Annotated in this window: 50 protein-coding genes (1 of these 50 running past the window's edge); 18 read left to right on the forward strand and 32 right to left on the reverse strand. The window is 71.5% G+C overall.

Annotation, left to right across the window (positions count from 1 at the left end):
• Window positions 1-500 precede the first annotated feature (500 nt).
• Entirely contained in the window at window positions 501-1,499 is a 999-nt protein-coding gene (gene trpS / locus ACIQMR_RS04200) for a tryptophan--tRNA ligase (RefSeq protein WP_401382707.1), read from the forward strand.
• A 276-nt stretch (window positions 1,500-1,775) separates the two neighbouring features.
• Here trpS and proC read toward each other — a convergent pair whose 3' ends face one another.
• The 6 genes from proC to ACIQMR_RS04230 all read right to left on the reverse strand — a co-directional run bounded on the left by proC (window position 1,776) and on the right by ACIQMR_RS04230 (window position 6,593).
• A complete protein-coding gene (gene proC, locus ACIQMR_RS04205) occupies window positions 1,776-2,585 on the reverse strand; it encodes a pyrroline-5-carboxylate reductase (RefSeq protein WP_401382709.1) in 810 nt (269 codons plus the stop codon).
• Window positions 2,586-2,699: 114 nt separating this feature from the next.
• Window positions 2,700-3,437: an ABC transporter permease gene (locus ACIQMR_RS04210; RefSeq protein WP_401382711.1), complete on the reverse strand. Its 738-nt coding sequence runs from the start codon at window positions 3,435-3,437 to the stop codon at window positions 2,700-2,702.
• Window positions 3,434-4,216, reverse strand: coding sequence for an ABC transporter ATP-binding protein (locus ACIQMR_RS04215; protein WP_401382714.1), 783 nt, complete (start codon window positions 4,214-4,216; stop codon window positions 3,434-3,436). Before ACIQMR_RS04215 ends, ACIQMR_RS04210 begins: the two co-directional genes overlap by 4 nt.
• Before the next feature lie 451 nt (window positions 4,217-4,667).
• Window positions 4,668-5,516, reverse strand: a complete 849-nt coding sequence (locus ACIQMR_RS04220) for a class I SAM-dependent methyltransferase (RefSeq protein ID WP_401382716.1) — start codon at window positions 5,514-5,516, stop codon at window positions 4,668-4,670.
• A 25-nt stretch (window positions 5,517-5,541) separates the two neighbouring features.
• The gene (locus tag ACIQMR_RS04225) at window positions 5,542-6,147 is read right to left on the reverse strand and encodes a hypothetical protein (RefSeq protein WP_401382717.1); all 606 of its coding nucleotides are present in this window, start codon (window positions 6,145-6,147) and stop codon (window positions 5,542-5,544) included.
• A gap of 56 nt (window positions 6,148-6,203) precedes the next feature.
• The gene (locus ACIQMR_RS04230; protein WP_401382720.1) at window positions 6,204-6,593 is read right to left on the reverse strand and encodes a hypothetical protein; all 390 of its coding nucleotides are present in this window, start codon (window positions 6,591-6,593) and stop codon (window positions 6,204-6,206) included.
• Window positions 6,594-6,718: 125 nt separating this feature from the next.
• Here ACIQMR_RS04230 and ACIQMR_RS04235 point away from each other — a divergent pair, with 125 nt between their 5' ends.
• Window positions 6,719-8,959, forward strand: coding sequence for a PQQ-binding-like beta-propeller repeat protein (locus ACIQMR_RS04235; protein WP_401382721.1), 2,241 nt, complete (start codon window positions 6,719-6,721; stop codon window positions 8,957-8,959).
• 30 nt (window positions 8,960-8,989) lie between these two features.
• On the opposite strand, the gene ilvD is transcribed toward ACIQMR_RS04235, so the two are convergent.
• The 4 genes from ilvD to ACIQMR_RS04255 form a co-directional block, all read right to left on the reverse strand.
• On the reverse strand, window positions 8,990-10,840 hold the full coding sequence (gene ilvD / locus ACIQMR_RS04240) for a dihydroxy-acid dehydratase (RefSeq protein WP_340370011.1): 1,851 nt from the start codon (window positions 10,838-10,840) through the stop codon (window positions 8,990-8,992).
• A gap of 187 nt (window positions 10,841-11,027) precedes the next feature.
• Window positions 11,028-11,639, reverse strand: coding sequence for a TetR family transcriptional regulator (locus ACIQMR_RS04245; protein WP_401382723.1), 612 nt, complete (start codon window positions 11,637-11,639; stop codon window positions 11,028-11,030).
• Window positions 11,636-12,562 (reverse strand): sugar phosphate isomerase/epimerase family protein, encoded by a 927-nt coding sequence (locus ACIQMR_RS04250; RefSeq protein WP_401382725.1) that lies wholly within the window; start codon window positions 12,560-12,562, stop codon window positions 11,636-11,638. The genes ACIQMR_RS04245 and ACIQMR_RS04250 overlap by 4 nt, the downstream gene beginning before the upstream one ends.
• A 23-nt stretch (window positions 12,563-12,585) precedes the next feature.
• Window positions 12,586-13,518 (reverse strand): Ppx/GppA family phosphatase, encoded by a 933-nt coding sequence (locus tag ACIQMR_RS04255; RefSeq protein ID WP_401382726.1) that lies wholly within the window; start codon window positions 13,516-13,518, stop codon window positions 12,586-12,588.
• 238 nt (window positions 13,519-13,756) lie between these two features.
• On the opposite strand from ACIQMR_RS04255, the gene ACIQMR_RS04260 reads away from it, so the two are divergent.
• Window positions 13,757-14,509 (forward strand): hypothetical protein, encoded by a 753-nt coding sequence (locus tag ACIQMR_RS04260; RefSeq protein ID WP_401384039.1) that lies wholly within the window; start codon window positions 13,757-13,759, stop codon window positions 14,507-14,509.
• Between the two features lie 81 nt (window positions 14,510-14,590).
• Here ACIQMR_RS04260 and ACIQMR_RS04265 read toward each other — a convergent pair whose 3' ends face one another.
• Complete coding sequence (locus ACIQMR_RS04265) at window positions 14,591-16,384, reverse strand: hypothetical protein (protein WP_401384040.1); 1,794 nt, start codon at window positions 16,382-16,384, stop codon at window positions 14,591-14,593.
• Window positions 16,385-16,607: 223 nt separating this feature from the next.
• Between ACIQMR_RS04265 and radA the strand changes: the two genes are divergently transcribed.
• Both radA and disA read left to right on the forward strand, forming a co-directional pair.
• The gene (gene radA / locus ACIQMR_RS04270; protein WP_401382729.1) at window positions 16,608-18,017 is read left to right on the forward strand and encodes a DNA repair protein RadA; all 1,410 of its coding nucleotides are present in this window, start codon (window positions 16,608-16,610) and stop codon (window positions 18,015-18,017) included.
• Between the two features lie 113 nt (window positions 18,018-18,130).
• Window positions 18,131-19,264, forward strand: a complete 1,134-nt coding sequence (disA, locus tag ACIQMR_RS04275; RefSeq protein WP_266381223.1) for a DNA integrity scanning diadenylate cyclase DisA — start codon at window positions 18,131-18,133, stop codon at window positions 19,262-19,264.
• A gap of 208 nt (window positions 19,265-19,472) precedes the next feature.
• Here disA and ACIQMR_RS04280 read toward each other — a convergent pair whose 3' ends face one another.
• Window positions 19,473-20,291, reverse strand: coding sequence for a hypothetical protein (locus tag ACIQMR_RS04280; protein WP_401382731.1), 819 nt, complete (start codon window positions 20,289-20,291; stop codon window positions 19,473-19,475).
• Between the two features lie 751 nt (window positions 20,292-21,042).
• On the opposite strand from ACIQMR_RS04280, the gene ACIQMR_RS04285 reads away from it, so the two are divergent.
• From ACIQMR_RS04285 to cseC, 5 genes are all read left to right on the forward strand, one after another.
• Complete coding sequence (locus ACIQMR_RS04285; protein WP_401382734.1) at window positions 21,043-21,993, forward strand: A/G-specific adenine glycosylase; 951 nt, start codon at window positions 21,043-21,045, stop codon at window positions 21,991-21,993.
• 167 nt (window positions 21,994-22,160) lie between these two features.
• Window positions 22,161-22,739, forward strand: coding sequence for a SigE family RNA polymerase sigma factor (locus ACIQMR_RS04290; RefSeq protein ID WP_401382739.1), 579 nt, complete (start codon window positions 22,161-22,163; stop codon window positions 22,737-22,739).
• A 95-nt stretch (window positions 22,740-22,834) separates the two neighbouring features.
• Complete coding sequence (locus tag ACIQMR_RS04295; protein ID WP_401382741.1) at window positions 22,835-23,443, forward strand: hypothetical protein; 609 nt, start codon at window positions 22,835-22,837, stop codon at window positions 23,441-23,443.
• A 119-nt stretch (window positions 23,444-23,562) separates the two neighbouring features.
• Window positions 23,563-24,267: a two-component system response regulator CseB gene (gene cseB / locus ACIQMR_RS04300; RefSeq protein ID WP_401382744.1), complete on the forward strand. Its 705-nt coding sequence runs from the start codon at window positions 23,563-23,565 to the stop codon at window positions 24,265-24,267.
• On the forward strand, window positions 24,264-25,583 hold the full coding sequence (gene cseC, locus ACIQMR_RS04305) for a two-component system sensor histidine kinase CseC (RefSeq protein ID WP_401382747.1): 1,320 nt from the start codon (window positions 24,264-24,266) through the stop codon (window positions 25,581-25,583). Before cseB ends, cseC begins: the two co-directional genes overlap by 4 nt.
• Before the next feature lie 50 nt (window positions 25,584-25,633).
• Here the strand turns inward: cseC and ACIQMR_RS04310 are convergent, their stop codons facing one another.
• The 3 genes from ACIQMR_RS04310 to ACIQMR_RS04320 form a co-directional block, all read right to left on the reverse strand.
• Window positions 25,634-26,068: a VOC family protein gene (locus ACIQMR_RS04310; RefSeq protein WP_266381215.1), complete on the reverse strand. Its 435-nt coding sequence runs from the start codon at window positions 26,066-26,068 to the stop codon at window positions 25,634-25,636.
• Between the two features lie 72 nt (window positions 26,069-26,140).
• Window positions 26,141-26,512 (reverse strand): helix-turn-helix transcriptional regulator, encoded by a 372-nt coding sequence (locus ACIQMR_RS04315; protein WP_401384042.1) that lies wholly within the window; start codon window positions 26,510-26,512, stop codon window positions 26,141-26,143.
• Between the two features lie 218 nt (window positions 26,513-26,730).
• Entirely contained in the window at window positions 26,731-28,323 is a 1,593-nt protein-coding gene (locus ACIQMR_RS04320) for an MDR family MFS transporter (RefSeq protein ID WP_401384043.1), read from the reverse strand.
• Window positions 28,324-28,495: 172 nt separating this feature from the next.
• Here ACIQMR_RS04320 and ACIQMR_RS04325 point away from each other — a divergent pair, with 172 nt between their 5' ends.
• Window positions 28,496-29,059, forward strand: coding sequence for a TetR/AcrR family transcriptional regulator (locus ACIQMR_RS04325; RefSeq protein WP_401382750.1), 564 nt, complete (start codon window positions 28,496-28,498; stop codon window positions 29,057-29,059).
• A 24-nt stretch (window positions 29,060-29,083) separates the two neighbouring features.
• On the opposite strand, the gene ACIQMR_RS04330 is transcribed toward ACIQMR_RS04325, so the two are convergent.
• Window positions 29,084-29,692 (reverse strand): M23 family metallopeptidase, encoded by a 609-nt coding sequence (locus ACIQMR_RS04330; protein WP_358663514.1) that lies wholly within the window; start codon window positions 29,690-29,692, stop codon window positions 29,084-29,086.
• A 507-nt stretch (window positions 29,693-30,199) separates the two neighbouring features.
• On the opposite strand from ACIQMR_RS04330, the gene ACIQMR_RS04335 reads away from it, so the two are divergent.
• Window positions 30,200-33,202, forward strand: a complete 3,003-nt coding sequence (locus tag ACIQMR_RS04335) for an NACHT domain-containing protein (protein WP_401382753.1) — start codon at window positions 30,200-30,202, stop codon at window positions 33,200-33,202.
• A gap of 55 nt (window positions 33,203-33,257) precedes the next feature.
• The gene (gene dacB, locus ACIQMR_RS04340; protein ID WP_401382756.1) at window positions 33,258-34,859 is read left to right on the forward strand and encodes a D-alanyl-D-alanine carboxypeptidase/D-alanyl-D-alanine-endopeptidase; all 1,602 of its coding nucleotides are present in this window, start codon (window positions 33,258-33,260) and stop codon (window positions 34,857-34,859) included.
• 74 nt (window positions 34,860-34,933) lie between these two features.
• Here the strand turns inward: dacB and ACIQMR_RS04345 are convergent, their stop codons facing one another.
• Window positions 34,934-37,462, reverse strand: coding sequence for an ATP-dependent Clp protease ATP-binding subunit (locus ACIQMR_RS04345; RefSeq protein WP_266381209.1), 2,529 nt, complete (start codon window positions 37,460-37,462; stop codon window positions 34,934-34,936).
• Window positions 37,463-37,892: 430 nt separating this feature from the next.
• Between ACIQMR_RS04345 and ACIQMR_RS04350 the strand changes: the two genes are divergently transcribed.
• Window positions 37,893-38,495, forward strand: a complete 603-nt coding sequence (locus ACIQMR_RS04350; RefSeq protein ID WP_401382758.1) for an SCO3374 family protein — start codon at window positions 37,893-37,895, stop codon at window positions 38,493-38,495.
• Here the strand turns inward: ACIQMR_RS04350 and ACIQMR_RS04355 are convergent.
• The 10 genes from ACIQMR_RS04355 to ACIQMR_RS04400 all read right to left on the reverse strand — a co-directional run bounded on the left by ACIQMR_RS04355 (window position 38,474) and on the right by ACIQMR_RS04400 (window position 46,850).
• Window positions 38,474-38,812, reverse strand: a complete 339-nt coding sequence (locus ACIQMR_RS04355; protein WP_266381205.1) for an Lsr2 family protein — start codon at window positions 38,810-38,812, stop codon at window positions 38,474-38,476. The two genes, ACIQMR_RS04350 and ACIQMR_RS04355, sit on opposite strands and share 22 nt — an antisense overlap.
• Before the next feature lie 171 nt (window positions 38,813-38,983).
• Complete coding sequence (locus ACIQMR_RS04360; protein ID WP_401382760.1) at window positions 38,984-39,523, reverse strand: amino-acid N-acetyltransferase; 540 nt, start codon at window positions 39,521-39,523, stop codon at window positions 38,984-38,986.
• A 9-nt stretch (window positions 39,524-39,532) separates the two neighbouring features.
• Window positions 39,533-40,042: a BlaI/MecI/CopY family transcriptional regulator gene (locus tag ACIQMR_RS04365; RefSeq protein WP_401382762.1), complete on the reverse strand. Its 510-nt coding sequence runs from the start codon at window positions 40,040-40,042 to the stop codon at window positions 39,533-39,535.
• Window positions 40,043-40,159: 117 nt separating this feature from the next.
• Entirely contained in the window at window positions 40,160-40,348 is a 189-nt protein-coding gene (locus tag ACIQMR_RS04370; RefSeq protein ID WP_328725910.1) for a hypothetical protein, read from the reverse strand.
• 14 nt (window positions 40,349-40,362) lie between these two features.
• Window positions 40,363-40,998: a hypothetical protein gene (locus ACIQMR_RS04375; protein WP_401384046.1), complete on the reverse strand. Its 636-nt coding sequence runs from the start codon at window positions 40,996-40,998 to the stop codon at window positions 40,363-40,365.
• A 124-nt stretch (window positions 40,999-41,122) separates the two neighbouring features.
• Window positions 41,123-41,920: a type III pantothenate kinase gene (locus ACIQMR_RS04380; protein WP_266381195.1), complete on the reverse strand. Its 798-nt coding sequence runs from the start codon at window positions 41,918-41,920 to the stop codon at window positions 41,123-41,125.
• A 4-nt stretch (window positions 41,921-41,924) separates the two neighbouring features.
• A complete protein-coding gene (gene nadC, locus ACIQMR_RS04385; RefSeq protein WP_401382765.1) occupies window positions 41,925-42,947 on the reverse strand; it encodes a carboxylating nicotinate-nucleotide diphosphorylase in 1,023 nt (340 codons plus the stop codon).
• Window positions 42,948-42,949: 2 nt separating this feature from the next.
• The gene (locus ACIQMR_RS04390; RefSeq protein ID WP_401384048.1) at window positions 42,950-44,836 is read right to left on the reverse strand and encodes an L-aspartate oxidase; all 1,887 of its coding nucleotides are present in this window, start codon (window positions 44,834-44,836) and stop codon (window positions 42,950-42,952) included.
• 11 nt (window positions 44,837-44,847) lie between these two features.
• Window positions 44,848-45,843, reverse strand: a complete 996-nt coding sequence (gene panC / locus ACIQMR_RS04395) for a pantoate--beta-alanine ligase (RefSeq protein ID WP_401382766.1) — start codon at window positions 45,841-45,843, stop codon at window positions 44,848-44,850.
• Window positions 45,840-46,850, reverse strand: coding sequence for a Rossmann-like and DUF2520 domain-containing protein (locus ACIQMR_RS04400; RefSeq protein ID WP_401382769.1), 1,011 nt, complete (start codon window positions 46,848-46,850; stop codon window positions 45,840-45,842). Before ACIQMR_RS04400 ends, panC begins: the two co-directional genes overlap by 4 nt.
• A 136-nt stretch (window positions 46,851-46,986) precedes the next feature.
• On the opposite strand from ACIQMR_RS04400, the gene ACIQMR_RS04405 reads away from it, so the two are divergent.
• Window positions 46,987-48,309, forward strand: a complete 1,323-nt coding sequence (locus ACIQMR_RS04405; protein ID WP_401382770.1) for a threonine aldolase family protein — start codon at window positions 46,987-46,989, stop codon at window positions 48,307-48,309.
• 34 nt (window positions 48,310-48,343) lie between these two features.
• On the opposite strand, the gene ACIQMR_RS04410 is transcribed toward ACIQMR_RS04405, so the two are convergent.
• A complete protein-coding gene (locus ACIQMR_RS04410) occupies window positions 48,344-48,568 on the reverse strand; it encodes a hypothetical protein (protein WP_401382772.1) in 225 nt (74 codons plus the stop codon).
• 92 nt (window positions 48,569-48,660) lie between these two features.
• Between ACIQMR_RS04410 and ACIQMR_RS04415 the strand changes: the two genes are divergently transcribed.
• Window positions 48,661-49,770, forward strand: a complete 1,110-nt coding sequence (locus ACIQMR_RS04415; RefSeq protein ID WP_401382774.1) for a DUF5937 family protein — start codon at window positions 48,661-48,663, stop codon at window positions 49,768-49,770.
• A 98-nt stretch (window positions 49,771-49,868) separates the two neighbouring features.
• Here the strand turns inward: ACIQMR_RS04415 and ACIQMR_RS04420 are convergent, their stop codons facing one another.
• Together ACIQMR_RS04420 and ACIQMR_RS04425 are read right to left on the reverse strand one after the other, a co-directional pair.
• Window positions 49,869-50,546, reverse strand: a complete 678-nt coding sequence (locus ACIQMR_RS04420; RefSeq protein WP_401382776.1) for a response regulator — start codon at window positions 50,544-50,546, stop codon at window positions 49,869-49,871.
• A gap of 33 nt (window positions 50,547-50,579) precedes the next feature.
• Window positions 50,580-51,779 (reverse strand): sensor histidine kinase, encoded by a 1,200-nt coding sequence (locus ACIQMR_RS04425; RefSeq protein WP_401382778.1) that lies wholly within the window; start codon window positions 51,777-51,779, stop codon window positions 50,580-50,582.
• Between the two features lie 95 nt (window positions 51,780-51,874).
• On the opposite strand from ACIQMR_RS04425, the gene ACIQMR_RS04430 reads away from it, so the two are divergent.
• Together ACIQMR_RS04430 and ACIQMR_RS04435 are read left to right on the forward strand one after the other, a co-directional pair.
• Window positions 51,875-52,870 carry an SAM-dependent methyltransferase gene (locus ACIQMR_RS04430; protein ID WP_401382781.1) on the forward strand — a complete coding sequence of 332 codons (996 nt, stop codon included), beginning with the start codon at window positions 51,875-51,877 and terminating at the stop codon, window positions 52,868-52,870.
• 161 nt (window positions 52,871-53,031) lie between these two features.
• Window positions 53,032-54,174 carry an NADH-quinone oxidoreductase subunit D gene (locus ACIQMR_RS04435; RefSeq protein ID WP_401382783.1) on the forward strand — a complete coding sequence of 381 codons (1,143 nt, stop codon included), beginning with the start codon at window positions 53,032-53,034 and terminating at the stop codon, window positions 54,172-54,174.
• A gap of 162 nt (window positions 54,175-54,336) precedes the next feature.
• Here the strand turns inward: ACIQMR_RS04435 and ACIQMR_RS04440 are convergent, their stop codons facing one another.
• The gene (locus ACIQMR_RS04440) at window positions 54,337-55,404 is read right to left on the reverse strand and encodes a hypothetical protein (RefSeq protein ID WP_401382786.1); all 1,068 of its coding nucleotides are present in this window, start codon (window positions 55,402-55,404) and stop codon (window positions 54,337-54,339) included.
• 197 nt (window positions 55,405-55,601) lie between these two features.
• A protein-coding gene (locus tag ACIQMR_RS04445) for an ABC transporter substrate-binding protein (protein ID WP_401382788.1) crosses the window boundary here: on the reverse strand, window positions 55,602-56,561 show its 3' portion. Its footprint extends 27 nt past the window's final position; only the last 960 of its 987 coding nucleotides appear in the window; the start codon falls outside the window, past its right edge; its stop codon occupies window positions 55,602-55,604.

The raw sequence follows: 56,561 nt of genomic DNA on the forward strand, positions 1-56,561 counted from the left end.
TTTCCCTTTCCGGCGGTTCCGACTCTATCAGATCCTTTCGGGCCTGATTCCCAGTCAGAGGGGGTTGCCTTCCCGGCCGCTCGGCCGTTCCGACGAGTGAGACTTTAGCGGAATCCTGGTCTCCGACGCTAATCGGGTCGCGTCCGTTCGAACGCGGATTCCTCATTTCGCAAAAGCGCACGGAAAGCGAGGCGACAGCAAGTCGCTCGCTTGTTGTGGATCTTGCGGATTGGCTGTCCGGGGCCGACCGGAGTCGGTGCTCACGTCGAACAACCCGGAGAACACTACGGATCGACGATTCGCGTGTCAACCCGCGGCCGAGGGCGTAGCCTCTACTCATGACTACGCGTGCATGCTTCCTTCAGTGGTGGGCCGCCTGACGGCGGCCGGCACTGATGCATGCACCCAACGGCCGCCGCTCTCGGCGGCCGTTCGTGTTTCCCCCTCCGGGAGGCCGGTCGCTGGTCGCGGCGGCTCCGACAGGAGAGGGAGACGAACGGATGAAGCGGACCTTCAGTGGGGTCAAGCCGACCGGGCATCTGACGCTGGGGAACTACCTCGGTGCCGTGCGGCAGTGGGCCGAGGTGGATCAGCACCGGTCGGATGCGCTGTTCAGCGTCGTGGATCTGCATGCCCTGACCGTCGAGCACGATCCGGCACGGGTGCGGAGACTCAGTCGGCAGGCGGCGACGCTGTTGCTGGCTGCCGGGCTGGATCCCGAGCGGTGCACCGTATTCGTACAGAGCCATGTGGACGAGCACGCCCGGCTCTCGTACCTGTTGGAGTGCACCGCCACGGACGGCGAGATGCGGCGCATGATCCAGTACAAGGAGAAGGGTGCGCAGGCGCGGGCCGCCGGCGAGACCGTGCGGCTGTCGCTCCTGACGTATCCCGTGCTGATGGCCGCGGACATCCTGGCGTACGCGACCGACGAGGTCCCGGTCGGTGACGACCAGGCCCAGCACGTGGAGCTCACCCGGGATCTGGCCGTGCGGTTCAACCAGCGGTACGGCCATGTCTTCACCGTGCCGAAGGCGACGCATCCCCGGGTGGCGGCTCGGGTGATGGATCTCCAGGACCCGACGTCGAAGATGGGGAAGTCGGCGGAGGGCGGGGCCGGGGTCGTCTATCTGCTGGACGACGCGGACACCATCCGGCGCAAGATCATGCGGGCCGTGACGGACAGCGGGCAGGACGTCGTCCACGACCGGGAGGCCCGTCCGGGGGTGGCGAACCTGCTGGAGATTCTTTCCGCCTGTGAGAACGGGAACCCGGAAGCCTTGGCCGGTGTATATGAGTCGTACGGCGCACTCAAGAAGGACACGGCCGAAGCGGTGGTGGAGCTGCTGAGGCCGTTGCGGGAGCGGCACGCGGAGCTGGCGGCCGATCCGGCGTATGTGGATGAGGTGCTGAGGGCGGGGGCCGCGAGGGCCCGGGGCTTGGCCCGTCCTCTGGTGGATCGTGCCTATCGGGCGATCGGGCTGCTTCCGGCCGGCTGACGGAAGGCTGCCCGGTGGTCGCGCGGGCTGTGGCGAGGTGGCCGACGGTGTGCCGGCCTGTGGTCACCTCGCTGCCGCAGTCCGAAAGGCGCGCGGTCTCAAGGATGAGGTGATCTGAGGGATGGGGTGATCTGAGGTGGGGTGATCTGTGGGTTCGAGGAGTTTCCGAGCTGCCGCGACGCGCCGGCGCGGACCACAGCCGTGTCGCTGCACGACGGTGGGTTCGTCACGGTGGCGATGACGCGGGCGCTGGTCGCCGCCGCGGGCGGGTGAGCCTCAGCCGTTGCCGGAGGCGAGCTCGCGGCTTCGGTCGCGGGCCGCTTCCAGGGCGGCGATGAGGGCGGCGCGGACGCCGTGGTTCTCGAGCTCGCGAATGGCACTGATGGTGGTGCCGGCCGGGGAGGTGACGGCTTCGCGGAGCTTGACCGGGTGCTCGCCGGAGTCGCGGAGCATCACGGCGGCGCCGATCGCGGCCTGGACGATCAGGTCGTGGGCCTGGGACCGGGGCAGGCCGAGGAGGATGCCGGCGTCGGTCATGGCTTCCACGAGGAAGTAGAAGTAGGCCGGGCCGGAGCCGGAGAGCGCGGTGGCGGCGTCCTGCTGGGACTCGGGGACGCGGAGGGTCTTGCCGACGCCGCCGAAGATCTCCTCGGTGTGGGCCAGGTGTTCGGCGGTGGCGTGGCTGCCCGCGGAGATGACGGACATGCCTTCGTCGACGAGGACGGGCGTGTTCGGCATGACACGGACGACGGGGGTGTTGGGAGCGAGACGGTCCTGGATGGTGGAGGTGGTGATTCCGGCCGCGGCGCTGATGACGAGACGGTCGGCGGAGATGTGAGGGGCGAGTTCGTCGAGGAGTTTGTTCATGTCCTGGGGCTTGACGGCCAGGATGAGGATGTCGGCGCGCTTGGCGGCGTCGGCGTTGGTGACGGCTTCGACGCCGTAGCGGGTGCGGAGCTCCTCGGCGCGTTCCGCGCGGCGGGCGGTGACCAGCAGAGTGGAGGCGGGCCAGCCGGCCCTGATCATCCCGCTGAGCAGGGCCTCGCCGATCTTGCCGGTGCCGAGGACTGCGACTGTCTGGGTCATGCGGGTCACCTCGCCGGTGGGGATGTGCTCATTGCGGTACGTGGATGAGTGATCCATGTACGGCAACATCCTCGCACCGGTGAGGTGGAAGCGTCGGAGGTGTCCGATGGGCGGTCACGCGGTGCGACGGCGGAGCGTGGCCGCGCCGAGCGAGAGGACGAGGAGGGCGCAGGCGCCGACGACGAGGACGTCGCGGATGAAGTCGGCGGTGACGTCGGTGTGGTGGAGGACTTCGTTCATGCCGTCGACGGCGTACGACATGGGCAGGACGTTCGAGATGCCTTCGAGGACGGGCTGCATGTTGTCCCGGGCGGTGAAGAGGCCGCAGAGGAGGAGCTGCGGGAAGATCACGGCCGGCATGAACTGGACGGCCTGGAACTCGGAGGCGGCGAAGGCGGAGACGAACAGGCCGAGTGCGGTGCCGAGCAGGGCGTCCAGCAGGGCGACGAGGAGCAGCAGCCAGGCCGAGCCGATGACGTCCAGGCCGAGGAACCAGAGCGCGAGTCCGGTGGCGAGGGCGGACTGGATGACGGCGAGGAGACCGAAGGCGACGGCGTACCCGGCGATCAGGTCGGCCTTGCCGAGAGGCATCGCGAGCAGCCGTTCGAGGGTGCCGGAGGTGCGCTCGCGCAGGGTGGCGATGGAGGTGATCAGGAACATCGTGATCAGCGGGAAGATGCCGAGGAGCGAGGCACCGATGGCGTCGAAGGTCTGCGGGCTGCCGTCGAAGACGTAGCGCAGGAGCAGCAGCATCAGGCACGGCACGAGGAGCATCAGGGCGATCGAGCGCGGGTCGTGCCGCAGCTGGCGCAGGACGCGGGCGGCGGTGGCGAGGGTGCGGGCCGAGTTCATCGGGCGGTCTCCTGGAGGGCGTTGGCCGTGTCGACGAGGTGGAGGAAGGCCTCTTCGACGGTTGCGGTGTCGTTGCGGCGGCGGAGGGCTTCGGGGGTGTCGTCGGCGAGGAGTTCGCCGTCGCGCAGGAGCAGCAGCCGATGGCATCGCTCGGCCTCGTCCATGACGTGGGAGGAGACGAGGATCGTGGTGCCCCGGTCGGCGGCGATGCGGTGGAAGAGGTCCCACAGGTCGCGGCGGAGGACCGGGTCGAGGCCGACGGTGGGTTCGTCGAGGACGAGCAGTTCGGGTGTACCGAGCAGGGCGACGGCGAGGGAGACCCGGCTGCGCTGGCCGCCGGAGAGGCGTCCGGCGAGAGCGTCGGCGTGGTCGGCCAGGTCGACGTCGGCGATGGCCTGGGTGACGTGCCGGCGGCGGCGCTCGGTGGCGGCGCGGCCGGGGTCGAGGATCGCGGCGAAGTAGTCCAGGTTCTGGCGGACGGTCAGATCGTCGTAGACGGAGGGGGCCTGGGTGACGTAGCCGATACGGGAGCGGAGGGAGGCGTCGCCCGCGGGGCGGCCGAGGACGTCGAGGGTGCCGGTGACCTTGGCCTGGGTGCCGACGACGGCCCGCATCAGGGTGGACTTGCCGCAGCCGGAGGGGCCGAGGAGGCCGGTGATCTGGCCGGGTGGGACGTCGAACTCGAGGTTGCGCAGGACGGGTCGGGTGCCGCGGACGACGCTGAGGGCGCGGGCGTGGACGGCCGCTGTCGGCGCCTGCCCCGGTGGTTTATTCATCATGCGATGAATAAACCACCGGGGTCGGATGGGCGTCAAGGTGCGGACCGGGGGCGATCTGCGCCCATCCGCCCTGCCTCGCGGGACGATTGCGCGGAAACCACCTGAAGCGGGCGGCCGGTGGAACGGACAGCTTGTTCCTCGAGAAGACGGGGGTGAGGGTTCGTCGGCGTGGCCGGGCCGGATCAGGCCGTCGTGACGAGGTCGCGTGGGCACCCGCGGGATGCGAGAGCGAGCGCAGCGCGCTGTGGACCGCGGCAGGGCGGGAGGGTTCGCATGAGAGACCGGCCGCCGCGGCGAGGTCGGTGTTCGGGACCAGCGAGGCCGCCCGGACGGCCTCGTCCGCGTCCACGGCATCGGGGTGCGCGAGGGGATGGCCCTGCGATCCGTACGCCCCGCGCCGTCAGGATCGTACGAACGTGGTCCCGGCCACGGGCCGCTTGGGACGAGGCGTTCAGGAACGGGCGAGGGTGACGGTGAGGTCCACCGCGAACGACTCCTCCACCACCCCGTCCGGGAACCGCTCAAGGAGGTGGGCACGCTCGTCGGCCAGGACGGGGGCGGCGGCCTCGGGCCCGATCGCGGCGAAGTAGGAGCGGCTGCCGAGGTGGGCGAGATTGAGGTCGAGAGGAACGCGCCGCGTCCAGTGCAGCCGGCGGTGGACCGGCGCGAGGTCGGGGTCGAGGCCACGGATGATTGCGGCGGCCTGGTAGGTGACGCCGTGGGCGTGGTACCCGGGGAGACGCCGGGCGAGCCGGGCCTCCTGTTCCCTGGTCCAGGTGACGTCCGGGTCCGGGACGTTCCACCAGAGCGCGAGGGCACCGTGCGGGCGGGCGAGGACACGGAGGGCCTCCGGGACCGAGCGCGCGGGGTCGGTCCAGTGCCAGGCCTGGGCGTATGTGACGAGGTCGGCGCTGCCCGCGGCGAACGGCAGCGCGTCGCCCACGGCCCGCACCAGCGGTACGCCGGGGAGCGCGCGGCGCAGCACTGCGGCCATGGCGGGGCCGGGCTCCACGGCGACGACATGGGCGCCGCGCTCGTGCAGCAGGCGGGTGGCGATGCCCGTACCGGCGCCGACGTCGACGACGCGTGAGCCCTTGAGCGGGCGGCCGGTCAGCTCCTCGACCGCGTCGCAGAGCGCGGGAGGGTAGCCGGGACGGGCGGCTTCGTACTGGGCGGCGACGGAGTCGAACGAGAGAGCTGTGCTGAGGGCGTCGGGCGCAGGCCGGCCGTCCGGTGCTCGCTCGGCATCAGGCAAGGACTCGAAGTCGGGTGCAGGCTGCTGGGCGGGCGCAGGCGTCATGCCCCTCATCATGACGCGGGCATGGCTACTTGCGCTTCGTGTTCCGCTTCGGCTTCTTCCGGGCCGCGGGGTTGCCGGCGCGCGTGCTGCGGCGCTTCTCGTACTGCGCGCGGGCCGTCTCGTACTCGCCGCGCCGCAGCTTCTCCCCCGGCGCCTCGGTCAGCGAGCGGAAGAAGTAGGCGATCAGCGCACCGATGAAGCCGATCATCCGCAGGCTGCGCAGCGACTCGTCCCGGGCCGGGTCGGCCGGGCGCCGGGAGAAGCCCTCCCATGTCTTGCGGAAGGCGACGGCGCTGCACACCGCGAACATGACCACCACGAGCGCGTTGACGAAGCCGCCGGTCTCGGCCGTCTCCAGGCCCTGGTACGCGAACCGGAGGACGAGGCACCCGGCGGCCGCCGTGGCGAGCGAACCCACGGCGACGCCGGCGCGGCGCAGGCCGTAGCCGCCGTCGTGGTCGACCCAGGTGGTGCCGAAGAACCGGATCTCCTCGGGCTGCGGGCCGGTGCGGAGCGCGCCGGGCTCGCCTCCGGTGCCGCCGGCGGTCCCGCTGCCAGGGCCTGGGCCGCTTTCGGCTGCGGCACCGGAGGCGCGGCCGCTGTTCGGGGTGGCTTCGTGGTTCTCGCTCACGGAGCCGATTATCCCTGTCCCGCCCCGGGCGCCCGGGGCGGGACAGGGGCCCGGGGTCAGGAGCAGCGCACGGCGACGTATCCGTCGCTGCCCGTGTTCACGTACGCGTCCGCGACGTACTCGCCGTTGGCGATGTTGTCCCAGAGGTTCGACGTGCCGTACGGGCCGGTGACCCTCTCACCGGGCTTCTGGCAGTTGATCGGCACGCTGACCCCGTACGTCAGGACCCGGATGAGCCGGTACGAGGTGCCGGGGCCGCCTCGGACGTTGAGCCGCACACCGGGAGCCACCGGGTAACGCCTGACCCCCAGCGACTCGGCGGCCGCCGCGGTCCCCTCGATCTCTTCGCTCGCTCCCGCCTCTTGGGCGGCTTCGACCTCTTCGGTCGCTGTCGTCGCCGTGGTCGCTGTCGTCGGCGTGGTCGCTTCGGCTTCTTCCAAGGCCATGGGCCCTCCCCCGTGATGATGAGCACTCTGCGCCGCGCAGGCTAGCAACCCCCGACGGCCCTGTACGCATCATCGACTAGGCTCCGTGAGTCGCTCTTGCGGACGAAACACAACGGGGGTGGGCCGTGCCGCCGGTGAGCAGTGCCGGGCAGGTCCCGGAAGCGGAGCATCCGGAATTCGCCGGGCGCTACCGGCTGGAGGAGTGCCTGGGCTCGGGCGGAATGGGTGTCGTCCATCTCGCCACCTCCGCCTCGGGGTTGCGTCTCGCGGTCAAGGTCGTGCACGCCGCGTATGCGGCGGATCCCGAGTTCAGAGCGCGGTTCCGGCAGGAGGTGGCCGCGGCCAGGAGGGTCAGCGGCGCCTTCACCGCACCGGTCGTGGACGCGGATCCCGAAGCGGAACGGCCGTGGATGGCCACGCTGTTCATCGACGGCCCGACGCTGTCGGAGCGGGTGAAGCGGAACGGCCCGCTGGACGCCGCAGAACTGGCCCGGGTAGGCGCTGGGCTCGCCGAGGGCCTGCGTGACATCCACCGCGCCGGTGTCGTGCACCGCGATCTGAAACCGAGCAACGTGCTCCTCGCGCACGACGGCCCGAAGGTCATCGACTTCGGTATCTCACGCCCCACGGACAGCGATCTCCGCACGGAGACGGGCAAGTTGATCGGCACGCCACCCTTCATGGCGCCGGAGCAGTTCCAACGTCCACGCGAGGTCGGCCCCGAGGCCGATGTGTTCGCGATGGGCGCGGTGCTGGTGCACGCGGCCACCGGCAGGGGACCGTTCGACTCCGACAGCCCGTACATCGTGGCCTACCAGGTGGTGCACAACGAGCCGGACCTGGCGGGCGTGCCCGAGGGACTGGCCCCGCTGCTGCTGCGGTGTCTGGCGAAGTCGCCCGCGGAACGCCCGACGCCCGACGAACTGATGGCCGCGCTGCGGCCGTTGACGCAAGGATCCGGCTCAGAGGACACAGCCCCGTTCATACCGGCACAGCGGCGGCCCACGGGCGCAGCCACCCCTCCCACGCCGCCGGCCGTCGCGACGCCGTCCCCCCGTCCGTCCAAGACGTCCAAGTCGCCCAAGACGTCCGAGGCGTCCGAGGCGTCCGAGGCGTCCATGGCGCAGAAGCGGCGGGTCCGCTGGGCTGCCGCCGCCGTCGCGGTCGCCGCGCTGGTCACGGGCGGGATCCTCGGCCTCCGCGCGGCTCTGAAGGACACGGCCCCCACGAGCACACCGGACAGCAGGACCGCAGAGACGTTCCGCCCGTGGTCCGTCCCGCTCCGGGAAGGCGGCGGCGAGAACAGGACCCCCGTCTGCACGCACGCCCCGGCGAATGCCCCGGCGGACGCCGCGACGGACGCGGCACTGTTCTGTACGGCTCCGGGGCTCAAGGCGGCCCGCCTGAACCCTGCCGACGGCGACATCACCTGGTCGGTCAAGGCCACCGGCGAATCCGCCGACAGCGACGTGGACATGCCTCCGACCCTGTCCGGCGGGCTCGTCCATGTGAACGCGTCCGACGGCGCCGGCGGCCGCCGGCTCGAGGCGCTCGATCCGGCCGACGGCAGCGTGCGCTGGAGCACCGGCATCTCCTCGTACCCCTCGGTCGCGTACGCGGGCGACACCGTGCTGCTCGTCGCGAACGACGGGAAGGTACGGGGCCTGGACGGCGCGACCGGGCAGGAACGCTGGACCGGACGGCGCGGCGGCCCCGGCACACAGTGGGTGTCCGCGCCCGGCGCCGACGGCCCGGCACTCGCCGTCACGGGCTCGGCCGACGGCCGCACCAGCCGGGTCACGGCCGTCGATCCGGCCACGGGGACCGTGCGGTGGGAGAAGCGGCTGAAGGGCCGGCTCACTCCCGTGGGGGTCTCGGGCGATGCCTTGTTCCTGCTGTCGGCCGACGCCGAGGCCTACACGTCCGCCGTGGTGCGCCTGGACCTGACGGACCGTTCGGTGCGCCGGGTACCGCTGCAGACACCTGTCGACCAGGCGCAGGCGGCGGTCCGCGGGGACACCGTCTATCTGGCCGGGTCGGGAGGTGCGTTGCTCGCCGTCGACACCCGCCCGGGCACGGACGCCCGCACCGCCCAGCTCTGGCGGCTGGAGACGTCGGTGACCCGGGTGTCCCGTCCGGTCGTCTCCGGCGCACGGCTCTATGTGACGGCGGCGGACGGCAGGCTGCTGGCGGTGGACGCGGAACGAGGGGCGCTGCTGGGCCAGACGAAGCCCCGTATGGACGACGGTCGTTACACCTTCGCGCCCATGCTGCCCGCGCCGGTCGCCGCTTCCGGCACGGTCTTCGCGACCGCGCCGGACGGCTCCGTCTTCGGCTTGGAGGCCACCGCCCCGGCGCACTGGTGAGGTGAGCGTGCCGGGCGGCGGCGACCGCCGTCAGCCCAGCTGTGACACGTCCCGCACGGCGCCCTTGTCCGCGCTCGTCGCCATGGCCGCGTACGCGCGCAACGCCGCCGACACCTTGCGCTCGCGGTTCTTCGGCGCGTAGACCCCGCCGAGTGCCTCGCGGCGCGCGGCGAGCGTGGCGTCGTCGACGAGCAGCTCGATCGAGCGGTTCGGGATGTCGATACGGATGCGGTCGCCGTCCTCGACGAGGGCGATCGTGCCGCCCGACGCGGCCTCCGGGGAGGCGTGGCCGATGGACAGGCCCGACGTACCGCCGGAGAAGCGCCCGTCGGTGACGAGGGCACAGGCCTTGCCCAGGCCGCGGCCCTTCAGGAAGGACGTCGGGTACAGCATCTCCTGCATACCGGGGCCACCGCGCGGGCCTTCGTAGCGGATGACGACGACGTCGCCCTCCTTGACCACCTTGGAGAGGATCTTGTCGACCGCCTCGTCCTGCGACTCGCAGACGACGGCGGGACCCTCGAAGGTCCAGATCGACTCGTCGACGCCGGCGGTCTTCACGACACAGCCGTCCTCGGCGATGTTGCCCTTGAGGACGGCCAGACCGCCGTCCTTGGAGTAGGCGTGCTCGACGGAGCGGATGCAGCCGCCCTCGGCGTCGACGTCCAGGGACTCCCAGCGCTCGGACTGGGAGAACGCGGTGGCGGAGCGGACGCAGCCGGGGGCCGCGTGCCACAGCTCGACGGCCTCGGCGGACGGCGATCCGCCGCGGACGTCCCAGGTCTTGAGCCATTCGGCGAGCGACGCCGAGTGGACGGTGTGGATGTCCTCGTTCAGCAGCCCGCCGCGGTAGAGCTCGCCGAGGATCGCGGGGATGCCGCCGGCCCGGTGGACGTCCTCCATGTAGTACGTGCCGCCGGGGGCGACGTTCGGCGCGACCTTGGCCAGGCACGGCACACGGCGCGAGACGGCGTCGATGTCGGTCAGGTCGTAGCCGAGCTCGGCCTCCTGGGCGGCGGCGAGCAGATGGAGGATGGTGTTGGTCGAGCCGCCCATGGCGATGTCGAGCGCCATGGCGTTCTCGAAGGCCTCGCGGGTGGCGATGTTGCGGGGCAGGACGGATTCGTCGCCCTGCTCGTAGTACCGCTTGGTGATCTCGACGATCGTGCGGCCCGCGTTCTCGTACAGCGCCTTGCGGGCGGTGTGGGTGGCGAGGACCGAGCCGTTGCCGGGGAGCGCGAGGCCGATGGCCTCGGCGAGGCAGTTCATGGAGTTGGCGGTGAACATGCCGGAACAGGAGCCGCAGGTCGGGCAGGCGTTCTCCTCGATACGGAGGACGTCCTCGTCCGACACGTTCTCGTTGACCGCGTCCACGATGGCGTTGATCAGGTCGAGCTTGCGGACGGTGCCGTCGACGAGGGTGGCCTGACCGGCCTCCATCGGACCGCCGGAGACGAAGATCGCCGGGATGTTGAGGCGCATGGCGGCCATCAGCATGCCGGGGGTGATCTTGTCGCAGTTGGAGATGCAGATCAGCGCGTCCGCGCAGTGCGCCTCGACCATGTACTCGACGGAGTCCGCGATCAGTTCCCGGGAGGGCAGCGAGTACAGCATGCCGCTGTGGCCCATCGCGATGCCGTCGTCGACGGCGATCGTGTTGAACTCACGGGGCACCGCGCCCGCCGCCAGGATCGCGTCGGAGACGATCCGGCCGACCGGGGCGAGATGGGTGTGCCCGGGCACGAACTCGGTGAAGGAGTTGGCGACCGCGATGATCGGCTTGCCGATGTCCGCGCCCGCTACGCCCGAGGCTCGCATAAGGGCACGGGCGCCCGCCATGTTGCGGCCGTGGGTGACTGTGCGGGACCTCAGCTCGGGCATCGTCGCTCGCTCCTTCAGGCAGATATGGCTGTTGTCGAGCCTACGCCGCTGCTCCAAGATCTGGACTTCTTGTCCGGAATGCGGGACGGAGGTCCGCCTTTCGGTCAACCCTTCGGTCAGCCTTTCGGTCAGCTCCGGGACCTGCTCTCCCCCTCCTGCCGACCGTGCCCCGGCGGCGCCGCCGGCCTCACTCCTCCGTGAGGTACCGCTGCAGCGTCGGCGCGACCAGTCCCACGATGTCCTCAGGATCCGCCGAGGCCAGCGGCTCCACCTGGATCACGTAACGCAGGATCACGATGCCGATCATGTGCGAGGCGGCCATCTCGGCACGGAACTTCGGGTCCGGTACGTCCAGCTCCGCCGCCACCCGCTCCAGCAGCCGTCGCAGCACGAACCCGCGCAGCACCTTCGCCGCCGCCTCGTGCGTCATCGCGGAGCGGATGATCGCGAGCAGCGGGGCGCGTGTCGCGGGACTTTCCCAGACCCCGATGAAGAACCTGGCCAGCCGCTCCCCGATGCCTTCCGTGCCCTCGCCCAGGACGGCCGGGATGACGTACGCCGGCTCGAAGGACACCTCGATCGCGGCGGCGAAGACCTCGTCCTTCGTGCCGAAGTAGTGGTGCACGAGGGCGGGATCGACGCCTGCCGCCTTGGCGATGCCCCGGACGGACGTCTTGTCGTAGCCGCGCTCGGCGAACTCCGTACGGGCCGCTTCGAGGATGCGCTCACGGGCGCCGGGGCCGGTGTCCGCCTCCTTGCGGGCGGGGCGGCCGCGCCGTCTGGGTGCCGCGCCGGTCATGATCCGCCCGCGCCCGCCGCACCCCTGGTGCCCTTGGCGCGTCCGGCACGTCCGGCACGTCCGGCCCGTCCGGCACTGTCGAGACCGTCGGCACCCCCGTCACCCTGCGCCGACGCGTTCGCCGACGCCAGGTGCAGCCGGGTGAAGGCCAGCGCTTCCGCGAGATCGGCCTCACGTTCCGCGGCGGACATCGCCCGCCGGGTGTTGACCTCGATGACGACATGGCCGTCGAACCCGGTGCCCGCGAGGTGCTCCAGCAGCTCCGCGCACGGCTGGTCACCGCGTCCCGGCACCAGGTGCTCGTCCTTCGCCGAACCCTTGCCGTCCGCGAGGTGCACGTGCCCGAGCCGGTCGCCCATCCGGTCGACCATGGCCAGGGTGTCCGTACGGGACGTGGCCGTGTGCGAGAGGTCGATCGTGAAGTGCCGGTAGTCCTCTTTGGTGACGTCCCAGTCGGGGGCGTACGCGAGCATCTCGCGGTCGCGGTAGCGCCACGGGTACATGTTCTCGACCGCGAAACGCACGTCCGTCTCGTTCGCCATCCGCCAGATGCCGGAGACGAAGTCGCGGGCGTACTGCCGCTGCCAGCGGAACGGCGGGTGGACGACGACGGTCGACGCACCGAGCTTCTCGGCGGCCGCCTGCGCACGCTGCAGCTTCACCCAGGGGTCGGTGGACCAGACACGCTGGGTGATCAGCAGACAGGGCGCGTGGACGGCCAGGATGGGCACCTCGTGATAGTCGGAGAGCCGGCGCAGTGCCTCGATGTCCTGGCTGACGGGGTCGGTCCAGACCATGACCTCGATGCCGTCGTAACCGAGGCGCGCGGCGATCTCGAAGGCCGTCGCCGTCGACTCCGGATAGACGGAGGCCGTCGACAGGGCGACCTTCGCATCCGGGATGCGCACCACTGGTTCTGCCACGAGGGACAGATTACGGGCCCGCATCAGAGGCCGGGGAGGTGGTCCAGGCGCCGGAGGATGACGCCCTCGCGCAGCGCCCACGGGCAGATCTCCAGCTCGTCGACGCCGAACAGGTCCATCGCGGCCTCCGCGACCAGGGCTCCTGCCAGCAGCTGTGCGGAGCGGCCCTCGGAGACTCCGGGCAGCGTGGCGCGCTGCGCCGCGGTCATCACGGCGAGCTTGGGGACCCACTCCTCCAGTGACGTACGACTCAGATCGCGCTGTATGTACAGGCCCTCGGCGGAGCGTGCGGCGCCCGCGATACGGGCGAGCTGCTTGAAGGTCTTGGACGTGGCGACGATGTGGTCGGGGCGCCCCGAACGGTTGAACTCACCGACCGTACGGGCGATCTGCGCCCGTACGTGGCGGCGCAGCGCCCGTACGTCCTCCGGGCCCGGCGGGTCGCCCGGCAGCATCGCGGCGGTCAGCCGCCCGGCACCGAGGGGCAGGCTGACGGCGATGTCCGGGTCCTCGTCGATGCCGTACGCGATCTCCAGCGAACCGCCGCCGATGTCCAGGACGAGCAGCTTCCCGGCCGACCAGCCGAACCAGCGGCGGGCGGCCAGGAAGGTGAGACGGGCCTCCTCCTCGCCGGTGAGGACCTGGAGGTCGATTCCGGTGACGGCCTTGACCCGGGCCAGTACGTCGTCGGCGTTGGCGGCCTCGCGGATCGCGGAGGTCGCGAAGGGGAGGACGTCCTCGCAGCCCTTGTCCTCGGCGGCCTGCACGGCATCGTCGAGGGTCGCGATCAGCCGGTCGACGCCGTCGACGCCGATCGCTCCCTTCTCGTCGAGCAGTTCGGCGAGGCGCAGCTCCGCCTTGTGGGAATGGGCGGGCAGCGGCCGGGCTCCGGGGTGTGCGTCCACCACCAGCAGGTGCACTGTGTTCGAACCGACGTCGAGGACTCCGAGTCTCATGTACGGAACGCTACTGCGGTGACGCGCATACGCTTGACTCGTGCCAAAGACGAAAAAGGCGAAGCAGGACAAAGCCAAGCCGACGAAGCCGGATGTCAGCTCTCCGCCCCCTCAGACCGCTGCGGACGCTCAGCCCTCTCGGGAGGCTCAGCCCTCTCGGGACGCTCGGTCGTCTCGCGACGCTCGGTCGTCTCGGGGGTCCGCGCGCGCCTCGCGCGCCGAACCCGACGAGAAGGGGCTGGACTTTCCCCGTGCGTGGGTCGAGTTCCCGGACCCCGCCGACGACGAACAGCTCTTCCGCTGTGATCTGACCTGGCTGACCTCGCGCTGGACCTGCATCTTCGGCAGTGGCTGCCAGGGCATCCAGGCCGGCCGTGCGGACGACGGCTGCTGCACGCTCGGGGCGCACTTCTCCGACGAGGAGGACGAGGAGCGGGTCGCCGGGCATGTGGCGCGCCTGACGCCCGAGCTGTGGCAGTTCCATGAGGTCGGCAAGGAGTCGGGGTGGGTCGAACTCGACGAGGACGGGGAACGCCAGACCCGGCGCTGGGACGGCTCCTGCATCTTCCAGAACCGGCCGGGCTTCCCGGGCGGCGCGGGCTGCTCGCTGCACATCCTGGCCCTGAAGGAGGGCCGCGAGCCGCTGGAGACCAAGCCGGACGTGTGCTGGCAGCTGCCGGTCCGCCGTACGTACGACTGGATCGAGCGGCCGGACGAGACGCGCGTGCTCCAGGTCTCGATCGGCGAGTACGACCGCAGGGGCTGGGGCCCCGGAGGTCATGACCTGCACTGGTGGTGCACTTCGGCGACCTCGGCGCACGGCGCGGGCGAGCCGGTGTACGTGACCTACCGGCCCGAGCTGACGGAGCTGATGGGCAAGGCGGCGTACGACGTGCTGGTGGAGCTGTGCGAGGCGCGGCTGGCCTCGCAGCTTCCGCTGGTCGCTCCGCACCCGGCGGACCCGGCCCAGGCCGGGTCTGACAAGACCTAGCCGCCCCCGTAACCGCCGGCCGGGCCCGCGCGGCGGGCGACCGGGGACCGGCGAGCGGCGGCCGTGGGGAGAAACGCTTCGTCAGCCGGGCGGCGCCGGGGCCTCGCTCAGTGAGGTCGCGGACGGATCCGTCGAGGACGGGGGCGGGTCCGTGGGCGGCGGAGGCTCCGAGGACGAGGGCGGCTCCGTCGAGGACGGGGGCGGTTCCGAGGACGGCGGAGGCTCGGAGGAAGGCGGCGGCTCGGACGACGGCGGGGGTTCCGACGACGGCGGCGGCTCAGAGGAAGGCGGCGGCTCGGACGACGGCGGGGGTTCCGAGGGCGGCGGGGTCTGCGGCGTCCCGTCGCCCTGGATCCGCAGGACCGTTCCGGCAGGGTCGATGCCGACCCGGGCGCTCCACGGACCGTCCGGTTCCGCGGCGTGGTTCACATGGATGTACACGGTGACCGACTCCCCGGGGCTCAGCGTGCCGGCGGTGCGACTGGCGTAGAGCCAGGGCGCGTCCGTCCACAGGGACCAGGAGACGGGGGCGCCGCCCGAGGCCGTGAGGCTGATCATCGTGGAGTCGCCGTAGGGCTGCGCCTCGACGGTGAGGCGGCCGGGGCCGTGGCCGGCGGCGGACGGGGAGCCCGGCGGGAGGCCGGCGCTGATGACCTCGACGGTGACTCCGCCGGCCCCGGGGCTCGGAAGGCCGCCGACGCCGAAGCGGGGGTCGGACTCCTGGCGTGCGTTCCCCGCGTTCTCGTAGTGGTCGTAGGGGGCGCCGTCCAGGCTCTGTGTCTCGTCCGCCTCGCTCGCGGAGAACGTGGAGCCGTCGCGCGCCTCGCCGATCGGCGGGGCGCCCCGGTACGCCGCCCAGAGCGCGAGCACGGGTGCGGCGACAACGGTCGCGACCACGGTGGTGGTGACCGCGCGGGCCCGCAGTCGCCCACGCCGGGCCGCGTGGTCCTTCGGATCCATGGGGAAGCCGTCGCGCCCGAAGCGGGGCTCCGCGGTACGGGACCGCGGGACCCGCAGCATCGCCACGTACGCCTCCGAGCGCGGCGCCGCGACCAGCGGCAGTGCCGCGGGACTGACGGTCGAGCCGGGCCAGGGGCCCGACGCGCCCGCCCGCTCGGCGGCGCGACGGCAGCGCGGGCAGTCGTCGACGTGCCGGACGAGCTCGCGGCGGAGCGTCGCGGAGAGCAGCACCTGGTGGTCGCCGGTGAGTCGGGCGACGGCGGGGCAGTTGCCGGTCTCGACGACGGCGAGCGCCGCGCGGGTGCGCTCCACCTCGCAGGCGGCGGAGGAGAGCAGCTCACGCGCGGTGAGCGGCTCCATCCCCAGGACGGCCGCGACCTCGGCCGGGCCGAGCTGGTGCCGGACCGCGAGCTCCAGCGCCTCGCGCTGTTCGGGGGTGGTGCCGGCGGCCTCGGGCCAGGCGAGCCTGGCGAGCTCCGCGCGGTACCGCTCCGCGGCCTCGGCGGACACCGGGGGCGCGGCCTCTTCCGCTCCTGCCGCCGACGGGGCGGTGTGCGCTCCCGCCCGGCCGTGAGGCGTCCCCGGGCGGCCGCTGTGCGCGCCCCCGGTCTGACGCCTGCGACTGCGCTGCTCGCTGAGCGCGCGCAGACAGGCCCAGCGGGCGAGTGCGTACAGCCAGGCCTTCTGCCGCTCCTCATCGCCGGGACGGCGCCCGTGCTGTCGCTCGGCGATGGCCAGGACCTCACCGAGAACGGCCGTGGCGGCGTCGTGGTCGCAGAGGACGGACAGGCAGTACGTGAACAGCCCGTCCAGATGGGCCTCGTAACGCGCGGGCGGGGTCTGCCCGAGGGTCGCCCGAGGTGCACGGCGCTGTGCCCGGTGTGCGCCGGTGGTGTGCGCTGGGTGCTCCGGCATGCTGCTCATCACCCGGCGACCGTAGGCAGCGGATGGCACACCCTTCGCGGCACTTGAGCACATTTAATCCTTACGGGTGAACGTATCCCTCGAAAGAGATCAAGAGCATTTGCCCGTGCGCGGGTGACTGTGCTTACCACCCTGGTCTATGCGCCACGCATGTGCGGGCGTCCCGCCAGGCACCCGTGACCGTCTTGTCAGTGCCTGCCGCTACGGTTTCCGCATGGCTGCCCGTACGAAAACCGCCAAGGACAGGCCGTCCTACCGCTGCACCGAATGCGGCTGGACGACCGCCAAATGGCTCGGCCGCTGCCCCGAGTGCCAGGCCTGGGGCACGGTCGAGGAGTACGGGGCGCCCGCCGTCCGTACGACCGCCGTCGGTCGCGTCACCAACGCAGCGCTGCCCATCGGCCAGGTCGACGGCCGGCAGGCCACCGCCCGTACGACCGGTGTCGCCGAGCTGGACCGGGTGCTCGGCGGTGGGCTGGTGCCGGGCGCGGTCGTGCTGCTCGCGGGCGAGCCGGGCGTCGGCAAGTCCACGCTGCTGCTGGACGTGGCGGCGAAGGCGGCGAGCGACGACCACCGCACGCTGTACGTCACGGGCGAGGAGTCCGCGAGCCAGGTCCGGCTGCGCGCCGACCGGATCAACGCGCTGAACGACCATCTGTATCTCGCCGCCGAGACCGATCTGTCCGCGGTCCTCGGCCATCTCGACGCGGTCAAACCCTCGCTGCTGGTCCTGGACTCCGTCCAGACCGTGGCCTCCCCGGAGATCGACGGGGCGCCCGGCGGGATGGCCCAGGTCCGGGAGGTCGCGGGCGCGCTGATCCGCGCCTCCAAGGAGCGCGGCATGTCCACGCTGCTGGTGGGCCACGTCACCAAGGACGGCGCGATCGCGGGCCCGCGGCTGCTGGAGCATCTCGTCGATGTCGTGCTGCACTTCGAGGGCGACCGGCATGCCCGGCTGCGGCTCGTGCGGGGCGTCAAGAACCGTTACGGAGCGACGGACGAGGTCGGCTGTTTCGAGCTGCACGACGAGGGCATCACCGGGCTCACCGACCCCAGCGGCCTGTTCCTCACCCGGCGTGCCGAGCCCGTCCCTGGCACCTGCCTGACGGTGACGCTGGAGGGCCGCCGTCCGCTGGTCGCCGAGGTGCAGGCGCTGACCGTCGACTCGCAGATCCCCTCCCCCCGGCGCACGACCTCGGGCCTGGAGACCTCCCGGGTGTCGATGATGCTGGCCGTGCTGGAGCAGCGGGGCCGGATCAGCGCCCTGGGCAAGCGGGACATCTACAGCGCGACGGTCGGCGGGGTGAAGCTCTCCGAGCCCGCGGCGGACCTCGCGATCGCGCTCGCGCTGGCGTCCGCCGCCAGTGACACCCCGCTCCCGAAGAACCTGGTGGCGATCGGCGAGGTGGGCCTCGCCGGCGAGGTGAGACGGGTCACGGGCGTCCAGCGCCGGCTGGCCGAGGCACACCGTCTGGGCTTCACGCACGCCCTGGTCCCGTCCGATCCGGGCAAGGTCCCGCCTGGTATGAAGGTCACGGAAGTCGCCGACATCGGGGACGCATTGCGGGTGCTCCCACGGGGGCGCAGGGCCGAGGCCCCACGGGGTGAGGAAGTCCGCCGCTAGCCGACCGGGCCGCGCCGGGGCGATGGTCATCGGCCCGCGACGCCGCCCGGGCCTGGCCGGGGTCGCTAGACTTTGCCCTGGTCTCGCCCGTCCGTACGAGCCGGAGGAGTGCAGTGGCAGCCAACGACCGGGGCTCAGCACCCGGAAAGTCAGGCGGAGGCCCCGGGGGATCCGGCACGGAAGCGCTCATGCGCGCCTCGCTCAGTGCGGTCGCCCCGGGCACCGCCCTGCGTGACGGCCTGGAGCGCATTCTTCGGGGCAGCACGGGCGGTCTGATCGTCCTGGGAATGGACAAATCGGTCGAATCCATGTGCACGGGCGGCTTCGTGCTGGACGTGGAGTTCACGGCGACGCGACTGCGCGAGCTGTGCAAGCTCGATGGTGCGCTGATCCTCGACAAGGACATCACCAAGATCCACCGGGCGGGCGTACAGCTGGTCCCGGACGCGTCCATCCCGACCGAGGAGACCGGCACCCGGCACCGGACCGCGGACCGTGTCTCCAAGCAGTGCGGCTTCCCCGTCGTCTCCGTCTCACAGTCGATGCGGCTCATCGCCCTGTACGTGGACGGCGAGCGGCGCGTCCTGGAGGAGTCCGCGGCGATCCTGTCCCGGGCGAACCAGGCGCTGGCCACGCTGGAGCGCTACAAGCTCCGGCTGGACGAGGTCGCCGGTACGCTCTCCGCGCTGGAGATCGAGGACCTGGTGACGGTCCGCGATGTCACGGCGGTCGCGCAGCGCCTGGAGATGGTGCGCCGCATCGCCACGGAGATCGCGGAGTACGTGGTGGAGCTGGGCACCGACGGGCGGCTTCTCGCCCTCCAGCTCGACGAGTTGATCGCCGGGGTCGAGCCCGAGCGCGGACTCGTCATCCGCGACTACGTCCCGGAACCGACCGCGAAGCGGTCCCGTACGGTGGACGAGGCACTCACCGAGCTGAACGACCTGACGCACGCCGAGCTGCTGGAACTGCCCATCGTGGCCCGCGCCTTGGGATACAGCGGCTCGCCGGAGACGCTCGACTCCGCGGTCTCCCCGCGCGGTTACCGGCTGCTGGCGAAGGTGCCCCGTCTGCCCGGAGCGATCATCGAGCGCCTCGTGGAGCACTTCGGCGGTCTGCAGAAGCTCCTCGCCGCCAGCGTCGACGACCTCCAGACGGTCGACGGCGTGGGCGAGGCGCGGGCCCGCAGCGTCCGCGAGGGGCTGTCGCGCCTTGCGGAATCGTCAATCCTGGAGCGTTACGTCTGACGACGTCGGACGTCGGAGGTCCGACGTCGGAGGTCAGAGCTCGGACTGCCGAGGGTCCGGCGTCCGAGGCCGGCCGTCGGGTGCCGGACGTACCGGACCGACCGTCCGGCACCGCACGGACGATGCCGATGTCCGGGCCCGAAGTGCGACCGGACCAAGGCTGGACAGGCCACTCGGGCCCGGCCCGAAGGTCCCTGGTCCCTGGTCCCTAGTCCCTCTCCAGGCGGAACGACGCCGGGGCCACCGACGTGCCGGGGAACGTGGCCTCCAGCAGATACGAGCCCGGGGCCGCCGGAGCGGCCGGCGGAGTCGCGCACTGCGGACTGCTCCTGCGGCGGTCCCAGTCCACGGAGTGGGTCACGGTCCGGCCCGCCGGGACCTTCAGGAACAGCGTGCCGCCGGCACTCGGGCAGTCCTTGGAGGACCACGCCTTCTCGTTCTTGCCGTCGGTGATTGCCGACACCGTCAGCACGGCCGCCTTCGGGCCGAAGTCCGCCTTGCAGGCGACGGACGAGGCGTTGTGCGCGGCGAGTTCGAACCGCGGGTTCTGGCCCGGACCGTACGCGGGCTTCACGCTGCGCACCGTCAACTCGACCGCACCCGGGGCGCAGACGGGCAGCGAGGAGCCCGCCGGAACCTGCTCGGCCGCGCCCGTACCGCCGTCGCTCGCCGCACCGCTCGCGCCCGGGTCGCCGTTCTTGCCGCCTTCGGTGCCGCCCGCGTCCGTACCCGTACCGGCGTCGTCGCCGCCCGTGCCGTCGCTGTCGCCGGAATCTCCCGACTCGTCGCGCCCGCCCGGCTGTTCACTGATCGCGGGGCCCGAGCCGCTGGGCCCCGGCGTGATGGAGGGCGCGGGGTTCGCGCCGCCCGGCTTGCCGTCGTCGCCCGTCTTCCCGCCGGTGTCACCGAACCTGACCGCCCATGCGATCAGCAGCACGAGGAGGGCGAGCAGCACCAGCGCGACCGCCCTCCGTCGCCAGTAGATGGAGGAGGGAAGCGGCCCGACCGGATTGCGCAGAGATCCCACGTACCGAACTGTACGAGAGAACCAGCACAACTCCCGCCCCACCCGCCGCTCATGGTTCCCGAATGTACTGATCATCATCATGTGCTCCTGTTTTCGGGCACCTTGAGGAGCGCCGCCCCCCGACGAGAGCCGGGGTGGTGGCCGTCGGCCGCGGGTGGAACCGGGGACGGATGAGTGCGGCCCCCGGTCATGAACAGCGATCTCTCCGGCCTCTCCGGCGGATGGGACGCGCGGGCACCCGGCAGCCCGCCCAGCGACCACTCGACGACCGCCGGCGCGGCTGCCTTCGCACTCGTGCTCGTACGACGTGGCCGTGGGTCCGCTGCCGGGCGCGGCCGTCCCGGTGCTGTTCGCACGCGCGCCGACCCGGGTACGGGCGCCGACCCGGGTACAGGCGCCGACCCCGGTACGGGCGCCGACCCCGGTACGGGTGCCGACCCGGTACGGGTGCCGACCCGGTACGGGTGCCGACCCGGCCGGCGGCTCCCTGATCACGAACGTGCGCGCCGGACGATCGGCTCCGGCGCCTCGCCTCGCCGGCCAGGGCTCCGACTCGGGCCGCGAATGCGCCCCGACGTGGGTCCCGGCCCTGGCTTGCGCCACCGGTCCGGGACTGGGCCCGAGCAGGAAGCCACGCCCGGCCCTGCCCCCGCCCGGGCTCACAGATGCACCGATCAGGACGCTGACATGTGCTCCGCGCCGGAGCGCATACGCCGCGTCCGGCTCTGGACATGCCAGGATCGGAGGTGCCATGACTGCGACCGACATGCCCTCCCCCGTGACCGACGTCCACTCCGACCCGGACGGTGTTCCCGGCGCCGCCGAGGCCGCCGCAGGCCTCCACGCCCCCGTCCTCGCCTGGTTCGACCAGCACGCCCGTGACCTGCCCTGGCGCCGCGCCGAGGCAGGTGCGTGGGGTGTGATGGTCAGTGAGTTCATGCTGCAGCAGACCCCCGTCAGCCGGGTCGTCCCGGTGTACGAGCAGTGGCTGGCCCGCTGGCCGCGACCTGCCGATCTGGCCGCCGAGGCGCCCGGCGAGGCCGTACGCGCCTGGGGCCGGCTCGGCTATCCCCGCCGGGCGCTGCGGCTGCACGGCGCCGCGGTGGCGATAACGGAGCGGCACGGCGGCGACGTACCGAGCGAGCACCCACAGCTGCTCGCGCTGCCCGGTATCGGGGAGTACACGGCGGCGGCCGTGGCGTCCTTCGCGTACGGGCAGCGGCACGCGGTGCTGGACACGAACGTCCGCCGGGTGTTCGCCCGCGCCGTCACCGGCGTCCAGTACCCGCCGAACGCGACGACCGCGGCCGAACGCAGACTGGCCCGCGCCCTGTTGCCGGACGAGGAGGCGAGGGCCGCGCGCTGGGCCGCCGCCTCCATGGAGCTGGGCGCCCTCGTCTGCACCGCGCGCAACGAGGACTGCGCGCGCTGCCCGGTCGCCGAACTGTGCGCGTGGCGCCTCGCCGGGAAGCCGGCGCACGACGGCCCGCCCCGGCGCGGCCAGACCTACGCGGGCACGGACCGCCAGGTACGCGGCAAACTCCTCGCGGTGCTGCGCGAGGCGGTGACGCCGGTGTCCCGAACGGTGCTGGACCGGGTGTGGGACGAGCCGGTCCAGCGAGCCCGCGCGCTGGACGGGCTGGTCGCGGACGGTCTGGTCGAACCCCTGGAGAATGGCCGGTTCCGCTTGCCTCTGACCTGAGAATCGGTGGCCAACCCCCTGTTACACAACCGATGGACGGCCGTGCGCCCTCCGACGGCTTCTCCGCACAGCCTCGTGACAACTGCTCCGTAGGTTCTTCGACGTAAGCGAGACCACGGAAACACACGGCTTGTCACGGGGCTTGGACGGGGACGGAGGCGGTTGGAATGGCGCACGGCGAGGTGCTCGAATTCGAGGAGTACGTACGCACCAGGCAGGAGGCGCTGCTGCGCAGCGCACGGCGTCTCGTCCCTGACCCGGTCGACGCCCAGGACCTGCTGCAGACCGCGCTCGTGCGCACCTACGGCCGCTGGGACGGCATAGCCGACAAGTCCCTCGCCGACGCCTATCTGCGCCGCGTCATGATCAACACGCGTACGGAGTGGTGGCGGGCCCGCAAGCTCGAAGAGGTCCCGACCGAGCAGCTGCCGGACGCGAGCGTCGAGGACGCCACCGAGCAGCACGCCGACCGGGCCCTGCTCATGGACGTGCTGAAGGTCCTCGCGCCCAAGCAGCGCAGCGTGGTCGTGCTGCGGCACTGGGAGCAGATGACTACCGAGGAGACGGCCGCCGCACTGGGCATGTCGACAGGTACGGTGAAGAGCACGCTGCACCGGGCGCTCGCCCGGCTCCGCCAGGAGCTGGAGAGCCGTGAGCTGGACGCCCGGACACTGGAGCGCTCGGATCGTACGGAACAGACGCACGCAGGTCGTGAGGAACGGGGGCGGGAGCGTTGCGCGGCCTAGCCAGAGGCGGCGGCAGCCCCGGTGACGGGACCGGCCCCGGCGGCGGTTCCCACGTCAGAGGCGGTATCGGACCTTGGGCGGCGAGTGGCACGGCGATGGCCGGGCTCGCCGCCTTCGGGCTGCTCGCGGTCGGTTGCTCGACGGGCGGCACGGGTACGCGCGACGAGGGCCCGGCACGTACGGACCCGGTGGCGCAGTCGCCGTCGACCACGGCGCCGTCCGCCACGGCCTCGCCGGTCAAGAAGGTCGACGCGGTGCGGCTGCTGATGAGCGACCCGAAGGTCAGCAAGAGCGTGAAGGCCGATCTGCGGCCCTGCTCGGCGGACGCGTACGCGATCGACACCTCGTACGGGAGCCTCACCGACAACGCGCAGGCGCCGGACGTGGTGGTGAACGTGATGACGTGCGGAGACGCGGTGGGCATCGGCACGTATGTGTACCGGTCGGACGACGGCACGTACGAGAATGTCTTCGCCAAGGAGGAGCCCGCGGTCTACTCGACCATCGACCGCGGGGATCTTGTCGTCACCCAGCAGGTGTACGCCAAGGACGACCCGGTCTCCTACCCCTCCGGCGAGATCGTGACCACCTATCGCTGGTCGGGGAACAAGTTCGCGGAGCACGATCGGGTGGAGAACGAGTACAGCCGGGTGGTCGGCGGCGAGGAAGAACCGCCGACGACTCCCGCGCCGAGCGAGAACTGACCGGACCCGGCCTCACCTGACCGCCGGAACGGACCGGAGACCCGGCACGGACCGGAGACAGGGAGCGGCCGGGCCCGGTCGCGTACCGAACGAGAGACGACAACCGAGAGAGCTGCGGGATGGCCGAGACACATGTCCTGTTCGTCGAGGACGACGACGTCATCCGCGAGGCCACCCAGCTCGCGCTGGAGCGCGACGGCTTCGCGGTGACCGCGATGCCGGACGGGCTGGCCGGTCTGGAGGCCTTCCGCGCGAAGAGGCCCGACATCGCGCTGCTCGATGTGATGCTGCCGGGACTGGACGGTGTCAGCCTCTGCCGCCGGATCAGGGACGAGTCGACCGTGCCCGTGATCATGCTGTCGGCGCGGGCAGACTCGATCGACGTGGTCCTCGGCCTGGAGGCGGGCGCGGACGACTACGTCACCAAGCCGTTCGACGGGGCCGTGCTGGTCGCCCGGATCCGTGCCGTGCTGCGCCGCTTCGGCCACGCGGGCGGGATCGCCGGCGACTCCGGCGACCCCGGGCAGGACAGCGAGCGCGGCGTGCTGACCTTCGGTGACCTGGAGGTCGACACGGAGGGCATGGAGGTGCGCCGGGCCGGTGAGCCGGTCGGGCTCACGCCGACGGAGATGCGGCTCCTGCTGGAGTTCTCGTCCGCGCCGGGCACGGTGCTGTCGCGCGACAAGCTGCTGGAGCGCGTCTGGGACTACGGCTGGGGCGGTGACACCCGCGTCGTCGACGTCCATGTGCAGCGGCTTCGTACGAAGATCGGCCAGGACCGGATCGAAACGGTCCGGGGCTTCGGCTACAAGCTCAAGGCATGAGGCGTCTCGCCCTGCGTACCGGGGTGCGCTGGAAGATCAGCATCGCCATCGCCGCGGTGGGCGCGCTCATCGCGTTCGCGCTGAGTCTGGTCGTGCACAACGCCGCCCGGGTCTCGATGCTCGAGACCTCGCGCGATCTGCAGATGAGCCGGCTGGTCTTCGCCCAGCGCATCTACGAGACCACCAAGCCCAGGACCGAGCCCAAGCTGGGGTCCAAGCTCAACGACCCAGAGCTGCCGCGGCAGCTGAGGAACCTGCTCGCGGACGGCCGCCAGGCCACCTATGTGCAGGGGGACGGTCCGGCTCCCGACATCTGGGCGGCCGTGCCGCTCAGCAACGGCGATGTGCTCTCCCTGCACAGCCCGGTCCCCAACCGCAGCGCGGACATCATGGAGGACCTCGACCGGGCCCTCGTCATCGGCTCGGTGTCGGTGGTCTTCGTCGGCTGCGCGCTGGGTGTGCTCATCGGCGGGCAGCTCTCGCGCCGGCTGCGCAAGGCCGCCGCGGCGGCCGGCAAGGTCGCCGAGGGCAACACGGACGTACGGGTCCGCAAGGCCGTCGGCGGCGTCGTACGCGACGAGACCGACGAGCTCGCCCGTGCCGTGGACGCGCTGACCGACGCCCTCAACGAGCGCATCGAGGCCGAGCGCCGGGTCACCGCCGACATCGCGCACGAGCTGCGCACGCCGGTGACGGGGCTGCTCACGGCGGCGGAACTGCTGCCGCCCGGCAGGCCGACCGAGCTGGTACGGGACCGGGCCCGGGCCATGCGCACCCTGGTCGAGGACGTCCTGGAGGTCGCCCGCCTGGACAGCGCCTCGGAGCGGGCCGAGCTCCAGGAGATCGCGCTGGGTGAGTTCGTCGCCCGGCGGGTCACGGCGCTGGACCCGGACGTGCGGATCAACGTCGTCCACGAGTCGTGGGTCAACACGGATCCGCGGCGGCTTGAACGGATCCTGCTCAATCTGCTGACCAACGCCGCCAAGTACGGCAAGCCGCCGATCGAGGTCACGGTCGAGGGCCGGGTGGTCCGCGTCCGCGACCACGGTCCCGGCTTCCCCGAGGCGCTGCTGCGCGAGGGCCCGAGCCGGTTCCGCACGGGCGCGAGCGATCGCGCGGGTACGGGCCACGGCCTGGGCCTGACCATCGCGGCAGGCCAGGCGCGGGTCCTCGGTGCCCGGCTGACGTTCCGCAACGCCGCCCCCGGGGCCACGGCGGCGCCCGGCGGCACCGGCGGTGCGATCGCCGTCCTCTGGCTCCCGGAGCACGCCCCGACGAACACGGGCAGCTTCCCGATGCCGACGCGCCTCGACTGACCGGCCGGACACAGACGGTGCCCCGGCCGGCCCGCTCGGGCGCCTGTCGGCTACGCCCAGCTCTTGCTCAGGTCGAGTTCCTCGCTGCGCTGCGTGAGCGAGTACCAGTTGCCGTTGTCGTCACGGAAGATCGCCTCGATCCCGTACGGCCGCTCCTGCGGCTCCTGCAGGAACTCCACCCCCTTCGCCTTGAACGCTTCGTAGTCCCCGCGGCAGTCGTCGGTGCGGAAGGCGCCCGCCCCGATCACTCCCTTGCTGACCAGCTCGGTCAGTGCCTTGGCGGACTCGGGGTCCATCCCCGGCCCGTCGGGACGCATCAGAGCCATCTCCAGCTCGGGCTGGTCCTTGGCCCCGACGGTGATCCAGCGCATGTCGCCCATCGCCATGTCCGTGCGCACCACGAGGCCGAGCTTCTCGGTGAAGAAGTTCTTGGTGCGCTCCTGGTCGAGCGTCCAGACGGTGGTGAGGCCAAGGCCCTTGATCATGTCCTGCTCCCGCGGTTCCGGTGTTGTGAGGGCGTGCTGGGGACTGCCCTGCCACCGTAGACAGCGGGCTGCTCAGCCCGCTTCTCCAGAATTGCGGTTCGGAAAGCCGCCGGCCCACAGCAGTGCGTAACACCCCGGTATGAGCGCCGCGCCTCGTCCCACGTGCTTCGTGCGGTAGGCGCTCGGCGACAGGCCGGTCTGCTTCTTGAACCGGGCCGAGAAGGTGCCGAGGCTGCTGAAGCCGACCAGTGAGCAGATTTCGGTGACCGAGAGATCCGCGGAGCGGAGCAGCTCCTCGGCCCGCTCGATCCGTCTGCGCGACAGATACTGGCCGGGCGTCTCGCCGTAGACCGTTTTGAAGGCCCGGACGAAGTGGAATCGCGAGTACCCGGCGTGGGCCGCCACCGCGTCGAGGTCGAGCGGCCCGGCCCAGTCCCGGTCCATGGCGTCCTTGGCGAACCGCAGCTGCCGCAGATGGGCGAGGTGGGCCGTCACGGGGGTGGTGCTCCCCCCGTGCCGCTTCCCGGACCTCTCCCCGTGCTTCTCCACGTACCCGATGCTGACATGCCCCACTGACAACGGCCCCCGGCGCTGTGCGCCGGGGGCCGTCATGGGTCTGTCCGCCCTTGGGCGGGCACGCGGACAGGTCGGACAAGGACGGGTCAGACGCTCTCCGCCGGCTGCGGTTCGCCCCGCCGGCTGTCGGCCGCACCGGTCTCCGGCTGCGCCGGACCCGCGCCCTTCAGCGGCACCTCCTTGACGAGGAACGCCGCCAGGAAGCCGATGACCGCGACCGCCGAGCCGAGCAGGAACGCGGAGTGCGTCCCCGAGGACACCGCGACCTGGTACGCCTCCCGAACCTGCTCCGGCAGCTTGGCCAGGCTCGCGGCGTCCAGCTGTGCCGACTGCTGGGTGGCCGCGCCCCCGCCCCGTCCCGCCATCTCGTCCTGCACCCGTGAGGTGAAGAGCGCACCCATGATCGCGACGCCGAAGGAGGAGCCGAGCGTACGGAAGAGGGTGGTCGCGGAGGAGGCGACGCCCATGTCCTTCATCTCGACGCTGTTCTGCGCGACCAGCATCGTGATCTGCATCAGGAAGCCCATGCCGGCGCCGAGGACGGCCATGTAGAGGCCGGAGGTGAGCCGTGAGGTGCCGGTGTCCATCTGGGCGAGCAGGAAGAGGCCCGCCACCATCAGCCCGCCACCGATGATCGGGAAGATCTTGTACTTGCCGCTGTTGGTGGTGACCCGGCCCGCGATCAGCGAGACGACCATCATCGACAGCAGCATCGGCAGGAGCAGCAGTCCTGAGTTGGTGGCGGAGGCGCCCTGCACGGACTGCTGGAACAGCGGCAGGAAGAGCACGGCGCCGAACATCACGAAGCCGGTCAGGAAGCCGATCACCGACATGAGGGTGAAGTTGCGGCTGCGGAAGATGTGCAGCGGCATGATCGGCTCCGCCGCCTTCGTCTCCACGAAGAGGAAGCCGATGAGCGAGGCGACACCGATCGCGATGAGCTCCATGATCACGGCGGAGCCCCAGGCGTACTCCGTGCCGCCCCACGTGGTGACGAGCACGATCGAGGTGATGCCGATCGTGAGCAGCGCGGCTCCGAGGTAGTCGATCCGGCTCTTGCCCGCGCCCCGCTCCTTCTTCGGGAGGTGCAGCACGGTGGTGAGCATCGCGAGCGCGACGACGCCGAGCGGCAGGTTGATGTAGAAGCTCCAGCGCCAGCCCCAGTGGTCGGTGATGGTGCCGCCGACCAGCGGCCCGCCGATCATGGCGAGGGCCATGACGCCGGCCATCATGCCCTGGTACTTGCCGCGCTCCCGCGGCGGTATGAGGTCGCCGATGATCGCCATGACGCCGACCATCAGACCGCCGGCGCCCAGACCCTGCACGGCCCGGAAGCCGATCAGCTGGCCCATGTCCTGGGCCATGCCGCTCAGGGCCGACCCGATCAGGAAGATGACGATCGCGGTGAGGAAGACGCCCTTGCGGCCGTACATGTCGCCGAGCTTGCCCCAGATGGGGGTGGAGGCGGCGGTGGCCAGGGTGTACGCGGTGACCACCCAGGACAGATGGGCGAGGCCGCCCAGCTCGCCGACGATCGTCGGCATGGCGGTGCCGATGATCATGTTGTCCAGCATGGCGAGCAGCATCGCGATCATGAGTGCGAGCAGGACGACACGGACGCTGCGCGGCTGCGCTCCCGCCGGTGCGGCGGCCGCCGCCTCGTGTCCCGGGGACGGCATGCCCCCCGCGGATGCCTCGGGCTCCGCGGGCGCCGCCCCCTTCTCTGCCTTCTGTCCTGCCACCGTTCCACTCCCCTGGGTACTTACTTGCCGCCCGGCTAGTTCACTAGACTGGGAAAGTAGCCCCGCAACTAGCCGGGCGTCAAGTAAGTTCCGTTTCAGGAGAGCTTCCATGGCCAGAGGCAACACCCGACAGCGCATTCAGGACGTCGCCCTGGAGCTCTTCGCGGAGCATGGCTACGAGAAGACGTCGCTGCGTGAGATCGCAGAGAAGCTCGAGGTCACGAAGGCGGCGCTGTACTACCACTTCAAGACCAAGGAAGACATCGTCATCAGCATCTTCCGGGATCTGACGCAGCCGATCGACGAGCTGATCACCTGGGCCGAGGAGCAGCCGCGCACCCTGGAGACCAAGCAGGAGATCCTGCGGCGCTACCAGGCGGCGCTCACGGGAGCCGCCCCGCTCTTCCGCTTCATGCAGGAGAACCAGGCCACCGTGCGCGAGCTGAGCATCGGCGAGACCTTCAAGAAGCGCACGATGACGATGGCCGGGCTGGTCGAGGACCCGGACCTCGGCATGACCGACCGGGTCCGCTGCATCAGTGCGCTGTTCACGATGCACGCCGGCATGTTCTTCATGCAGAACGTCGAAGGCGACCCCGAGGAGAAGCGTGAAGCCGTCCTCGAAGTCGCCATCGATCTGGTGACACAGGCCCATCGCGGCCCACGGAAGTGAGCTGCGGGCCCCATGGGGTGCGCGTCAGATGGTGACGCCCTGGGCGCGAAGGAAGTTCGCCGGGTTCAGGGCGGAGCCGTAGTTCGGGGTCGTACGGATCTCGAAGTGCAGGTGCGGGCCGGAAGAGTTGCCGGTGTTGCCGGACAGGGCGATGAGCTTGCCCGCCTTCACGGTCTGGCCTATGCCGACGTTGATCTTCGACAGGTGGGCGTACTGCGAGTACTTGCCGTTGCCGTGCTTGATCACGATGGCGTTGCCGTACGCGGAACCGTCGCCGCCGCCGTTCGGGCCGGCCTTCACGACGACACCGCCGCCGGCGGCCTTGACCGGGGTGCCGACCGGAACGGCGAAGTCCTGGCCGGAGTGCTTGTGGGACCACATGGCGCCGCCCTGGTTGAAGCTGGCGGACAGCGTGTAGTGGGCGACGGGCTTGACCCAGGCGTTGGCCTTCTTCGCGGCGGCGGCCGGCTTGGCCTCGGCAGCCACGGGGGCGGCCTTCGCCGTGTCGGCCGACGCGACACCGGCACCGGCTCCGACGACCATCACGGCGCCGAGTCCAGCGGCCACCACGGCGCCACGGGTACGGATCGCGGACGGGCGGAAACGGTTGAGGGTGTTGCTGCGCTTCGACATGCGGGGAGAACCTCCGGGCTGTACGGGCAAGAAGCGACCCGGCGCTTCTGCACCGGGGCAACACCTTGGTAACCCGGGCCCCCAACTCAGCTCAAACACCCCATCTACGACATCTCGTCGTAGCCGCACCCGTGTGAGCGGGACCCTTGACGGAATCGAATCGCCAGTCCCGCAATGTCCGAAATCTCCGGACGAAGGGTGGTTTAGCGGCACGCAGGGGCTGCACGGATCCGTCGAGGGCCGTACCCCTCCACAGAGCCCCGCCCGGGCGGCCGAAAGTCCCGCCCACCGATCCCCGAACGCCCCGGAGCGCGGCCCCGCAGCCCCACTAGGCCACCTAGTAGTCTCGGAAACGCCTGTGCGCCTTGTCACGGCCGGTGGGACCAAAGTCCTTCCGTTTCGGGACCAAAGTCCCGTTAGCCACGAGCGCCGCACGACATCAGGCGGAATGCCGGATACCCCAGCCTTGGGGGGATATGTCCCTCCTGGGACAAGGGGAGAGTCCTGATGGAGCCCGCACTCGTCGGTACCCGGCTCGCCTCGGCCGCCCTCACCCCACTCCTCAAGCGGCTCCTGGTCAGGGAGGGAAGCGGCGCGGCCCTCACGGACAAGCCGGTACGGCTCGCCGGGCTCGTCTCGTTCCGCGGCGAGAAGCGCACCCTCACGGAGAAGGACGTTCGCACGCTCGCGGGCACCCTCGTCCAGGAATCCCTGGCCCGCCCGGGTGAGCCCCCCTTCCCGGCCGACGAGACCGAGGCCGTGGCCGACGCCCTCGCCCGTACGCTGCTCGCGCTCGGCGACCTGGAGATGGACGACGTCCAGGCCGTACGACAGGGCCACCGCGAGCTGGCACAGCGGCTGCGCGCCACCACGGCGGCCCGCCGCGCCGCCGAAGGGCTGTCGGCGGACGCCACCCTCTACCTCGACTCGGTCAGCGAGTGGGCCTGCCTGCACATCCTGCAGTTCTTCACCCAGCGCTCCTCCTTCGTCGCCCGCACCCTGGTCGAGCAGAGCCGCACCCAGGCCGAGCTGATCGCCAAGCTCGACGAGCTGATCCTCCGGGTGCCCCGCGCCGACGCCCGCGACGTGGCCTTCGAGCGCCGCTATCTGGCGTACACGGGGAAGAAGCACGGCAGCCTGACGATCTACGGCATCGATCTGCGCGACTCGCCCGAGACGTTGCCGCTGGACGTGGCCTATCTGAGCCTGGAGGCGACCGACGACGGGAGCGGGCACGACGACCGCACCACGCGGACCGCCCGGAGCCCGCGAACCGCGCGGGCCCAGGAGCAGACGGCCCCGGTCGGGTCACGGGCGCGGGTGGGACCGCCGAAGGAGCCGCCGCGCGAGGCGGAGCCGCTGGAGGAACTGCCGGAGGAGACGGCCCCACCGATCCGCGCCGACCGGGCCCTCGCCGACCGCCACCGCGTCCTGCTTCGCGGAGTCGCCGGTTCCGGCAAGACCACGCTGGTCCAGTGGCTCGCCCTGGCCACGACCCGGCAGGACCCGGACGAGCGGATGGCCCATCTTCACGACCGCATCCCCTTCGTCCTCCCGCTGCGCACCCTCACCCGCCACGGCGAGCGCCTGCCCGCCCCCGACCGCTTCCTCACCGCCGTCGGCTGCCCCCTCGCCCCGCCCGACGGCTGGGCGGACCGGGTCCTAACCGCCGGACGCGGCCTGATCCTCGTCGACGGCATCGACGAGATCCCCGAGGCCGAGCGGGACCGCACCCGCCGCTGGCTCCGCGATCTGCTCGCCACGTACGACGGCGGCAACCGCTGGCTCGTCACCTCGCGCCCCTCCGCCGTACGCGACGACTGGCTCACCTCCGACGGTTTCACCGAACTCACCCTCTCTCCCATGAACCGTGCCGCCGTCGCCACCTTCGTCGATCGCTGGCACCAGGCAGCGGGCCCGGACGCGGCGCCGCACCGGCAGCCGCTCCTCGACGCCCTCCGCACGAAGCAGGATCTGGCGCGCCTCGCCACCAACCCCCTCATGTGCGGCCTCATCTGCGCACTGCACCGCGACCGCCGAGGCTTTCTGCCACGCGGCCGCAAGGCCCTGTACGAAGCCGCGCTGTCGATGCTGCTCACCCGCCGCGACCGGGAGCGGGACATGGGCACCCCGTCCGGGGTCGACCTCCCCGAGGCCCCGCAGATCCAGCTGATCCAGCGCCTGGCGTACTGGCTCACGCTCAACGGGCGCACGGAGATGGACCGTTCCCGTGCCGAGACACTGGTCCTCGGGGCGATTCCCGCGGTGCCCGAGGCGGCGGCCGCCGGGGATCCCCAAGCGGTCTTCGCCCATCTGCTCCAGCGCAGCGGACTGCTGCGCGAACCCTCCCCCGGTGCCGTGGACTTCGTCCACCGCACGTTCCAGGACCACCTCGCGGCCAAGGCGATCGTCGACGAATGGCACATCGGCGTACTGACGCGGCATGCGGCGGACGACCAGTGGGAGGACGTCATCCGTATGTCGGTGGCCCATGCACGGCCACGCGAATGCGCGGAGATCTTCACGGAGCTGCTGGCGGCGGCGGACTCGGCACAGGACCGCGCCGTCCGGCTGCGCATCCTGGTGGTCGCGGCGGCGGCGATGGAGGAGGCGACGGAGATCGCACCGGACATCCGCGAGGCGCTGCTGAGCCGCACGGCGCAGGTGATCCCGCCGCACAACCGGTCCGAGGCGCGCGAACTGGCCGCCGCGGGCCCACTCGTCCTGGACCTGCTGCCAGGTCCCGAGGACGCGGCCGACGACAACGCCGCCCGGATGACCGTCACCACGGCGTCGTACATCACCTCGGACGCGGCGATCCCGTTCCTCGCACGGTACGCCCGGCACCCGTCGCTGCCGGTGCGCGCGCAGTTGGTCTGGGCCTGGGACCGCTACCCCACCGAGCGGTACGCGGCCGAGGTCATCGCCGCCATCGACCCCGCCGGCCTGCACTTCACCATCCGCAGCGAGGAACAGGCCACGGCACTGAGGGAGATCGGCGGAAGGGAGGCACTGCACTTCCAGGGCGACCTGCCCGAGGACCTCATCGCCGACACCGTACGGGCCTGCTCCCCCGGCTTCATCCGCATCTCCGGCAACACCTCGCTGAGGGACCTGCGGTGTCTGCGCGACGCTCCCACCACGCTCGCCCTCGAACTGAACCGCTCTCCGGCGCTCTCCGATCTCTCCGCGCCCGCCGGGTGCCGGATCAGCGATCTGACACTGGACGACCGGCAGCTCGCCGCCGTCACCGTCCCCCCGCCCGTCACGAGGCTGCGCCTGGAACTGCGTGACGGACAGCAGTCGCTCGCCCGCGTCCCGGAACTCTTCCCGGACGTCGAGACCCTGACACTGGTGCGCATCTGGACGCCGGTGGAGGACGTGGCACTCGCGCCGCTGACCGCGCTGGCCAAGCTGCGGTCACTCGACATCATCACGACAGACGGTACGTTCACGGGTCTCGACAGCCTTCCGCCCCAAGTTCGGGTGACCGTCGACGAGATGGCGTAGGCCGCGGGCCACGCCTCCTTCCCGCCTCCGCCCGTGTCCGCCATCCTCGTGTGGCATGAGCAGACCCGTGATTCGCCGCGCCTGGACCTGGCCGCTCGCCCTCGGCGTCGTCGCCGCCCTCACCTGGAGCGCGGGCGGCGCCCCCGCCGGAGCGGGGCCCTCCGCCATCGGGCTCAAGGGCGCCATCGACACGATCCTCGCCGACTCCCGGATGGAGGGCGCCGCCGCGAGCGTCGTCGTCGCCGACGCCACCACCGGACAGCGGCTCTACGAACGCGCCGCCGGCGACCGGCTGATGCCCGCCTCCAACACCAAACTCGCCACCTCGACCGCCGCGATGGCACTGCTCGGCCCCGACCACCGGTTCCGTACCGACGTGCTGTCCACCGGCAGCCGCTCCGGATCGACCCTCCACGGCGACCTCTATCTCCGCGGTACGGGCGACCCCACCACGCTCGCCTCCGACTACGGCGAACTCGCCGCCCAGCTTCGTCAGTCCGGGATCCGGAGGGTCACCGGCCGCATCGTCGCCGACGACACCCGCTTCGACACCAGCCGGCTGGGCCGCTCCTGGGCCGCCGACGACGAGTCCTCCTACTACTCGGCCCAGATCTCCCCGCTGACCGTCGCCCCCGACACCGACTACGACGCCGGCACCGTCATCGTCGAAGCGCTTCCCGGCGCCGCTCCCGGCGCCAGGCCCGTCGTGAAACTCACCCCGCCGACCGGCTACGTACGCGTCGACGTCCGGGGCACCACCGTCCCCGCCGGAGGGACCGACACGCTCGCCGTCGAGCGCGAGCACGGCACCAACACCATCGTCGTCAGTGGGAACATCCCGGTCGGCGGCTCCGCCACCAAGGAGTGGGTCACCGTCTGGGAGCCGACCGGCTACGCGGCGTCCGTCTTCGCCGATGCCCTCGCCGGGCAAGGTGTACGCGTCCACGGCTCCCCGCGCCTCGGCCGCCCCACCCCGCCCGGCGCGAAGGTCCTCGCCTCACACAGCTCCATGCCGCTCAAGGAGCTGATGCTCCCCTTCATGAAGCTGTCCAACAACATGCACGCCGAGGCGCTGACCAAGACGATCGGCTACGAGACGGCCGGGCACGGCACCTGGAGCGCGGGCCTCGCCGCCATCGACGGCTTCCTGAAGAAGGAGGGCGTCGACGCGGCGAAGCTCCGCCAGGTCGACGGCTCCGGGCTGTCCCGGATGAACGTCTTCTCCGCCGACCAGCTCACCCGGCTGCTGCTGGCGGTCCGCGACGCGCCCTGGTACGCCGACTGGCACGCGTCGCTGCCCGTCGCCTGCAACCCCGACCGCGCGATCGGCGGCACCCTCCGCACCCGTATGTGCAACACCCCGGCCGCTCTCAACGCCCGCGCCAAGACCGGCTCGCTGACCGGCGCTTCCGCGCTCTCCGGATACGTCACCGACGCCGGGGGCCGCGAACTCGTCTACAGCATCGTGCTCAACAACTACCTCGCGTCCTCCGTGAAGAGCATCGAGGACGCCATCGTGGTGACCCTGGCCCGGTCCGACACTGCCGACGGCGAGATCGCCGCCGCGCGGCCGTCCGTACCGCAGCAGCTGCGCAATGCCCCGCGGCCGGCCCACGGCGACCTCGAATGCGCCTGGCGGAAGCCGGAGTTCTGCTGAGCCGAGGACACGGAGAAAGGGCTGCCCTCGGACCCTGAGGTCCGGGGGCAGCCCCTTGTGCGCGCTCGGAACGCTTACGCGTCCTTCGACAGGTTCGGCCCGGCGCCGCCGCCCGCCGCCGACTCGATCGGCGGGACGTCAGGCAGAGCCGACTTCTCCTCACCGCGGAAGGTGAACTTCTTCTCCTCACCCTCGCCCTCGGTGTCGACGACCACGATGTGACCGGGACGCAGCTCGCCGAAGAGGATCTTCTCGGAAAGCAGGTCCTCGATCTCACGCTGGATCGTCCGGCGCAGCGGACGGGCACCCAGGACGGGGTCGTAGCCCTTCTTCGCCAGCAGGAGCTTCGCCTCCTGGCTGAGCTCGATGCCCATGTCCCGGTCCTTCAGGCGCTCGTCCACCTTGGCGATCATCAGGTCGACGATCTGGATGATGTCTTCCTCCGACAGCTGGTGGAAGACGACCGTGTCGTCGACGCGGTTCAGGAACTCCGGCCGGAAGTGCTGCTTCAGCTCTTCGTTGACCTTCGCCTTCATCCGGTCGTAGGTGCTCTTCGTGTCGCCCTGGGCGGCGAAGCCCAGGTTGAAGCCCTTGGAGATGTCCCGGGTCCCGAGGTTGGTCGTCATGATGATGACCGTGTTCTTGAAGTCCACGACCCGGCCCTGGGAGTCGGTCAGTCGACCGTCCTCCAGGATCTGGAGAAGGGAATTGAAGATATCGGGGTGGGCCTTCTCGACCTCGTCGAAGAGGACGACGGAGAACGGCTTCCGGCGCACCTTCTCGGTGAGCTGGCCGCCCTCTTCGTAACCCACGTATCCGGGCGGGGAACCGAAGAGACGCGAAACCGTGTGCTTCTCGCTGAACTCCGACATGTCGAGGGAGATCAGCGCGTCCTCGTCGCCGAAGAGGAATTCGGCGAGCGTCTTGGAGAGCTCGGTCTTACCGACACCGGACGGGCCGGCGAAGATGAACGACCCACCGGGGCGCTTCGGGTCCTTCAGACCGGCACGGGTACGCCGGATCGCCTGGGACAGCGCCTTGATGGCGTCCTTCTGGCCGATGACGCGCTTGTGGAGCTCGTCCTCCATGCGAAGCAGACGGGAGGACTCCTCCTCCGTCAGCTTGAAGACCGGGATGCCGGTGGCCGTGGCGAGGACCTCGGCGATCAGCTCGCCGTCCACCTCGGCGACGACGTCCATGTCGCCGGCCTTCCACTCCTTCTCCCGCTTGGCCTTCGCCGCCAGCAGCTGCTTCTCCTTGTCGCGGAGAGACGCCGCCTTCTCGAAGTCCTGGGAGTCGATCGCGGACTCCTTGTCCCGGCGGACACCGGCGATCTTCTCGTCGAACTCGCGGAGGTCCGGCGGAGCGGTCATCCGGCGGATGCGCATCCGGGAGCCGGCCTCGTCGATCAGGTCGATCGCCTTGTCCGGCAGGAAGCGGTCCGAGATGTACCGGTCGGCCAGGGTCGCGGCCTGGACCAGCGCCTCGTCCGTGATGGAGACGCGGTGATGCGCCTCGTAACGGTCGCGCAGGCCCTTGAGGATCTCGATGGTGTGCGGCAGGGACGGCTCGGCGACCTGGATGGGCTGGAAGCGGCGCTCCAGGGCCGCGTCCTTCTCCAGGTGCTTGCGGTACTCGTCGAGCGTCGTCGCACCGATGGTCTGCAGCTCGCCTCGCGCCAGCATCGGCTTGAGGATCGAGGCGGCGTCGATCGCGCCCTCGGCGGCGCCCGCACCCACCAGGGTGTGGAGCTCGTCGATGAACAGGATGATGTCGCCGCGGGTGCGGATCTCCTTGAGGACCTTCTTCAGGCGCTCCTCGAAGTCACCGCGGTAGCGGGAGCCGGCGACCAGCGCGCCCAGGTCCAGGGTGTAGAGGTGCTTGTCCTTGAGGGTCTCGGGCACCTCGCCCTTGACGATGGCCTGCGCCAGGCCCTCGACGACCGCCGTCTTGCCGACGCCGGGCTCGCCGATGAGCACCGGGTTGTTCTTGGTCCGGCGGGACAGCACCTGCATGACCCGCTCGATCTCCTTCTCGCGCCCGATGACCGGGTCGAGCTTGGACTCACGAGCGGCCTGGGTGAGATTCCGGCCGAACTGGTCGAGGACGAGTGAGGTCGAGGGCGTGCCCTCGGCCGGGCCGCCTGCCGTGGCGGCTTCCTTGCCCTGGTAACCGGAGAGCAGCTGGATGACCTGCTGCCGCACCCGGTTGAGATCGGCGCCCAGCTTCACGAGGACCTGGGCGGCGACGCCCTCGCCCTCGCGGATCAGGCCGAGCAGGATGTGCTCGGTGCCGATGTAGTTGTGGCCCAGCTGAAGAGCCTCACGGAGCGACAGCTCCAGTACCTTCTTGGCACGGGGCGTGAAGGGAATGTGCCCGGACGGGGCCTGCTGGCCCTGACCGATGATCTCCTCCACCTGCTGGCGGACCGCCTCGAGCGAAATCCCGAGGCTCTCCAGGGCCTTAGCGGCGACACCCTCACCCTCGTGGATCAGGCCCAGGAGGATGTGCTCGGTGCCGATGTAGTTGTGGTTGAGCATCCGGGCTTCTTCCTGAGCCAGGACGACAACCCGCCGCGCGCGGTCGGTGAACCTCTCGAACATCGTTAATCGCTCCTCAGAGCGGTCAGTCAGTTAGGGGTCGATCCCCTCCCTGTCCTTCCGCAGCTTAGTCCCGCGAGCGGGGACCGCTCATTCCAACTGCCGACACCCGTCGATGGCCTCCTGCCCCGAACGCCGACAAATGCTCCAACCCGATGGTGCGAGACGATGTTCCCGCAGGCCAAGCAGTTACCCGTGCCATCTGTACGCCGATGGCGAACGTGAGACCGCTGAACCCTGCGTGTCGTCCGTCCCCACTAGGGATGTCTTACCCGTATGCACGGACACTCCATGCCGCGCGCACCGGTTCCCTCAGCTACGGGCGAACATCCTTGCGCCCCCGAACACGCCTCCATCACCTCCTTCCAGCCACTCTGAGCGACCACCTCCCGACATTCCGTAACTATCGGGCCGTCCCGGTAGTTCCCGGGGCATGGCGTTCACTCTCCCGGTACCGCGCGCGCCGCTCGATGACAGCAGCACACGGTGGTATGAGTACGAGCTTGGCTGGCCAACGGCCGAAGGGCCACCGGTACAGCTTCTGACCGGGCTGCGCTTCGACGTGCTGGAGCTGCCGGCCGATGCCGGGTTCGCGCTGCTCAGGCGGTGCGGACGCACCGGTCCCGTCGCTCTGGCGGGGAGCAGGATGCGATTTCTGGTGGCCGCGGGCAGCGCCGAGGAGCTGCCGGGGCTGCTCGGCTGGCTGGAGTGGGGCGGGATCGCGCTCGACCTGACCGCCCTCGGCACGGGCGGGTCCATTCCCGCGCCGCCGCCGCCGCACGTGCGTGCCGCCCCGTCGGTACCGCCACAGGGGGCCGCCGTCTGGCTGCGGCCCCCGGAGCCGGGACACGAGGTGGAACCGTCACTTCCGGCGTTCACCGCTGTCGGGCGAAAGGCCGGGCCCGGGGGCGGTGGGGGCACCCCCGACCTCGTACGGCTCGTGGACGCGGCGGCGAATGCCTGCCACCGGGCCCGGTTGGTGCGTACGAATGCGGCAGGGCCGCATACGCATGCTCAGCCGTTGGCCTTCTCGTAGGCCTCGCGGATCTCGGCGGGAACGCGGCCGCGGTCGTTGACGCTGTAGCCGTTCTCCTTGGCCCACTTGCGGATCTCCGCCGTGTCCTTGTTGCCGGTCGCGGCGGCGGCACGGCCCTTTCCGCGGCCGGTCGCCGCACGGCCGCCGGTACGCCGGCCACCCTTGGTGTACGGATCGAGCAGGCCACGGAGCTTGTCCGCATTGGCGGTGGTGAGGTCGATCTCGTAGGTCTTGCCGTCCAGAGCGAACGTCACGGTCTCGTCCGCCTCGCCGCCGTCGAGGTCATCGACAAGAAGGACCTGAACCTTCTGTGCCACCGGATTTCCTTTCATCGAAAATGCAGTACTCGGAAAGGAAACCGCTTTTCTCTGGAAAACACAAACCCCTGGCAGAGGTTCAGAACCCCGGGAACGCGGGAAACGTACGCGATTCGGACATAGGGGTTCAGTCCTGCGTTCCGTTCCGCCCCTCTTCCCGTCGATGCGGGATCACAGGTGCAGAAGCATCCGGCTGTTACCCAAGGTGTTCGGCTTCACTCGTTCGAGACCGAGGAACTCGGCGACACCCTCGTCATAGGAACGCAGCAGCTCGCTGTAGACATCTCCCTCGACCGGAGTCTCGCCGATCTCCACGAACCCGTGCTTCGTGAAGAAGTCCACTTCGAAGGTCAGGCAGAATACCCGGCGCACACCCAGCCAGCGGGCCGTGTGCAACAGCTTGTCCAGCAGGTGATGGCCGACGCCTGAGCCCCTGAACTGCGGATCCACCGCGAGAGTGCGGACTTCCGCGAGATCTTCCCACATCACGTGGAGCGCACCGCAGCCGACCACTCGGTCGTCCGTCTCGCGTTCCGCGACCCAGAACTCCTGGATGTCCTCGTAAAGCGTGACCGTCGCTTTGTCGAGCAGGATGCCTTCGCCCACGTACGGATCCACGAGACGGCGGACTGCCTGCACATCGCTGGTCCTGGCCCGCCGGACGGTGACGGCATTTGCTGCGGCATTGGGAAGGGGATGCGCTGACGACATGACCGGACGCTATCGCCCCGCTCCGTCCGCGCCGTCGGCGCCCTCGGCGTCCTCGGCGTCCTCGGCGTCCTCGACGTCCTCGGCCCCCTGTTCGGGAGTACCCTCCGGCAGCCCTTGCGGGGAAGCTTCCCGGGTCGCTTCGAGAGCGTCTTCCTCGGGGTCGCGCTGAACGACGCGGATCGCGTCCCGGAGTGCCTGGCGCTGGTCCGAGGACATCATGCCGAAGAAGGCGACAAGGGCTGAGGCGGGGTTGTCGCTCTGGGACCATGCTTCGTTCATCAGTGCGGCCGAGTAGGCGGCCCGGGTGGAGACCGCGGTATATCGATAGGCACGACCTTCGACTTCCCTGCGCACCCAGCCCTTCTGATGGAGATTGTCCATTACCGTCATGACGGTTGTGTAGGCGATGGACCGTTCCTGCTGGAGATCTTCCAGCACTTCGCGCACCGTCACCGGGCGGTTCCATTGCCAGATGCGCGTCATGACGGAGTCTTCGAGCTCTCCCAATTGGCGGGGCACATCGCCACCATAGTCTGAGATGTCGGAATGACTGGCTATTGACGTAGTTCGGGTACGAAAAAGGACGTACGGCCTTGTTGAGCCGTACGTCCTGGAAGCAGCGGGGTCGGACCGGGGTCAGGCCTCTTTCGGGCGCTCGGCCGGGGCGGACTGACGAGCGGCCTCCGCGCGTGCCATCGCCGCGTCCACCGCGGCGTCCTCCTTGGCCTTGTTCGGGCCGCCCTGGCTCTTCACGATCGTCACGACGAGAGCGATGAAGAACCCGGCCATCACGATGGGGGGCAGGAGCGCGGATACGTAGTCCATGCCCTCCAGAGTAGCTATCCGGCAGCCCGCTTCTCCGGCGGGGGGACGGGGCGGCGGCGCGGCGGGAAGACCTCGCCGGGCGTGGGGATGGGGCGGTCCGGCCGCGGAGCGGGCCTGGGTGAGGGTTTGGGGGCCGCCGGGCGGGGCTCCTGCTTGTCCCCGGTGGCGGCGGCACGGCCGCCGGGCAGGGCGAGCAGACGGATGCGCGGCGGGGCCGAGACCGGCGCCCGGCCGGCTGCCCGCTCGGCCGTGCGGCCGGCCAGCCGGGCGCGGACCGATTCCTCGGCGAGATCCTGGCAGCGCTCCAGCAGCGCGGCCGTCAGCGGCGTCCGGCGCAGTGAGCGCAGGGCGGCGAGATCCTCGGGGGCCGGCTCGTACCCGGCGGCGAGGGCGTCCTGGAGGAGCTCCAGATAGCCCCCCTCCGAGCCGGGAAGGGCGTCGCGGTACCTGGCCAGGTCGGCGAGGAGGAACGTACGCAGCCGGCCCGCCTCACGGACGGCCTCGTCCACGGACTGGGCGAGCCGCAGGCACTCCTGGGCGGTGTTCCCGCCCGGGCCTTCGGCCGTGTCGGTGGGGCGGAACTGGTCGGGGTGGAGGGCGATGGCGAGGGCGCGGCGGAGCACACGCAGTTCGTCCGCGCTGAACGCCATGCCGCCGCGGGATCCGTATGGCGTGGGCATGGGCCGACGATACGCGCTAATCGGACAAAATTTGTTTAACGTCTGACTCGTGGCGCGGCGCCGGCACCGGACGGCCGAGGGTGCCGGCGCGGGTTCACATACGCGAGACGTTCCGCTCGTACACGAGGCGCAGGCCGATCAGCGTCAGCCAGGGCTCGTGCTCGTCGATCACGGACGACTCGGCGAGCACCACCGGCGCCAGGCCTCCCGTCGCGATCACGGTCACCTCGTCCGGGTCCTCGGCGAGCTCCCGCTTCATGCGCTCGACGACGCCGTCCACCTGGCCCGCGAAGCCGTACACGATGCCCGCCTGCATGGCCTCGACCGTGTTCTTGCCGATGACGCTGCGCGGGCGGGCCAGCTCGATCTTGCGGAGCTGGGCGCCCCGCACCCCGAGGGCGTCGACCGAGATCTCGATACCGGGGGCGATGACCCCGCCCGCGTACTCGCCGCGGGCGCTGATCGCGTCGAAGGTCGTCGCCGTGCCGAAGTCGACGACGATCGCCGGGCCGCCGTACAGCTCGACGGCGGCGACCGCGTTGATGATGCGGTCGGCGCCGACCTCCTTGGGGTTGTCCGTCAGGACCGGCACACCGGTCTTGACGCCGGGCTCGACGAGGACGGCGGGGACGTCGCCGTAGTAGCGGCGGGTCACCTCACGCAGTTCGTGCAGCACCGACGGGACGGTGGCGCAGATCGCGATGCCCTCGATGCCGTCGCCGAGTTCCTCACCGAGCAGCGGGTGCATGCCCATCAGCCCGTTGAGGAGCACCGCCAGCTCGTCGGCGGTGCGGCGCGGATCGGTGGAGACGCGCCAGTGCTCCACGATGTCCTCGCCGTCGAAGAGGCCGAGGACGGTGTGGGTGTTGCCGACGTCGATGGTGAGCAGCATCGGTTCAGACCCCGGCCTCTCGCAGGTCGAGGCCGATGTCGAGGATCGCGGAGGAGTGGGTGAGGGCCCCGACCGCGAGGTAGTCGACGCCCGTCTCGGCGTACGCCCGGGCGTTGGCCAGGGTGAGACGGCCGGAGGACTCCAGGACCGCGCGATTCCTGACCAGGGCGACGGCCTCCTCGGTCTCCACCGGCGTGAAGTTGTCGAGCAGGATCAGGTCCGCTCCGGCGTCCAGGACCTCGCGGACCTGGTGGAGGGTGTCGACCTCGACCTCGACGGGGAGGTCCGGGGTGCCCAGCTCGGCGAGCGTCTCCCGGACGGCCTTGAAGGCCTGAGCGACGCCGCCCGCGGCGACGACGTGGTTGTCCTTGACGAGCGCCGCGTCGGACAGCGACATGCGGTGGTTGACGCCGCCGCCGCAGCGCACGGCGTACTTCTCCAGGGCGCGCAGGCCCGGCGTCGTCTTGCGGGTGTCGCGCACGCGCGCCTCGGTGCCTTCGAGGGCGTCGGCCCAGGCGCGGGTGGCGGTGGCGATGCCGGAGAGGCGGCACAGGAGGTTCAGGGCGCTGCGCTCGCCGGTGAGCAGGTCACGGGTGCGGGCGGTCACGGAGAGGAGCTTCTGGCCCGCCTCGACGCGGTCGCCGTCCTCGACATGGCGCTCGACCTCGAATGCGTCGGTGCAGACGATCGAGAGGACCGCCTCGGCGACCCGCAGGCCCGCGACGACACCGTCCTCGCGGGCGGTGAAGTCGCCGGTCGCCACCGCGTCCTCGGGGACGGTGGCGACGGTCGTGATGTCGACGCCGCCGTCCAGGTCCTCCTCGATCGCGAGGTGCGCGATGTCCTCGACCTGGACGGGGTCGAGACCGGCCTCGGCGAGGAGTTCGGCGAGGGCGGGGTCGAGACCGCACTCGTACACCTCGTCGGCGCAGCCGCAGTCGTCGCCGCAGCTCGCCTCGCCGGCGGGGGCGCCGATCTGGATCAGCGGGACGTCAACGGGCTCCGGACGTTCTTCGGGCGTACTCACGGTTACGGCTCCCTGTCGGCGGTGGGGCTGGTGGGGATCGGGGTTACGGGCGGAAGTGCTTCGGTGGCGGTGCGGCGTACGACGAGTCGGCGGTCAGGGGTGAGCCGGACGACGATATGACGGCGCCACTGCGCGTCGTCCCGCCCGGGGTGGTCCTCGCGCCAGTGGCAGCCGCGGGTCTCCGCGCGCTCACGGGCGGCGGCCACCAGGACCCGCGAGACGAGCAGCAGATTGGCCGCCTCCCAGGACTCGACGCCCGGCTCGGCGGCCTTGTCGAACTCCTCGGCGTCGTGCAGCGCCGACAGGTGCAGCGCCTCCAGCGCGTCCGCCGCCTCGTCCAGGCTCGCGGCGGAACGGAGCACACCCGCGCCGCGCGTCATGATCCGCTGGATCTCGTGCCGCGCCTCGGGCATGAGCAGCGGTACGAGGCCCCCTGCCGCAACGGCCCCGCCGTCCGGGCAGACCGTACGTGGGGACTCGGCGGCGGCCGGCGGCGCACCGGCCGGCTCGGCGTCGGCCGCGGGCCCGCCCAGCCAACCGGCAGCGGCCTGCGGGCGCCCTTCGGGCCGCGCCGCGTCCGTGGCCGGGCCGGAGGTCCCGCCGTCGGGGGCCGGTGCACCGGGCTCCCGCGTCGCGATCGCCGTCGCGATGCGCTCCGCGAAGACCAGGCCCTCCAGGAGGGAGTTGGAGGCCAGACGGTTGGCGCCGTGGACGCCCGTGCAGGCGACCTCACCGCAGGCGTAGAGCCCCGGGACGGTCGTGCGGCCGTGGAGGTCGGTGCGCACGCCGCCGGATGCGTAGTGGGCCGCCGGGGCGACCGGGACGGGCTCGGTGACCGGGTCGATGCCATGGGCACGGCAGGCCGCGAGGATCGTGGGGAAGCGGGTCTCCCACATCTCGGCGCCGAAGTGGCGGGCGTCCAGGAACATGTGGTCCGCGCCCTGCTCCTGCATGCGGCGCATGATGCCCTTCGCCACGATGTCGCGGGGAGCGAGCTCGGCCAGCTCGTGCCGGCCCAGCATGAAGCGGTTGCCGGACGCGTCGACGAGGTGGGCGCCCTCGCCCCGTACCGCCTCGGAGACGAGCGGCTGCTGGCCCTCGGACTCCGGGCCCAGGTACAGGACGGTCGGGTGGAACTGCACGAACTCGAGGTCGCTGACCTCCGCGCCGGCGCGCAGTGCGAGCGCCACCCCGTCCCCGGTGGACACCGGCGGATTGGTGGTGGCGGAGAAGACCTGGCCCATGCCGCCGGTCGCCAGGACCACCGCGGGCGCGTGCACCGCGCCGACGCCGTCGTGCTGGCCCTCGCCCATGACGTGCAGGGTGATGCCCGCCGTACGGCCTTCCGCGTCCGTCAGAAGGTCCAGCACCAGCGCGTGCTCGATGACGCGGACGGCCCCGTCGCGTATCGCCGTGACCAGCGCCCGGGAGATCTCCGCGCCCGTCGCGTCGCCGCCCGCGTGGGCGATACGGCGCCGGTGGTGGCCGCCCTCGCGGGTGAGCGCGATGCTTCCTTCGGCGGTCAGATCGAAGCGGGCGCCCGTCGCGATCAGCCGCCGTACAGCGTCGGGCCCTTCGGTGACGAGGGTGCGTACGGCCTCCTCGTCGCACAGTCCGGCGCCCGCGACCAGGGTGTCGTCCAGATGCTGCTCGGCGGTGTCGCCCTCGCCGAGCGCCGCGGCGATGCCGCCCTGCGCCCAGCGGGTGGAACCGTCGTCCAGGAGTGCCTTGGTGACCACGACCGTACGCAGACCCTCGGCCGTGCACCGCAGGGCCGTCGTCAGGCCGGCGACGCCGGAGCCGACCACGACGACGTCGGCCTCGATGGACCAGCCGGGCGCGGGTGCGTTCAGCCGTATGACGGTGCCGGGGCGGCCGCTGCTGGTCATGCCGGTGCTCGTCACGAGGCGGCTCCGAAGGTCAGATGGATGTTGTCGATCAGCCGCGTCGCCCCGACCCGCCCGGCGAGAGCCATGATCGCCTCGCCGGTGTGCGCGTCGGGAACCTCGGTGAAGTCGGCCGGGTCGACCAGCGCCAGATAGTCCAGGACGAGCGGCGGCGTCGTCTTCGCCGCGTCTTCGAGGACGGCCCGGGCCGCGGCCCGTACGGCGTCGGCGCACCCGCCGGGCTGGGCGGCCGCGACCGCGTGCGCGTCGGCGGCCGCGCGGGCCTCGCCGAGCGCGGAGAGCGCGGCGGCCCGTGCCGTGGGCGCGGGCGCCGACTCGGCCCGGGCGCGCAGTGCCTGCTGGGCGGCGAGCCGGTCCCGGGCGGCGAAGAGGGCACGGGACAGCACGAGGGCGGTGTGCCGCTCCTCGGTGGACAGATAACGGTTGCGGCTGGAGAGCGCGAGGCCGTCCGGCTCCCGCACGGTCGGTACGCCGACGATCTCCACCGGGAAGTTCAGATCGCGGGTCATGCGGCGGATCAGGGCGAGCTGCTGGGCGTCCTTCTGCCCGAACAGCGCCACATCAGGACGGGTCAGATGGAGCAGCTTGGCGACGACCGTGAGCATCCCGTCGAAGTGGCCCGGGCGGGAGGCTCCTTCGAGGAGCTCGCCCATGGGGCCCGCGGAGACGCGCACCTGGGGCTCACCGCCCGGGTACACCTCCTCCACGGGCGGGGCGAACACGGCGTCCGCGCCCGCCCCCACCGCGGTCTTCAGGTCCGCTTCGAGGGTGCGCGGGTACCGGTCGAGATCCTCACCCGCGCCGAACTGCAGGGGGTTGACGAAGACCGTGACGACGACCTGGCCCTCGGGGCCGACCAGCGTGCGGGCCGTGCGGATCAGCGTGGCGTGGCCCTCGTGGAGGGCGCCCATGGTCATCACGACGGCGCGGCGTGCGGCCGCCGGGGCGAGGGCGTGCAGCTCGGCGGCCGTTCGCAGCGGGGCGGTCATCGGTCGCTCTCTCCGTCCGCAGCGGACGAACCGTCCGCGAGGACCACCAGCAGGTCCTCGGCGAGCTCCGGCTTGAGCAGACCGTGCGCGAGGGCGCGGTCCGCCGTCGTACGCGCCATGGCCAGGTAGCCGGCGACGGTGCCCGGCGCGTGCTCGCGGAGGACCGACACGTGGGCGGCGACGGTGCCGGCGTCCCCGCGGGCGACCGGGCCCGTGAGCGCGGCGTCGCCCGAGCGCAGGGCATTGTCGAGCGCGGCGCCGAGCAGCGGGCCCAGCATCCGGTCGGGTGCACCGACCCCGGCCGAGCGCAGCAGCTCCATGGACTGGGCGACGAGCGTGACCAGGTGGTTCGCGCCGAGGGCGAGAGCCGCGTGGTACAGCGGTCGGGCCTCTTCCTCGATCCACTCGGGCTCACCGCCCATCTCGATGACCAGGGCCTCGGCGGCGAGCCGCAGCTCCTCGGGCGCGGTGACGCCGAAGGAGCAGCCGGCCAGCCGCTGGACGTCCACGGAGGTGCCGGTGAAGGTCATGGCGGGGTGCAGGGCGAGCGGCAGCGCGCCCGCGCGGCGGGCGGGGTCGAGGACCCCCGTGCCGTACCGCCCCGAGGTGTGCACCAGCAGCTGTCCCGGGCGGACGGCGCCCGTCTCCGCGAGGCCTTCGACGAGTCCGGGCAGGGCGTCGTCGGGCACGGTGAGCAGCACCAGCTCGGCGCGGGCGAGGACCTCGGCCGGAGGGACGACCGGCACGTCGGGCAGCAGCGTGGCGGCACGGCGACGGGAGGCGTCGGACACCCCGGAGACGGCGGCCGGGCGGTGGCCGGCGAGCTGCAGGGCCGCGGCGAGGGCGGGGCCGACGCGGCCCGCTCCGACGACGCCCACGGTGAGGCGGGCCGGCCGGTCCTTGGGCTCGGCCGGCTCCTGTGCCGGTGGTGTTGCTGACGGTGGTGGTGCGTTCACTCGCGGCCTTCCGTTCCAGTCCGCAGGGGGTACCGGACGATTCTTCGCCATGCTACGCCAGCGTTTCGGCGGGGCTTCCGCTTGTCCACAGGCTGTGGAGGCGGTATCGGATCCGGGTCGGCGGGCCTGTGGACGCGGGCCTGTGGACAACGGCACGCCCGCGCCGGACGTGGGCGATGATCGCAGGATGACGGAGAACGCGGAGTACGTGGAGAACGTGCGGAGCACGGGCGCCGTGGCGCGGGCCGACGCCACGAAGAGGACGGACGGGACGGGCACCACGAAGGACGCGGCGAGGAAGGCGGAGACCACGGGCAGGGCGGACGCCACGGAGAGGAAGGACGCCACGGACGCCACGGAGAAGAGCGAGCAGGAGGAGCGGCGGCGCAGGCTCGCCGCCTGGCGTGCCTCCGAGCGGGTGCTGTGGCGCGGCTCGGCCGACGGCCGGCTCGGTGAGCAGCTGGCCGCGCTGGCGGCTGCCGCGGGCGAGGTCCATGACCTGGACGAGGCCGTGGACATCTACGGGGACGGGGTCGTCGCCGAGCTGGAGGGACGGGTGGCCGCGCTGCTCGGCTTCCCGGCCGCCGCGTTCTTCCCGACGGGGACGATGGCCCAGCAGGTGGCGCTGCGCTGCTGGGCCGGGCGCACGGGCAACCACACGGTCGCGCTGCATCCGCTCGCCCACCCCGAGGTGCACGAACGCGGCGCGCTCGGCGCGGTGAGCGGATTGCGTACGGTCCATCCGACCCGGGAGCGGCGACTGCCGACGGCGGACGAGGTGCGAGGGCTCGACGAGCCGTTCGGCACGCTGATGCTGGAGCTGCCGCTGCGCGACGCGGGCTTCGTGCTGCCTCAGTGGGACGAACTGGTCGAGGTGGTGGAGGCGGCGCGGGAAATGGATGCGGTCGTGCACGTCGACGGCGCGCGACTTTGGGAGTGCGCCCCCCACTTCGGGCGGGAACTGGACGAGATCGCGGGGCTCGCGGACAGCGTATACGTGTCGTTCTACAAGTCCCTGGGGGGACTGTCCGGTGCGGTGCTGGCCGGTCCCGAGTCGCTCGTGGCCGAGGCGCGGGCCTGGCGGCACCGGTACGGCGGCCAGCTCTTCCAGCAGTACCCGGCGGCGCTGTCGGCGCTGATCGGGCTGGAGCGGGAGCTGCCGAGGCTTCCGTCCTACGTGGCCCACGCGAAGACGGTGGCGGCGGCGCTGGCGGCCGGGCTGGCGGACGATCGCGGTGTGCCGTGGTTCCGGGTGCACCCCGAGCCGCCGCACACGCACCAGTTCCAGGTGTGGCTGCCCTACGAGGCCGATGTACTGAACGAGGCGGCGCTGCGGCAGGCGGAGGAAACGGGTGTCACCCTCTTCCGCCGCTGGTTCCCGGCGGGCCCGGAAGGCCCTCCGGGTGTCTGCGTGACGGAGGTGACGCTGTCCTCGGCGGGCCTGTCCTGGACGGCCGAGGACGTCCGGACGGCACTGGCCGAGTTCCTGTCCCGGGTACGGGCGGGATAGCGGCCCCCGCTCCGGAGGGCGCACGCCGCGGCCGTCAGCCGCGGTGGGGTCCCTCGCGGCGGAGCAGACGGGAGACCGTCGTACGGAGGCCGGAACGGACGGGGTGGACGGGGCGGCCCGCCAGCACCCTGGTGAAGCGGCGGTGGTCGCGCAGGGACCGCATCGCGGCCACGTCGTACCGGCCCGGAAGGGGCGGCGGGGCCTCGCCGTGCCGGGCGGCGCGGTAGGTGTCGAGCATGTGCTGCTGGATGGCGTCCATGCGATTCAGCCTGCGCCGCCCCGCGCCCCGCGGCGCGTCGATTGACGATCGGCGTCAACCGGCGCGACCGCTCACCCCGACGACCCCGCACCATGGAACACGTGAGCGTCACCATCGACATCGCGGGCCTGCCGCCCGAGCGCATCGTCTTCGAGATCTCGCCCCTCGCCGAGCTGGGCATCGCCCTGCACGCGCTCGCCGAGCCCGGGCACCATCCGGGGCTGCACGGCTGGGCCACGGCGACCTCCGCCGGGCTGAAGCCCGACCTCGCCGACCGGCTGCACGAGGCCGACTTCCTCTGGACGTCCAGCTTCTCCGACGTGTTCCTGCCGTTCTCCGGCATCCACGGCGGCGACGGGCGCACCGGCGCCACCCTCGCCGAGGAGCTCGACATGCTGGACCGGCTCGACGACGAACGCTTCGTCTCGGCCACGCTGGAGTTCACCTGCTCCCGCTCGTACGCGACCGGCGTCATGATCGAGCCCCGCCGCGCCCTGGAGCTGGCGGCCACCCGCGGCCCGAAGCAGCACGGCTTCGCCCGCCGGATCCTCGACGACCCCGGTGCCGTACGCGCATGGCTGCGGCGCCTGTTCGAGGACTGCGACCAGGCGTTCTTCGCCGACACCTGGCGCCGGGTCAGCCCGCGACTGGCCGCCGACGCCCGGCACAAGACGGAGCTGCTGCGCCGCAAGGGCCTCGGCGAGGCGCTGCGCTCGGTCTCCCCCGCGCTCACGTACGACGAGGCGGCGGAACGCGTCTGCGCCGACAAGCTGAGCGAGGGCAGGACCACCGCCGTGGACCCCGCCGTGGGCGCCGGGCTGTCGTTCGTGCCGTCCCACTTCGGCTGGCCGCACCTGACGGTCCTGTACGCCCCGGGCTGGCGGCCCGCCATCGTCTACCCGGTGGGGGCGCCGGACCTCCCGGCGCCCGCCTCCGTCGAACTCCTCAAGCGCCGGATGGACGCGCTGGCCCACCCTCTGCGGATGCGCCTGTGCCGGAATCTCGCCCGGGCCTCGTACACGACGAGCGAACTGGCCGAGGCCCACGGCATCACGGCCCCGGAGATCTCCCGCCATTTGTCGGTGCTGAAGCAGGCGGGCCTGGTCACGACGCGACGGCGCGGGCGGTACGTGCTGCACCAGCTGGACGTGTCGGTGGTGGCGCGGCTGGGGAGCGACTTCCTGGAGACGGTGCTGCGCTAGGCCGTGTCGGACACGGCCACGGTGTACTTGCCCAGGCAGGTCGGTCGCGCCGGGCCCACCCGGCCCGGTGCAGACCGACGCCTCCCCGCTGCCGGGACTCAGGCCCCCGCGCCGCCGCCCGCCCGCACCAGACCGCTCTCGTACGCGAGGACCACGACCTGCACCCGGTCGCGCAGGCCCAGCTTGGTCAGGATGCGGCCCACATGGGTCTTCACCGTCGCCTCGGACAGCACCAGCCGGGCGGCGATCTCGCCGTTCGACAGACCCTGGGCGACGAGCAGCATGACCTCCCGCTCGCGTTCGGTGAGCCGCTCCAGCTCCTTCTGCTGCGGCTCCTTGCCGGAGGACGGCAGCAGGGGCGAGAAGCGGTCGAGCAGCCGACGCGTCGTGGAGGGGGCCACCACCGCGTCGCCGCTGTGCACGGAGCGGATCGCGCCGAGCAGTTCACCCGGCGGAACGTCCTTCAGCATGAATCCGCTGGCGCCCGCCTTCAGCCCCGAGAAGGCGTACTCGTCGAGGTCGAACGTCGTCAGGATCAGCACCTTCGGCGCGTCCGGCCGGGCACAGATGCGGCTCGTCGCCTCCACCCCGTCCAGCCGGGGCATCCGGACGTCCATCAGCACCACGTCGACCGCCGTCGAGCGGAGGATCTCGATCGCCTCGGCCCCGTCTCCGGCCTCCGCCACGACCTCCATGTCGGGCTGGGCGGCGAGCACCATCCGGAAGCCGGTGCGCAGCAGCACCTGATCGTCGACGAGCATCACGCGGATGGTCATGAGCGGGGTCCTTGTCTCGTGGGCGGGGTCAGCCTAGTGGGCGGGCTTGAGGGGAAGCAGGGCGCTGATCCGGAATCCACCGCCGGGCCGCGGCCCCGCGTCGAGGGTGCCGCCGACCATGCCGATGCGCTCCCGCATGCCGATGAGGCCGTGCCCCTTGCCGTCCGCGCCCCCGTCCTCGTACAGCTCGTGCGCCGCGCCCCGGCCGTCGTCCTCCACGAGGAGTCCGAGGCCGTCGTCGAAGTACACCAGCCGGACGCTCGCCCCGGCGTCCGGTCCGCCGTGCTTGCGGGTGTTGGTGAGAGCCTCCTGCACGATGCGGTACGCGGTGAGCTCCACGCCGCTGGGCAGCGGTCGCGGCGTGCCCTCGACCTTGAAGTCGACGGTGAGACCGGCGCCGCGCACCTGCTCGACCAGCTCGTCGATCTGCCGGACATCGGGCTGAGGTACGTACTCCCCGCTCTCGGGGGCGTCTCCCGTACGCAGCACACCCAGCAGCCGGCGCATCTCGGCGAGGGCCTGGCGGCCGGTGGAGGAGATCGTCTCCAGGGCCTGCCGGGCCTGGTCGGGCGCGGTGTCCATGACGTAGGCGGCGCCGTCCGCCTGCACGACCATCACGGAGACGTTGTGCGCGACGACGTCGTGCAGCTCGCGGGCGATCCGGGCGCGCTCGGCGGCGACGGCCACCTTGGACTGCGCCTCACGCTCCTTCTCCAGCCGGGAGGCACGCTCCTCCAGCTGCGCGAAGTACGCGCGCCGGGTGCGCAGGGAGTCCCCGAGCACCCAGGCCAGCGCGAACGGGACGGTCATGACCACGATGAAGAAGATCCGCTGGCCGACGCCCGTGCTCTGTTCCGGAAAGCGGATCTGGGCGAGCGAGGCCGCGGACAGACCACCGGCCAGTGCGAACCGCGAGGCCCAGCGGGGTCCGTCGTGCGCCGCGACGGTGTAGATGATCGCGAGCATCGCCAAGTCGGCCGCGTTCGGCTTGACGCCCAGCACCAGCTGGACGACGCCGAGCACGGCCACGAGGAGCAGCATCTTCTCCGGCATACGGCGGCGCAGTGCCACGGCCAGGCACAGGAACAGCACGACGGCGCCGGCCGCGAGGCGCGGCCTTGCTCCGACGTGGTCCCCGACGACCCACAGCATGGAGAACCCGAAGAGCATCACAGCCCAGAAGCTGTCGACGCCCGTCGGGTGCCTGCGGAGAAAATCATAGAGGCGCTGCACGTCACCCAGCGTAGGCAAACCACGAAGGTGCACGGGTCAACCGGAGGGTCGATCCGGTCGGCGAATGCCTACTCCCCAAGGTGGAGACTGGGCGCGTGACGCATGAGGTGACGAAGGAAGCGGAGCGGGCCGCCGACGGGGAGTGGGTCCCGTGGCGGGAGGCCGCGGAGCGTGCCCTGTACGGCCCCCGGGGCTTCTACCTGCGGCCGGAGGGACCGGCGGGACACTTCCGTACGTCCGTGCACGCCTCCCCGCTGTACGCGGGCGCGGTCGCCCGGCTGCTGGAGGAGACCGCGCGGTCGCTGCCCGCGGGGGTGACGGAGATCGCGCTGGTCGACATCGGCGCCGGGCGAGGTGAGCTACTGACGGGAGTGCTCGCGGCGCTGCCGGACGGCTTTCCGGTACGGGCGTACGCCGTCGAGCGCGCCACGCGTCCCGCCGGTCTCGACCCGCGTATCGAGTGGAGCGGGCGTCCCCCGGCCGGGGTGTCGGGGCTGCTGTTCGCGAACGAGTGGCTGGACAACGTTCCGGTCGACGTCGCCGAGACGGACGGCGAGGGCGTCCGTCGGTACGTCCTGGTGCGCGCGGACGGCGAGGAACGCCTCGGGAACGCGGTGACCGGCGCGGACGCCGAGTGGCTGGACCGCTGGTGGCCGCCGACCGGCCCCGGCGGCCGCGCGGAGATCGGCCGGCCCCGCGACGAGGCCTGGGCCGCGGCGGTCGCCACCCTGGACGCCGGGCTCGCGGTCGCCGTGGACTACGCGCACGACGCCGCCGCCCGGCCGCCCTTCGGGACGATGACCGGGTTCCGCGGCGGGCGCGAGGTCCACCCGGTCCCGGACGGCAGCTGTGACATCACCGCCCACGTGGCCCTGGACGCCTGTGCCCGCCCGGGAGCCGAACTGCTCAGCCAGCGCGAGGCCCTGCACCGTCTCGGCGTCTCGGGCAGCCGCCCGCCGCTCGCCCTGGCCTCGTCCGACCCGGCGGCGTACGTCCGGGCCCTCTCCCGCGCCGGTGAGGCCGCCGAGCTCACCGCCCACGGCGGCCTCGGCGACTTCACCTGGCTCCTCCAGCCCGTCCTCCGGGCTTGAGCCCACGGCCGCGGCGCTTCGGCGCCCGGACGCCCCGGCACCCCGACGCCCCGAGAGGCACGGCAGCCCGGGCGAGGCACGGCAGCCCGGCCCTGCAGGCCCGACCCCGGGCACCGGGGCCAGGACCCCGCCGCGCCACGCCGGGAGGGATACTGTCGCCCATGACGGAGACGACGATCGGCATCGGCGGCGCGGCGGAGAGCACCGACATGGTGCTGAACATCGGGCCGCAGCATCCCTCCACACACGGTGTGCTGCGTCTGCGTCTCGTCCTGGACGGCGAGCGCATCCAGCACGCCGAGCCGGTCATCGGCTACATGCACCGTGGCGCCGAGAAGCTCTTCGAGGCGCGCGACTACCGGCAGATCGTGATGCTGGCCAATCGCCACGACTGGCTGTCGGCGTTCTCCAACGAGCTGGGCGTCGTGATGGCCGTCGAGCGCATGCTCGGCATGGAGGTCCCGGAGCGGGCGATCTGGCTGCGCACCCTGCTCGCCGAGCTGAACCGGGTCCTCAACCACCTCATGTTCCTGGGGTCGTACCCCCTCGAACTCGGCGGAATCACCCCGATCTTCCACGCCTTCCGTGAGCGGGAGGACCTTCAGCACGTGATGGAAGAGGTCTCCGGCGGCCGGATGCACTACATGTTCAACCGGGTCGGCGGCCTCAAAGAGGACCTGCCCGCCGGCTGGACCGGCCGGGCGCGCGCCGCGATCGCCGAGGTCCGTTCACGGATGGACGTGTACGACCGGCTCGTCCTCGGCAACGAGATCTTCCGCGGCCGCACCCGCGGCATCGGCGTGCTGAGCGCCCCGACCGCCCAGGCGTACGGAGTGTCCGGCCCCATCGCCCGCGCCTCCGGCGTCGACTTCGACCTGCGTCGCGACGAGCCGTACCTCGCGTACGGGGAGCTGCAGGACACCCTGAAGGTCGTCACCCGTACCGAGGGCGACTGCCTGGCCAGGTTCGAATGCCTGCTGGAGCAGACGCACAACTCACTGGAACTGGCGGACGCCTGTCTCGACCGGCTCGCCGAGCTGCCGCCGGGGCCGGTCAACCAGCGGCTGCCGAAGGTGCTGAAGGCTCCCGAGGGCCACACCTACGCCTGGACCGAGAACCCGCTGGGCATCAACGGCTACTACCTCGTCTCCAAGGGCGAGAAGACGCCGTACCGCCTCAAGCTCCGGTCGGCCTCCTACAACAACATCCAGGCGCTCACCGAACTCCTGCCCGGCACGCTGGTCGCGGACATGGTGGCGATCCTGGGGTCGCTGTTCTTCGTCGTCGGCGACATCGACAAGTAGGCCGACCGCAGGTCGAGAAGCAGCTGGGCCGACAGCAGCTCGGCCTTCAGCAGCTCGGCCGACAGCGGCTCGCTCTCCAGCGGCTCGGCCGACAGCAGATCGGTCGCCGAGGGGCTCGGTACATGGCCGGGCGGCAAGCCGCCCGGCCCGATCCGCCACGGATCAGGAGATCGCGCTGCGCAGTTCCGCGACGTCCAGCTGCTCCGTCTCGTCGTGCGCCGTGAGGTCGATGACCTCGCCCACCACATGGTCCGCCGTGCTCCCCGCGACCTTCACCCCGGTGGTGTCCTCTGCGGCGGCGAGCACCTCCTCGCCCACCACGTCCGCCAGGTCCTCGTTCTGGACGGTGGCGAGCTGGGCCGGTTCGACGGCCGCTTCAAGTGCCGCGACGGGCTTCTTCCGGCTGCCCGTCCCGGCGGAGCCGGCGGTCTTGGCGGCCGCCTGAGTGCCGAAGAAGTCGAAGCCGCCCTGGGGACGGGCCGGGCGACGCTGCGCGGAGTACGGGACGATCGCCGCGGCGACCGGCACCCGCGTGGCAGGGACGGCGGACGACGGGCGGGCGTGCTGCGCTCCCCCGGCGGCCGCCGAGTGCTTCCCCTGCGGCTCGTCCGCCTCTCGCGACCGCTCGGCCAGGTCGCGCTTGCGGGCGTCCTCGACGGTGCGTCTGGCCTCCTGGGCAGCGGCGTTGCGGGGCAGGTCCTCCAGCGCCTTGGCCGCGCGCAGATACGCGGACGGCGTCGGCGTGGAACCGGCCGGCGGAAGCTCCTTGGGCGTGGCGGCTTCGAGCGCGAGCTGCCTGCGGCCCTCGAGCGCGGAGGCCCGCTCGGTCTCGGCGGTCGCGTACCGCCGCAGGAGCGCGGCGTGCTCGTTGCGGAGTCCGGCCAGCTCGACCCGCTTGGCGCGCAGCTTCGCGTCGAGCTTGAGGCGCAGCTCGCGGGACTCGTCGAGATCGGTCTCCAGCTCGGCAACCCGCTCCTCCGTCTTCCACGCGTCGCTGGCGCGGAGGCGGGTGAGCTCGGCGACGCGGCGGCCCGCGCTCCGGTCCCAACTGCGCATGAGCACCGCGCCGGTGACCGCGGCCGCCGAAGCGGCCGCGACGAGGGTGCGGAGCAGGACCGGATCGGAGAGCAGCCAGGCGCCCGCGGCACAAAGAACCGACGCTCCGGCGACCGCGGAGGGCGGAAGGAGCTTGTGCAGAGGTGGGGAATGGCGGTGGCGTCCACGTGGCATGGCCTGAAATTTACCGTGCGTAGGTGACGATTGGGGGGTCAGCCCGGCAATCTCTTCGCCACATGAACACATCGCTTTCGATGTGCCGGGCCGACCCTCTTTGTTCGCGCCGTGCCGAAGGCTTGTGCGCGCCGTGACCGAAGCCTGTCCGTGCCGTGCTTCAGCGCTGCTTCGGCGGCGCGTTCCTTCGCCGCCGGTTACTTCTTCAGCAGGCCCTTGGACTCCAGATACTCCTTCGCGACGTCCTCGGGCTTCGCCCGCTCGGCGTCCACCTTCCGGTTCAGCTCGACCAGATCCGCCGTCGTCAGCGCCTTCGTGAGCTTGCCGAGCGCGTCGGCTATCTCCTGCGATCCGGCGTCCTTGGCATTGACCACGGGCAGCACGTTGTCGGCGTTCTGGAGCTTCTTGTCGTCCTCCAGCAGCACGAGTCCGAAGCTCTCCAGCGTGGCGTCGGTCGTGGTGGTGAGGACCATCTGGTCCTCACCGTCCTTGACGGCCTGCTTGGCCTGCGGGGTGCCGACGCCCTTCGGGTCCACGCCCGCCACGTCGATGCCGTACGTCTTCTTCAGTCCGGGCGCGCAGAACGGCCGTACCTCGCACTCGTCCCCGGCCGCGATCTTGACCTTGATCTTCGACTTTCCAAGATCGGAAAGGGACTTGAGCTTGTTCTTCTCGGCGAATTCCTTGCTCACCGCGAACGCGTTCTGGTCGACGGCCTCGCCGGCGGGCAGCACCTTCAGCCCGAGCGGGGCGGCGAGCTTCTGCAGACCGGCGACGGTGGCGGCGACATCGCTCGACGCGACCGGCTTCTCCTCCGGGGCCTTCGGCCCGTTCGCCTTCGCGTTGAGGAATTCGGCGATCGTCGCCGCGTATTCCGGTACGACGTCGATCTCGCCCTTCTCCAGGGAGGGCTCGTACAGCTCGCGGTTCTTCACGGTGGTCACGGACGCCCCGTATCCGGCGTCGCGCAGCACCTGGGCGTAGAGCTCGGCGAGCACCTTGGACTCCGTGAAGGCCGCCGCCCCGACGACGAGGGAGCCCTTCTTGGCGCCGCTCGTGGCACCGCCGGAACCGCCGGAGCCGCCCTTCTCCTGCTCCAGGCTGTCACCGCCGCAGGCGGCGAGCGAGCCGACGAGGGCCACGACGCCCAGTACCGC

This window comes from Streptomyces sp. NPDC091376 (assembly GCF_044757085.1).
Classification (GTDB): domain Bacteria; phylum Actinomycetota; class Actinomycetes; order Streptomycetales; family Streptomycetaceae; genus Streptomyces; species Streptomyces pratisoli.

Coding starts and splice junctions, on each gene's coding strand:
- trpS (WP_401382707.1), top strand. CDS start 501: ATGAAGCGGACCTTCAGTGGGGTCAAGCCGACCGGGCATCTGACGCTG.
- proC (WP_401382709.1), bottom strand. CDS start 2,585: ATGACCCAGACAGTCGCAGTCCTCGGCACCGGCAAGATCGGCGAGGCC.
- ACIQMR_RS04210 (WP_401382711.1), bottom strand. CDS start 3,437: ATGAACTCGGCCCGCACCCTCGCCACCGCCGCCCGCGTCCTGCGCCAG.
- ACIQMR_RS04215 (WP_401382714.1), bottom strand. CDS start 4,216: ATGATGAATAAACCACCGGGGCAGGCGCCGACAGCGGCCGTCCACGCC.
- ACIQMR_RS04220 (WP_401382716.1), bottom strand. CDS start 5,516: ATGACGCCTGCGCCCGCCCAGCAGCCTGCACCCGACTTCGAGTCCTTG.
- ACIQMR_RS04230 (WP_401382720.1), bottom strand. CDS start 6,593: ATGGCCTTGGAAGAAGCCGAAGCGACCACGCCGACGACAGCGACCACG.
- ilvD (WP_340370011.1), bottom strand. CDS start 10,840: ATGCCCGAGCTGAGGTCCCGCACAGTCACCCACGGCCGCAACATGGCG.
- ACIQMR_RS04245 (WP_401382723.1), bottom strand. CDS start 11,639: ATGACCGGCGCGGCACCCAGACGGCGCGGCCGCCCCGCCCGCAAGGAG.
- ACIQMR_RS04255 (WP_401382726.1), bottom strand. CDS start 13,518: ATGAGACTCGGAGTCCTCGACGTCGGTTCGAACACAGTGCACCTGCTG.
- ACIQMR_RS04265 (WP_401384040.1), bottom strand. CDS start 16,384: ATGCCGGAGCACCCAGCGCACACCACCGGCGCACACCGGGCACAGCGC.
- radA (WP_401382729.1), top strand. CDS start 16,608: ATGGCTGCCCGTACGAAAACCGCCAAGGACAGGCCGTCCTACCGCTGC.
- ACIQMR_RS04285 (WP_401382734.1), top strand. CDS start 21,043: ATGACTGCGACCGACATGCCCTCCCCCGTGACCGACGTCCACTCCGAC.
- ACIQMR_RS04290 (WP_401382739.1), top strand. CDS start 22,161: ATGGCGCACGGCGAGGTGCTCGAATTCGAGGAGTACGTACGCACCAGG.
- ACIQMR_RS04295 (WP_401382741.1), top strand. CDS start 22,835: ATGGCCGGGCTCGCCGCCTTCGGGCTGCTCGCGGTCGGTTGCTCGACG.
- cseB (WP_401382744.1), top strand. CDS start 23,563: ATGGCCGAGACACATGTCCTGTTCGTCGAGGACGACGACGTCATCCGC.
- cseC (WP_401382747.1), top strand. CDS start 24,264: ATGAGGCGTCTCGCCCTGCGTACCGGGGTGCGCTGGAAGATCAGCATC.
- ACIQMR_RS04310 (WP_266381215.1), bottom strand. CDS start 26,068: ATGATCAAGGGCCTTGGCCTCACCACCGTCTGGACGCTCGACCAGGAG.
- ACIQMR_RS04315 (WP_401384042.1), bottom strand. CDS start 26,512: ATGGACCGGGACTGGGCCGGGCCGCTCGACCTCGACGCGGTGGCGGCC.
- ACIQMR_RS04320 (WP_401384043.1), bottom strand. CDS start 28,323: ATGCCGTCCCCGGGACACGAGGCGGCGGCCGCCGCACCGGCGGGAGCG.
- ACIQMR_RS04325 (WP_401382750.1), top strand. CDS start 28,496: ATGGCCAGAGGCAACACCCGACAGCGCATTCAGGACGTCGCCCTGGAG.
- ACIQMR_RS04330 (WP_358663514.1), bottom strand. CDS start 29,692: ATGTCGAAGCGCAGCAACACCCTCAACCGTTTCCGCCCGTCCGCGATC.
- ACIQMR_RS04335 (WP_401382753.1), top strand. CDS start 30,200: ATGGAGCCCGCACTCGTCGGTACCCGGCTCGCCTCGGCCGCCCTCACC.
- dacB (WP_401382756.1), top strand. CDS start 33,258: ATGAGCAGACCCGTGATTCGCCGCGCCTGGACCTGGCCGCTCGCCCTC.
- ACIQMR_RS04345 (WP_266381209.1), bottom strand. CDS start 37,462: ATGTTCGAGAGGTTCACCGACCGCGCGCGGCGGGTTGTCGTCCTGGCT.
- ACIQMR_RS04350 (WP_401382758.1), top strand. CDS start 37,893: ATGGCGTTCACTCTCCCGGTACCGCGCGCGCCGCTCGATGACAGCAGC.
- ACIQMR_RS04360 (WP_401382760.1), bottom strand. CDS start 39,523: ATGTCGTCAGCGCATCCCCTTCCCAATGCCGCAGCAAATGCCGTCACC.
- ACIQMR_RS04370 (WP_328725910.1), bottom strand. CDS start 40,348: ATGGACTACGTATCCGCGCTCCTGCCCCCCATCGTGATGGCCGGGTTC.
- ACIQMR_RS04375 (WP_401384046.1), bottom strand. CDS start 40,998: ATGGCGTTCAGCGCGGACGAACTGCGTGTGCTCCGCCGCGCCCTCGCC.
- ACIQMR_RS04380 (WP_266381195.1), bottom strand. CDS start 41,920: ATGCTGCTCACCATCGACGTCGGCAACACCCACACCGTCCTCGGCCTC.
- ACIQMR_RS04390 (WP_401384048.1), bottom strand. CDS start 44,836: ATGACCAGCAGCGGCCGCCCCGGCACCGTCATACGGCTGAACGCACCC.
- panC (WP_401382766.1), bottom strand. CDS start 45,843: ATGACCGCCCCGCTGCGAACGGCCGCCGAGCTGCACGCCCTCGCCCCG.
- ACIQMR_RS04400 (WP_401382769.1), bottom strand. CDS start 46,850: ATGGCGAAGAATCGTCCGGTACCCCCTGCGGACTGGAACGGAAGGCCG.
- ACIQMR_RS04405 (WP_401382770.1), top strand. CDS start 46,987: ATGACGGAGAACGCGGAGTACGTGGAGAACGTGCGGAGCACGGGCGCC.
- ACIQMR_RS04410 (WP_401382772.1), bottom strand. CDS start 48,568: ATGGACGCCATCCAGCAGCACATGCTCGACACCTACCGCGCCGCCCGG.
- ACIQMR_RS04415 (WP_401382774.1), top strand. CDS start 48,661: ATGGAACACGTGAGCGTCACCATCGACATCGCGGGCCTGCCGCCCGAG.
- ACIQMR_RS04420 (WP_401382776.1), bottom strand. CDS start 50,546: ATGACCATCCGCGTGATGCTCGTCGACGATCAGGTGCTGCTGCGCACC.
- ACIQMR_RS04435 (WP_401382783.1), top strand. CDS start 53,032: ATGACGGAGACGACGATCGGCATCGGCGGCGCGGCGGAGAGCACCGAC.
- ACIQMR_RS04440 (WP_401382786.1), bottom strand. CDS start 55,404: ATGCCACGTGGACGCCACCGCCATTCCCCACCTCTGCACAAGCTCCTT.